53 protein-coding genes and 1 pseudogene (1 of these 54 only partly in view) are annotated in these 55,410 nt (G+C 72.6%); 13 read left to right on the top strand and 41 right to left on the bottom strand.

What is annotated here, in order from left to right; translation table 11 throughout:
• Together BMY40_RS18995 and ychF are read right to left on the bottom strand one after the other, a co-directional pair.
• Window positions 1–1,180, bottom strand: the beginning of a protein-coding gene (locus BMY40_RS18995; protein WP_093661190.1) for an AfsR/SARP family transcriptional regulator. Its footprint begins 1,709 nt before the window's first position; the window shows 1,180 of its 2,889 coding nt (coding positions 1–1,180); it begins with the start codon at window positions 1,178–1,180; its stop codon lies off the left edge, out of view.
• Window positions 1,181–1,472: 292 nt separating this feature from the next.
• Entirely contained in the window at window positions 1,473–2,561 is a 1,089-nt protein-coding gene (gene ychF / locus BMY40_RS18990; protein WP_093661188.1) for a redox-regulated ATPase YchF, read from the bottom strand.
• Window positions 2,562–2,700: 139 nt separating this feature from the next.
• Between ychF and BMY40_RS18985 the strand changes: the two genes are divergently transcribed.
• Window positions 2,701–3,363 carry a DUF6542 domain-containing protein gene (locus tag BMY40_RS18985; protein ID WP_177214056.1) on the top strand — a complete coding sequence of 221 codons (663 nt, stop codon included), beginning with the start codon at window positions 2,701–2,703 and terminating at the stop codon, window positions 3,361–3,363.
• Here the strand turns inward: BMY40_RS18985 and BMY40_RS18980 are convergent.
• Window positions 3,360–4,340, bottom strand: coding sequence for a 4-hydroxy-3-methylbut-2-enyl diphosphate reductase (locus BMY40_RS18980; protein WP_093661187.1), 981 nt, complete (start codon window positions 4,338–4,340; stop codon window positions 3,360–3,362). The two genes, BMY40_RS18985 and BMY40_RS18980, sit on opposite strands and share 4 nt — an antisense overlap.
• A 76-nt stretch (window positions 4,341–4,416) precedes the next feature.
• Here BMY40_RS18980 and xseA point away from each other — a divergent pair, with 76 nt between their 5' ends.
• Complete coding sequence (xseA, locus tag BMY40_RS18975; protein ID WP_093661185.1) at window positions 4,417–5,637, top strand: exodeoxyribonuclease VII large subunit; 1,221 nt, start codon at window positions 4,417–4,419, stop codon at window positions 5,635–5,637.
• A gap of 40 nt (window positions 5,638–5,677) precedes the next feature.
• Window positions 5,678–5,941, top strand: coding sequence for an exodeoxyribonuclease VII small subunit (locus BMY40_RS18970; protein ID WP_093661183.1), 264 nt, complete (start codon window positions 5,678–5,680; stop codon window positions 5,939–5,941).
• A gap of 133 nt (window positions 5,942–6,074) precedes the next feature.
• On the opposite strand, the gene BMY40_RS18965 is transcribed toward BMY40_RS18970, so the two are convergent.
• Complete coding sequence (locus tag BMY40_RS18965) at window positions 6,075–6,677, bottom strand: DUF4245 domain-containing protein (protein ID WP_093661181.1); 603 nt, start codon at window positions 6,675–6,677, stop codon at window positions 6,075–6,077.
• Window positions 6,678–6,828: 151 nt separating this feature from the next.
• On the opposite strand from BMY40_RS18965, the gene glpX reads away from it, so the two are divergent.
• Window positions 6,829–7,863, top strand: coding sequence for a class II fructose-bisphosphatase (glpX, locus tag BMY40_RS18960; protein ID WP_093661179.1), 1,035 nt, complete (start codon window positions 6,829–6,831; stop codon window positions 7,861–7,863).
• Window positions 7,864–7,973: 110 nt separating this feature from the next.
• On the opposite strand, the gene BMY40_RS18955 is transcribed toward glpX, so the two are convergent.
• Both BMY40_RS18955 and BMY40_RS18950 read right to left on the bottom strand, forming a co-directional pair.
• A complete protein-coding gene (locus BMY40_RS18955; RefSeq protein WP_093661177.1) occupies window positions 7,974–8,333 on the bottom strand; it encodes a WhiB family transcriptional regulator in 360 nt (119 codons plus the stop codon).
• Window positions 8,334–8,597: 264 nt separating this feature from the next.
• Window positions 8,598–9,518: a hydrogen peroxide-inducible genes activator gene (locus BMY40_RS18950; protein ID WP_245770175.1), complete on the bottom strand. Its 921-nt coding sequence runs from the start codon at window positions 9,516–9,518 to the stop codon at window positions 8,598–8,600.
• A 234-nt stretch (window positions 9,519–9,752) separates the two neighbouring features.
• Between BMY40_RS18950 and BMY40_RS18945 the strand changes: the two genes are divergently transcribed.
• Together BMY40_RS18945 and BMY40_RS18940 are read left to right on the top strand one after the other, a co-directional pair.
• Complete coding sequence (locus BMY40_RS18945; RefSeq protein WP_093661175.1) at window positions 9,753–10,307, top strand: peroxiredoxin; 555 nt, start codon at window positions 9,753–9,755, stop codon at window positions 10,305–10,307.
• 16 nt (window positions 10,308–10,323) lie between these two features.
• Complete coding sequence (locus BMY40_RS18940; RefSeq protein WP_093661173.1) at window positions 10,324–10,896, top strand: alkyl hydroperoxide reductase; 573 nt, start codon at window positions 10,324–10,326, stop codon at window positions 10,894–10,896.
• 151 nt (window positions 10,897–11,047) lie between these two features.
• Here BMY40_RS18940 and BMY40_RS18935 read toward each other — a convergent pair.
• The 5 genes and pseudogenes from BMY40_RS18935 to BMY40_RS18915 all read right to left on the bottom strand — a co-directional run bounded on the left by BMY40_RS18935 (window position 11,048) and on the right by BMY40_RS18915 (window position 17,963).
• Window positions 11,048–13,167: pseudogene (locus BMY40_RS18935) on the bottom strand (SpoIIE family protein phosphatase).
• A gap of 47 nt (window positions 13,168–13,214) precedes the next feature.
• Window positions 13,215–13,892 (bottom strand): class I SAM-dependent methyltransferase, encoded by a 678-nt coding sequence (locus tag BMY40_RS18930; protein WP_093661171.1) that lies wholly within the window; start codon window positions 13,890–13,892, stop codon window positions 13,215–13,217.
• Window positions 13,893–14,068: 176 nt separating this feature from the next.
• A complete protein-coding gene (gene fomD / locus BMY40_RS18925) occupies window positions 14,069–14,752 on the bottom strand; it encodes a cytidylyl-2-hydroxypropylphosphonate hydrolase (RefSeq protein WP_093661169.1) in 684 nt (227 codons plus the stop codon).
• Window positions 14,753–14,822: 70 nt separating this feature from the next.
• Window positions 14,823–16,229: a class II fumarate hydratase gene (locus tag BMY40_RS18920; RefSeq protein WP_093661167.1), complete on the bottom strand. Its 1,407-nt coding sequence runs from the start codon at window positions 16,227–16,229 to the stop codon at window positions 14,823–14,825.
• A 27-nt stretch (window positions 16,230–16,256) separates the two neighbouring features.
• The gene (locus BMY40_RS18915) at window positions 16,257–17,963 is read right to left on the bottom strand and encodes a fumarate hydratase (RefSeq protein WP_093661165.1); all 1,707 of its coding nucleotides are present in this window, start codon (window positions 17,961–17,963) and stop codon (window positions 16,257–16,259) included.
• Between the two features lie 147 nt (window positions 17,964–18,110).
• On the opposite strand from BMY40_RS18915, the gene BMY40_RS18910 reads away from it, so the two are divergent.
• On the top strand, window positions 18,111–18,785 hold the full coding sequence (locus BMY40_RS18910; RefSeq protein ID WP_093661163.1) for a DUF1707 SHOCT-like domain-containing protein: 675 nt from the start codon (window positions 18,111–18,113) through the stop codon (window positions 18,783–18,785).
• Window positions 18,786–18,907: 122 nt separating this feature from the next.
• Here BMY40_RS18910 and BMY40_RS18905 read toward each other — a convergent pair whose 3' ends face one another.
• The 9 genes from BMY40_RS18905 to BMY40_RS18865 all read right to left on the bottom strand — a co-directional run bounded on the left by BMY40_RS18905 (window position 18,908) and on the right by BMY40_RS18865 (window position 29,124).
• Window positions 18,908–21,340, bottom strand: coding sequence for an FtsX-like permease family protein (locus tag BMY40_RS18905; protein WP_093661161.1), 2,433 nt, complete (start codon window positions 21,338–21,340; stop codon window positions 18,908–18,910).
• On the bottom strand, window positions 21,337–22,023 hold the full coding sequence (locus tag BMY40_RS18900; protein WP_093661159.1) for an ABC transporter ATP-binding protein: 687 nt from the start codon (window positions 22,021–22,023) through the stop codon (window positions 21,337–21,339). The genes BMY40_RS18905 and BMY40_RS18900 overlap by 4 nt, the downstream gene beginning before the upstream one ends.
• Window positions 22,020–22,544 carry a PadR family transcriptional regulator gene (locus BMY40_RS18895; protein ID WP_093661157.1) on the bottom strand — a complete coding sequence of 175 codons (525 nt, stop codon included), beginning with the start codon at window positions 22,542–22,544 and terminating at the stop codon, window positions 22,020–22,022. The genes BMY40_RS18900 and BMY40_RS18895 overlap by 4 nt, the downstream gene beginning before the upstream one ends.
• Window positions 22,545–22,651: 107 nt before the next feature.
• Window positions 22,652–22,915, bottom strand: a complete 264-nt coding sequence (locus BMY40_RS18890) for a type II toxin-antitoxin system antitoxin (protein ID WP_093661155.1) — start codon at window positions 22,913–22,915, stop codon at window positions 22,652–22,654.
• Window positions 22,912–23,856 (bottom strand): SPFH domain-containing protein, encoded by a 945-nt coding sequence (locus BMY40_RS18885; RefSeq protein WP_093661153.1) that lies wholly within the window; start codon window positions 23,854–23,856, stop codon window positions 22,912–22,914. Before BMY40_RS18885 ends, BMY40_RS18890 begins: the two co-directional genes overlap by 4 nt.
• Window positions 23,857–24,013: 157 nt before the next feature.
• Window positions 24,014–25,390, bottom strand: a complete 1,377-nt coding sequence (locus BMY40_RS18880; RefSeq protein WP_093661151.1) for an AI-2E family transporter — start codon at window positions 25,388–25,390, stop codon at window positions 24,014–24,016.
• 215 nt (window positions 25,391–25,605) lie between these two features.
• Complete coding sequence (locus tag BMY40_RS18875; RefSeq protein ID WP_093661149.1) at window positions 25,606–26,304, bottom strand: aggregation-promoting factor C-terminal-like domain-containing protein; 699 nt, start codon at window positions 26,302–26,304, stop codon at window positions 25,606–25,608.
• A 389-nt stretch (window positions 26,305–26,693) separates the two neighbouring features.
• Complete coding sequence (gene phoH2 / locus BMY40_RS18870) at window positions 26,694–28,028, bottom strand: RNA 5'-3' helicase PhoH2 (protein ID WP_093661147.1); 1,335 nt, start codon at window positions 28,026–28,028, stop codon at window positions 26,694–26,696.
• 298 nt (window positions 28,029–28,326) lie between these two features.
• On the bottom strand, window positions 28,327–29,124 hold the full coding sequence (locus BMY40_RS18865) for an isoprenyl transferase (protein ID WP_093661421.1): 798 nt from the start codon (window positions 29,122–29,124) through the stop codon (window positions 28,327–28,329).
• A 368-nt stretch (window positions 29,125–29,492) separates the two neighbouring features.
• Here BMY40_RS18865 and mgrA point away from each other — a divergent pair, with 368 nt between their 5' ends.
• Entirely contained in the window at window positions 29,493–30,536 is a 1,044-nt protein-coding gene (mgrA, locus tag BMY40_RS18860; protein WP_093661145.1) for an L-glyceraldehyde 3-phosphate reductase, read from the top strand.
• Between the two features lie 184 nt (window positions 30,537–30,720).
• On the opposite strand, the gene BMY40_RS18855 is transcribed toward mgrA, so the two are convergent.
• Window positions 30,721–31,455 (bottom strand): prepilin peptidase, encoded by a 735-nt coding sequence (locus BMY40_RS18855; protein WP_177214055.1) that lies wholly within the window; start codon window positions 31,453–31,455, stop codon window positions 30,721–30,723.
• 192 nt (window positions 31,456–31,647) lie between these two features.
• Between BMY40_RS18855 and BMY40_RS18850 the strand changes: the two genes are divergently transcribed.
• Window positions 31,648–32,034, top strand: a complete 387-nt coding sequence (locus tag BMY40_RS18850; protein ID WP_093661141.1) for a DUF192 domain-containing protein — start codon at window positions 31,648–31,650, stop codon at window positions 32,032–32,034.
• Window positions 32,035–32,056: 22 nt separating this feature from the next.
• Here the strand turns inward: BMY40_RS18850 and BMY40_RS18845 are convergent, their stop codons facing one another.
• From BMY40_RS18845 to BMY40_RS18760, 18 genes are all read right to left on the bottom strand, one after another.
• Window positions 32,057–32,443 carry a hypothetical protein gene (locus BMY40_RS18845; protein WP_245770174.1) on the bottom strand — a complete coding sequence of 129 codons (387 nt, stop codon included), beginning with the start codon at window positions 32,441–32,443 and terminating at the stop codon, window positions 32,057–32,059.
• A 254-nt stretch (window positions 32,444–32,697) separates the two neighbouring features.
• Window positions 32,698–33,426, bottom strand: a complete 729-nt coding sequence (locus BMY40_RS18840; RefSeq protein ID WP_093661137.1) for a hypothetical protein — start codon at window positions 33,424–33,426, stop codon at window positions 32,698–32,700.
• Window positions 33,427–33,437: 11 nt separating this feature from the next.
• The gene (locus tag BMY40_RS28690; protein WP_093661135.1) at window positions 33,438–35,030 is read right to left on the bottom strand and encodes a Tox-REase-5 domain-containing protein; all 1,593 of its coding nucleotides are present in this window, start codon (window positions 35,028–35,030) and stop codon (window positions 33,438–33,440) included.
• 151 nt (window positions 35,031–35,181) lie between these two features.
• Window positions 35,182–35,973, bottom strand: a complete 792-nt coding sequence (locus BMY40_RS18830) for a hypothetical protein (protein ID WP_143071792.1) — start codon at window positions 35,971–35,973, stop codon at window positions 35,182–35,184.
• Between the two features lie 156 nt (window positions 35,974–36,129).
• Window positions 36,130–36,765 carry an OmpA family protein gene (locus BMY40_RS18825; RefSeq protein ID WP_093661131.1) on the bottom strand — a complete coding sequence of 212 codons (636 nt, stop codon included), beginning with the start codon at window positions 36,763–36,765 and terminating at the stop codon, window positions 36,130–36,132.
• 4 nt (window positions 36,766–36,769) lie between these two features.
• Entirely contained in the window at window positions 36,770–37,375 is a 606-nt protein-coding gene (locus BMY40_RS18820; RefSeq protein ID WP_093661129.1) for a hypothetical protein, read from the bottom strand.
• Between the two features lie 36 nt (window positions 37,376–37,411).
• Window positions 37,412–38,059 carry a pilus assembly protein TadG-related protein gene (locus BMY40_RS18815; protein WP_093661127.1) on the bottom strand — a complete coding sequence of 216 codons (648 nt, stop codon included), beginning with the start codon at window positions 38,057–38,059 and terminating at the stop codon, window positions 37,412–37,414.
• A gap of 8 nt (window positions 38,060–38,067) precedes the next feature.
• Window positions 38,068–38,304 (bottom strand): hypothetical protein, encoded by a 237-nt coding sequence (locus BMY40_RS18810; RefSeq protein ID WP_093661125.1) that lies wholly within the window; start codon window positions 38,302–38,304, stop codon window positions 38,068–38,070.
• A gap of 221 nt (window positions 38,305–38,525) precedes the next feature.
• Window positions 38,526–39,593 carry a response regulator transcription factor gene (locus BMY40_RS18805; RefSeq protein WP_093661123.1) on the bottom strand — a complete coding sequence of 356 codons (1,068 nt, stop codon included), beginning with the start codon at window positions 39,591–39,593 and terminating at the stop codon, window positions 38,526–38,528.
• Between the two features lie 41 nt (window positions 39,594–39,634).
• Window positions 39,635–40,975, bottom strand: coding sequence for a sensor histidine kinase (locus BMY40_RS18800; RefSeq protein WP_093661121.1), 1,341 nt, complete (start codon window positions 40,973–40,975; stop codon window positions 39,635–39,637).
• A 49-nt stretch (window positions 40,976–41,024) separates the two neighbouring features.
• Window positions 41,025–41,894, bottom strand: a complete 870-nt coding sequence (locus BMY40_RS18795) for a DUF5936 domain-containing protein (RefSeq protein ID WP_093661119.1) — start codon at window positions 41,892–41,894, stop codon at window positions 41,025–41,027.
• 14 nt (window positions 41,895–41,908) lie between these two features.
• Entirely contained in the window at window positions 41,909–42,847 is a 939-nt protein-coding gene (locus BMY40_RS18790) for a type II secretion system F family protein (RefSeq protein WP_093661117.1), read from the bottom strand.
• A gap of 88 nt (window positions 42,848–42,935) precedes the next feature.
• Window positions 42,936–44,276: a TadA family conjugal transfer-associated ATPase gene (locus BMY40_RS18785; protein ID WP_093661115.1), complete on the bottom strand. Its 1,341-nt coding sequence runs from the start codon at window positions 44,274–44,276 to the stop codon at window positions 42,936–42,938.
• A 47-nt stretch (window positions 44,277–44,323) separates the two neighbouring features.
• The gene (locus tag BMY40_RS18780) at window positions 44,324–44,689 is read right to left on the bottom strand and encodes a TadE/TadG family type IV pilus assembly protein (protein WP_093661113.1); all 366 of its coding nucleotides are present in this window, start codon (window positions 44,687–44,689) and stop codon (window positions 44,324–44,326) included.
• Between the two features lie 3 nt (window positions 44,690–44,692).
• On the bottom strand, window positions 44,693–45,118 hold the full coding sequence (locus BMY40_RS18775; RefSeq protein WP_093661111.1) for a TadE/TadG family type IV pilus assembly protein: 426 nt from the start codon (window positions 45,116–45,118) through the stop codon (window positions 44,693–44,695).
• Entirely contained in the window at window positions 45,118–46,413 is a 1,296-nt protein-coding gene (locus BMY40_RS18770) for a CpaE/TadZ family protein (RefSeq protein ID WP_093661109.1), read from the bottom strand. The genes BMY40_RS18775 and BMY40_RS18770 overlap by 1 nt, the downstream gene beginning before the upstream one ends.
• Window positions 46,414–46,421: 8 nt before the next feature.
• Complete coding sequence (gene cpaB / locus BMY40_RS18765; RefSeq protein WP_093661107.1) at window positions 46,422–47,117, bottom strand: Flp pilus assembly protein CpaB; 696 nt, start codon at window positions 47,115–47,117, stop codon at window positions 46,422–46,424.
• Between the two features lie 103 nt (window positions 47,118–47,220).
• A complete protein-coding gene (locus tag BMY40_RS18760; RefSeq protein ID WP_093661105.1) occupies window positions 47,221–48,105 on the bottom strand; it encodes a hypothetical protein in 885 nt (294 codons plus the stop codon).
• A gap of 503 nt (window positions 48,106–48,608) precedes the next feature.
• Here BMY40_RS18760 and BMY40_RS18755 point away from each other — a divergent pair.
• From BMY40_RS18755 to BMY40_RS18740, 4 genes are all read left to right on the top strand, one after another.
• A complete protein-coding gene (locus BMY40_RS18755) occupies window positions 48,609–50,150 on the top strand; it encodes a hypothetical protein (protein ID WP_093661103.1) in 1,542 nt (513 codons plus the stop codon).
• 127 nt (window positions 50,151–50,277) lie between these two features.
• Window positions 50,278–50,853 carry a hypothetical protein gene (locus tag BMY40_RS18750; RefSeq protein ID WP_093661101.1) on the top strand — a complete coding sequence of 192 codons (576 nt, stop codon included), beginning with the start codon at window positions 50,278–50,280 and terminating at the stop codon, window positions 50,851–50,853.
• A 10-nt stretch (window positions 50,854–50,863) separates the two neighbouring features.
• The gene (locus BMY40_RS18745) at window positions 50,864–51,274 is read left to right on the top strand and encodes a DUF3592 domain-containing protein (RefSeq protein WP_093661099.1); all 411 of its coding nucleotides are present in this window, start codon (window positions 50,864–50,866) and stop codon (window positions 51,272–51,274) included.
• A 284-nt stretch (window positions 51,275–51,558) separates the two neighbouring features.
• Window positions 51,559–53,253: a chitinase gene (locus BMY40_RS18740; protein WP_093661419.1), complete on the top strand. Its 1,695-nt coding sequence runs from the start codon at window positions 51,559–51,561 to the stop codon at window positions 53,251–53,253.
• A 152-nt stretch (window positions 53,254–53,405) separates the two neighbouring features.
• Here the strand turns inward: BMY40_RS18740 and BMY40_RS18735 are convergent, their stop codons facing one another.
• Both BMY40_RS18735 and BMY40_RS18730 read right to left on the bottom strand, forming a co-directional pair.
• Window positions 53,406–54,749 (bottom strand): Nramp family divalent metal transporter, encoded by a 1,344-nt coding sequence (locus BMY40_RS18735; RefSeq protein ID WP_093661097.1) that lies wholly within the window; start codon window positions 54,747–54,749, stop codon window positions 53,406–53,408.
• Window positions 54,750–54,903: 154 nt separating this feature from the next.
• Window positions 54,904–55,350 carry a RidA family protein gene (locus BMY40_RS18730; RefSeq protein WP_093661095.1) on the bottom strand — a complete coding sequence of 149 codons (447 nt, stop codon included), beginning with the start codon at window positions 55,348–55,350 and terminating at the stop codon, window positions 54,904–54,906.
• Between the last annotated feature and the right edge of the window lie 60 nt (window positions 55,351–55,410).

Here is a 55,410-nt window from a genome sequence, read left to right as displayed (position 1 = left end):
GCAGAGGGCGCACCTGCGCGCCGCCCGCCGCGTCGTCGAGGACGACGAGGAACCGGCGCTGCGCCATGCGCGAACGCAGCAGCGCCGCCCGCTCGGCCGGCTCGCCGGGGACGGCACTGTCGATGACGCCGAGCCCCCGCAGCATCTCGGCCAGGACGTCGGCCGGCTCGCGCGGCCGGTCGCTCATCCCGCCCAGGTCCACGAAGAGCTGGCCGTCGGGGAAGGCGCGGCGCACCCGGTGCGCCACGTGGACCGCCAGGGTCGTCTTCCCCGAGCCCGGCGGGCCCGACAGGACGGCGACGACCGGCTGCCGGCCGGCCGCCGACAGCAGCCCCTCCAGCGCGGCGACCTCCTCGGACCGGCCGGTGAAGTCCGGCACGTCCATCGGAAGCTGGCACACCGGCTCGGCCGGCACGGGCCGGCGCCGGCCGGTGTAGCCGTTGACCTCCTCCCCGGTGCGGCGCAGGGAGGCGCCCGGTTCGACGCCGAGCTCGGCCGCCAGGATCCGCTCGGCCTCGGCGTACGCGGCCCGGGCCTGCGCGGTGCGGCCCGATCCGTGCAGCGCCCGCACCAGCATCTGCCACAGGTCCTCCCGTAACGGGTCCTCGGCGAGACGGGAGCGCAGCTCCGCGACCAGCGGCGCGTACTCGCCCATGCGCAGCCGCACTTCGAGGCACTCGCCGACCGCGGCCGACCGCGCCTCCTCGGCCCTGGCGATCACCGGGTCCCACACCACGCTGGACGGCACGTCCTGCAGCACGCTGCCGCGCCAGAGGCCGAGGGCCGACTCGTAGCGGCGCAGCGCCGCGTCGTCGTCGCCGCGGTCGCGCTCCGCGCGGGCCCGCTCCAGCCGCTGTTCGAAGAGCGACATGTCGATGTCGCCGGGCGCGGCGTCGAACGCGTACCCCGACGGCCGGGTGCGCAGTCCGCCGGTGGCGACCCCCGCCTCCGACAGGGCGCGGCGGAGCGCGCGCACATAGGTGCGGACGTTGGCGACGGCGGAGCGGGGAGCGCCGCCGGGCCACAGGACCTCGACCAGCATGTCGAGCGAGACGAAGGCCCCCGGCTGCAGCAGCAGCGTGGCGAGGACAGCCCTCGGCTTGGGGCCCCCGATACGGACCTCGGCGCCCCGCGCCCGTACCCTCAGCGGCCCCAGCACCCCGAAAGTCGGATCCCCCATCCACGCGCCTTTCACGACGGTCCGTGGCTCCGGGCACAGCGTACTGGCGTACGGAGGCATCAGACAGGGCCCTGCGGAACGCCGCTCTCCACGGCGAACGCCGGCCGTCCCGCGGATGTCGTGCGGGTGCCGCGCGGGTTTCGCCGGGCAGCCGCGCGGGCCGCCGGCGACGGCCGGGACGTCCGCGTCCCGGAAGGGCACGGGGTGCGCGGAAGGAGACGGGAAGGGGCCAGCCCCCTGGACCGCGGGTTCCCCACCCCGCCCGGCTTTCGGCCGATCGGGGAACCGGCCGTCAGACGTTGAAGCGGAACTCCACCACGTCGCCGTCGCGCATCACGTAGTCCTTGCCCTCCATGCGGGCCTTGCCGCGGGCGCGGGCCTCGGCCACCGAGCCCGCCTCGACCAGGTCATCGAAGGAGATCACCTCGGCCTTGATGAAGCCCTTCTGGAAGTCGGTGTGGATCACGCCGGCCGCCTCGGGGGCCGTGGCGCCCTTCTTGATCGTCCAGGCGCGGGCCTCCTTCGGGCCCGCCGTCAGGTACGTCTGGAGGCCGAGGGTGTCGAAGCCGACGCGGGCGAGGGTGGCCAGGCCCGGCTCCTCCTGGCCCACCGACTGGAGCAGCTCCAGGGCCTCGTCCTCCTCCAGCTCGGCGAGGTCGGACTCCAGCTTGGCGTTGAGGAAGATCGCCTCGGCCGGGGCGACCAGCTTGCGCTGCTCCTCCTTGAAGGCCTCGTCGGTCAGCTCCTCCTCGTCCACGTTGAAGACGTAGAGGAAGGGCTTGGTGGTGAGCAGGTGCAGGTCGTGCAGGAGCTCGGCCCGCTCGGAGCCCTGGACGATGCCGGCCGAGAACAGCGTGCGGCCCTCGTCCAGGATGGCCTTGGCCTCCTCGACGGCCTTGACCTTGGGCTGGACGTCCTTCTTGATCCGGGACTCCTTCTGGAGCCGGGGCAGGACCTTCTCGATGGTCTGGAGGTCGGCGAGGATCAGCTCGGTGTCGATCGTCTCGATGTCGTCCTTGGGCGAGACCCGGCCGTCGACGTGGACCACGTTCTCGTCGTCGAAGGCGCGGATGACCTGGCAGATCGCGTCCGACTCGCGGATGTTCGCCAGGAACTTGTTGCCCAGTCCCTCGCCCTCGCTCGCGCCGCGCACGATGCCGGCGATGTCGACGAAGTCGACGGTCGCGGGCAGGACGCGCTGGGAGCCGAAGATCTCCGCGAGCCGGGCGAGCCGGGCGTCGGGGACGCCGACGACGCCGACGTTCGGCTCGATGGTGGCGAACGGGTAGTTGGCCGCCAGGACGTCGTTCTTGGTCAGGGCGTTGAACAGGGTCGACTTGCCGACGTTGGGCAGGCCGACGATTCCGATCGTGAGCGACACGTGGCGACTTCCCGTAGCGAGAGGATCTTGGTGGACCGGCCCGGATGGGGGCCGATCCACCAGTCTACGGGCACCCCAAAGGGCGGCCCTGGCGTGTCCGTCCCGGGCTCCGGGCCGGTCTCCGGCCTACGTTGGTGTGGTGGAGCAACACAGTGCGCGCACCCCCCGTCTCCGTCCGCGACGCCGGACGGCGCAGCCCGCTTCCCCCGAAGCCGAGGAGGGCCCGCTCCGGCGCGCTCCGGCGCGGCCCGCGCCGGGCCCGTCCCGCGCGGGCGCCGGGGCCGCCCGGCGCGAGTGGCCGCCGGGCGCGCGCCTGACCGGACTCGGCTGCGGACTGCTGGCCACGGGCGCGATGCTGCTGGCCGGCGGGCTGGACGCACTGCTGCTGGACGGCCGGCCGGCCGTCTACGGGATCTCCTTCGTGCTGGTCAGCGCCGTGTGCGCGCTGTGGGTGCGACCGGCCGACCTGGCCGCCGCACCGATCGCCGCACCGATCGCGTTCACCGCCGGACTGCTGTTCGTCAGCGGAGGCTCGGGCGGGCCGGCGGAGCGGCTGGTGGAGTTGGTGACCGCGCTGGCCGTGCATGCCGGATGGCTCTACGGGGGCACGCTGACCGCCGTGGCCGTCGCCGTCGCCCGCGGACGGGCCGGCCGCAGGCCCGGCACCAGGCGTGCCGGGTCCCGCAGGGCGGGGAGGGCCGGAGCGCGGAGGGCCGCCGGAACGCGGAAGCGGCCTCCGGCCCCCGCCGCCCCCGCTCACGCGGAGGGCGGGGACCGGCCCGCCCAGCAGCCCGCCGGTTAGCCGGCGGCCTTGCGCTCGGCCTCGGCCCGCAGGTCCCGGCGCAGCTCCTTGGGGAGGGAGAAGGTCAGCTTCTCCTCCATCGGCTGGACGACCTCCACATCGCCGTAGCCGCGCTCGGCCAGCCACTCCAGGACGCCCTCGACCAGCACGTCCGGCACCGAGGCGCCCGAGGTGACGCCGACGGTGGCGACCCCCTCCAGCCACGCCTCGTCGATCTCGGAGGCGTTGTCGACCAGGTGGCCGGCCTTCGCGCCCGCGCCGAGGGCGACCTCGACCAGGCGGACGGAGTTGGAGGAGTTCTTCGAGCCGACGACGATGACCAGGTCGGAGTCGGCGGCGACCTGCTTGACCGCGGTCTGCCGGTTCTGGGTGGCGTAGCAGATGTCGTCGCTCGGCGGGCTGACCAGGCCCGGGAAACGCTCCTTGAGCGCGTCGACCGTCTCCATCGTCTCGTCGACCGACAGCGTGGTCTGGGAGAGCCAGACGACCTTGTCCGGGTCGCGCACCTCGACGTTCTCCACGTCCCCGGGGCCGTCGACCAGCGTGATGTGGTCGGGCGCCTCTCCGCTGGTGCCGATGACCTCCTCGTGGCCCTCGTGGCCGATCAGGAGGATGTCGTAGTCCTCCTTCGCGAAGCGGACGGCCTCCTTGTGGACCTTGGTCACCAGGGGGCAGGTGGCGTCGATGGTCGCCAGCTTCCGCCGCTCGGCCTCCTCGTGGACGACCGGGGCGACCCCGTGGGCGGAGAAGATCACGATGGATCCCTCGGGCACCTCCTCCGTCTCGTCGACGAAGATCGCGCCCTTCTTGCGCAGGGTCTCCACGACGTACTTGTTGTGGACGATCTCCTTGCGCACGTAGATCGGCGCGCCGTACTGCTCCAGCGCCTTCTCGACGGCGATCACGGCGCGGTCGACGCCCGCGCAGTAGCCGCGGGGCGCGGCGAGGAGGACCCGGCGTGCGGTCGTAGCAGTCATGGGGCCATCGTACGGGCCCCGGCCGCGGGCCTCCGGCGGGGCGGAGGCTGTCGGGGGTTGCCGCTAGCCTCCTTCCATGGCTCTCAACACGTCGCCCGAGGCGCCGGTCCCCGTCGGCGAGGTGTCGCGGCTGATCGGCGGATGGATCGACCGGCTCGGCGCCGTGTGGGTCGAGGGGCAGATCACCCAGCTCTCCCGGCGCCCCGGCGCGGGGGTGGTGTTCCTGACCCTGCGCGACCCCTCCTACGACGTCTCGCTGACCGTGACCTGCTACCGCGCCGTCTTCGACAAGGTGGCGGACGTGGTGGGCGAGGGCGCCCGGATCGTGGCCCTGGGCAAGCCGGAGTGGTACGCGCCGCGCGGTCAGCTCTCCCTGCGGGTGAGCGAGATCCGGCCGGTGGGGATGGGCGAGCTGCTGGCGCGGCTGGAGCAGCTGAAGAAGTCGCTGGCGGCCGAGGGCCTGTTCGCGGCCGAGCGGAAGAAGCCGCTGCCGTTCCTGCCCGGTCTGGTCGGCCTGGTCACCGGCCGCGCCTCCGCGGCCGAGCGGGACGTGCTGGAGACGGCGCGGCAGCGCTGGCCCGCGGTCCGCTTCGCCGTGCGCAACGTGGCCGTGCAGGGCGTGCACGCGGTGGCGCAGGTGATCGACGCGGTGCGGGAGCTGGACGCCGATCCGGAGGTGGACGTGATCATCGTGGCCCGGGGCGGCGGCAGCGTGGAGGACCTGCTGCCCTTCTCCGACGAGCGCCTGGTGCGGACGGTGGCCGACTGCGTCACCCCGGTCGTCTCGGCCATCGGGCACGAGCCCGACACCCCCCTGCTGGACCTGGTCGCCGACCTGCGCTCCCGTACGCCCACCCACGCCGCCAAGGACGTCGTACCGGACGTGCGCGAGGAGCTGGACCGGGTGCGGCAGTTGCGCGAGCGGGCGCTGCGGGCGGTCGAGGGGATGCTGGAGCGGCAGGAGCGGGGGCTGGCGGACACCATGAGCCGCCCGGTGATGGCCCGGCCGCACGCGATGGTGGCCGAGCGCGAGGAGCAGGTCGCGGCGGTGCTCGACCGCGCCCGGCGGACGTTCGGGCACCTGCTGGCGCGGGCCGAGGCGGAGCTGGAGCACACCGCCGCCCGGGTCGTCGCCCTCTCCCCCGCCGCGACGCTCGCACGCGGCTACGCGGTGCTGCAGCGGGCCGACGGGAGCGCGGTGCGGGCGGCACGGGAGGTGGCCGACGGCGAGCGGCTGCGCGCCCGGGTGGCCGACGGCGAGCTGACGGTGGTCGCGCGGCGCGGCGAGGACGGGTGAGGGATCCGCGCTGTCAGGCCCCGGGCCTAGGCTGAGGCCCATGGAAGACACGAGCACGGGCACCCCGCCGGCCGGGGAGATGGGCTACGAGCAGGCGCGCGACGAGCTGGTCGCCGTGGTCCGCCGTCTGGAGGCGGGCGGCTCCACGCTGGAGGAGTCGCTGGCCCTGTGGGAGCGGGGCGAGGAGCTGGCCGCGGTCTGCCGCCGATGGCTGGAGGGCGCCCGTGCGCGGCTGGACGCGGTGCTGGCCGAGGACGGGGAGGGGCCGCCGGACGACACGGGAGCCGCGGACGGCCCGGAGTGACGGGGACGGCGACGGCCCTGCCGCGTCCGTACCGCCTGGCCTGCCCGGACCGCCTGGCCTGCGAGGGCGTCGTCACCGCCGTCCGGGACGCGCTGCGGGCCGCCGGACCTCCGGTCCGGCGGCCCGTCCCCGCTCAGTCCTCGCCGGACGCCCCGGTCTCCAGGGGCTCGCCGGATTCCCCGGCCCGCTCCGCCTCCAGCGCGGCGGCCAGCCGCGCGAGGCTGTCGAAGGACGCCGTGCCCGTCACCACCGTGGTCACCCCGGACTCCCGCCGGACCAGCGCGTCGTACTTGGCGCCCTCGTAGCGCTCCCACTCCTCGCCGCCGACCGTCTGGGTGCGGTCGGCCGGCTCCGCCCCGTGGGTGACGCTCCCGATGAACTTCTCCGGCTGGCCGTCGCTCTGCTCGACGGCCGCGTACTGGTCGTCCGGGTCCATGAAGCCCAGGTGCCACACGGCCCCGAGGTCGCTCTGCCGCTTGTAGTCAACCGAGGTCGCGCGCCAGGTGTCCGGCAGCCCCACGGGCGCCGCCACCGGATACGGCGCCGCGCGCCGCGCCGTGACCAGCTCGACGTCGTAGCTGATCGGGCGCACCGGGTCGAGCGAGTCGTCGTGCGGGACGAGCAGGTACACGAACCCCGCGCCCAGAAGGATCACCAGCAACGACAGCACCATGTCCCGGGCCGTCTGCCTACCGCGCTTGTTCTCCGTGCTTGCCACGGTTCCATCGTCCCCCATGCCCGTTTCCGCCCGGACCACCACCCCCTTTCCGCTCATCCGTGGGGCACTCTGCTCACTTTGCCACTGCTCCGGATAGGGTCGAAGGCACCCTCAACACTTCGGCCGTCGCGTTCGGACGCCGTACAGACGTGCAGAAAGGTGCGTCACGATGACCGATCACAACCACCTTCCCTCCCCGCTCGAAGTAAGCCCCGAGGCACCCGACCGCAACCTCGCCCTCGAACTCGTCCGCGTGACCGAGGCGGGCGCCATGGCATCGGGCCGCTGGGTCGGCCGCGGCGACAAGAACGGCGCGGACGGGGCGGCCGTCCGCGCCATGCGCACCCTGGTCTCCACCGTCTCGATGAACGGCGTCGTCGTCATCGGCGAGGGGGAGAAGGACGAGGCCCCGATGCTCTACAACGGTGAGCGCGTGGGCGACGGGACCGGCCCGGAGTGCGACGTGGCCGTGGACCCGGTGGACGGCACGACGCTGACCGCCAAGGGCATGGGCAACGCGGTGTCGGTGCTGGCCGTGGCCGAGCGCGGCTCGATGTTCGACCCGTCGGCCGTGTTCTACATGGACAAGCTCGTCACCGGCCCGGAGGCGGCCGAGTTCGTCGACATCACCGCCCCGCCCTCGGTCAACATCCGCCGGGTCGCCAAGGCCAAGGGCGGCGCGCCGGAGGACGTCACCGTCGTCATCCTCGACCGGCCGCGCCACGACGGCATCGTCAAGGAGGTCCGGGAGTCCGGCGCCCGGATCAAGTTCATCTCCGACGGCGACGTGGCCGGCGCGATCATGGCCGCCCGCGAGGGCACGGGCGTCGACCTGCTGCTGGGCATCGGCGGTACGCCGGAGGGCATCATCGCCGCCTGCGCGATCAAGTGCCTGGGCGGTGTGATCCAGGGCCGGCTGTGGCCCAAGGACGACGAGGAGCGCCACAAGGCGCTCGACGCGGGCCACGACCTGGACCGGGTCCTGACCACCGACGACCTGATCAGCGGCGACAACGTGTTCTTCGTCGCCACCGGCATCACCGACGGCGACCTGCTGCGGGGGGTCCGCTACCGCGCGGAGACGGCCACCACCCAGTCCCTGGTGATGCGGTCGAGGTCCGGCACCATCCGCCAGATCGACTCCACCCACAAGCTGTCGAAGCTGCGCGCCTACAGCGCCATCGACTTCGACCGGGCCCGCTGAGGTACGGGCACGGAAGGTCCCGGGGCCGGCCGGAAGGCGGAGCCGGCGCCGGGACCGGTACCGGGGCGGGAGCCTGGAATGCCGGGAACGGCGGGAGCGGCGGGGAGCCGTCAGGCGATGCGGGGCACCTGGGCGGACTGCCCCAGGTCGGCGTCGCGGCGACGGCGGCGGGCGAGCATCACTCTGCGCTCGGCCGCGGTCAACCCGCCCCACACCCCGTACGGTTCGGGCTGGAGCAGCGCGTGCTCACGGCACTCGACGAGCACCGGGCAGCGTGCGCAGACCCGCTTGGCCGCCTGCTCGCGCGAAAGGCGGGCCGCCGTGGGCTCCTTGGAGGGCGCGAAGAACAGGCCGGCCTCGTCCCTGCGGCAGACCGCCTCGGAGTGCCACGGTCCGGTTTGCTCGCGCGAGGAGGTGCGCTGGACGGGGACGACGGCGGCCTGCGGAGACTGATGCGGCGTTTGCAGCACGGTCCACTCCTGACGACGGCTACGGCTGTTCGATCTTTCGATTGAGTCACCCTGATCCGCCTTGCTGCGCACGGCAGTTCGCGCTGCGGCCGTACGAGAGACGATGCATCGGCTCTACCCACTGTGCGCACGCTTATGCATACGGTGGCGTACGGTCGGGCGGCCCGCCGCGCGCCCGTCCGGCGGAGCCCGGCGGGGGTACGGCCGCCGTGTGCGCAGCGTGACGTGCGGCGGGCCGGGCCGGCACGCGAATCCGGCGCACCGTCAGTCCACGATGCGCACCGGAAGCGGACGCATTGCCTCCCGCAAATCCTTGGCTAGCACCGCGAACTCGTCCCGCCGGGCCGTTCCCGCCCGCATCGCCAGGCCGATCCGCCGCGAGGGCGCGGGGTCGGCGAAGCACGCGGTCGCCAGCAGTTCGTTGCGCTCCGTCTCCACGTGCAGCGAGGTGCGCGGCAGCAGCGTCACGCCCAGTCCGCCCGCGACGAGCTGGACCAGGGTGGACAGGCCCGCCGCGCTCGTGGTGGCCGGCACCCCGTCGGTCCGCCCGGCCTCGCGGCACACGTCCAGGGCCTGCTGGCGCAGACAGTGCCCCTCGTCCAGGAGCAGCAGGTCCAGGCCGCGCAGCGTCTCGCGGGGCAGGCCGTCCCGGCCGGCCAGTTCGTGTCCGCTCGGAGTCACCAGCACGAAGTCCTCGTCGAACAGCGGCACCGTCTCCACCCCGCCGGCGCCCGCGGTCTGCGGCGCGCCGGGCGGCACCGCGAGCAGCAGCAGGTCGAGCCGCCCGGCCACCAGGCCGTCGAGCAGCGAGGCGGTCTGCTCCTCGTGCACCTGCAGATCCAGCGCCGGATAGCGATCGTGAACGAGCCTCAGGACCGTCGGCAGCAGGTAGGGGGCACAGGTCGGGATCACTCCCAGTCGCAGCGCGCCCGTGAAGGGCGCACGCGCCGCCTCCGCCTCCTCCAGCAGCTCCTCCACCGCGTCCAGCACCGTCCGGGCTCTGGACGCCAGACGCTCACCCGCCGGGGAGAGCAGTACTCTTCGCGTCGTACGCTCCAGCAGCCTCACCCCCAGCGACTCCTCCAGCGCCGCGACGGCGCCCGACAGGGCCGGCTGGCTCATCCCGATCTCCGCGGCGGCCTCCCGGAAGTGGAGGTTGTCCGCCACGGCGGTGAACGCCCGCAACTGGGACAGCGTGGGCTGACGGGTCCGCCGGCCGTGCGGTGCCGGCCCCTGGTGGGGGCGCGCGCGGGACTCCTGGCGCGGCCTGTGCGCCGGCAGGGTCACTGATAACCACCTCCGATCAATGCCAGTGAGTCTAGCTATTTCTTTGATCAATGTTGGCTATGGCAGTGTGGATCGCGTCCAACCCTCAGGAAAGCCCTGTTCCGGGGCGTTTCCACGCAACAAGGAGCGAGCGTGCTCACTGTCGGTGACAAGTTCCCCGAGTTCGATCTGACCGCCTGTGTGGACCTCGACGCCGACAAGGCGTTCGAGCAGATCAACCACAAGACGTACGAGGGCAAGTGGAAGGTCGTCTTCTTCTGGCCGAAGGACTTCACCTTCGTCTGCCCGACCGAGATCGCCGCCTTCGGCAAGCTGAACGACGAGTTCGCCGACCGCGACGCCCAGATCCTCGGCGTCTCGGGCGACTCGGAGTTCGTGCACCACGCCTGGCGCAAGGACCACGCCGACCTGCGCGACCTGCCCTTCCCGATGCTGGCCGACCCCAAGCACGAGCTGATGCGGGCCTGCGGCGTCGAGGGCGAGGACGGCTACGCCCAGCGCGCCGTCTTCATCGTCGACCAGAACAACGAGATCCAGTTCACCATGGTGACCGCCGGATCCGTCGGCCGTAACCCCAAGGAGGTCCTGCGGGTCCTGGACGCCCTGCAGACCGACGAGCTGTGCCCCTGCAACTGGTCCAAGGGCGAGGAGACCCTCGACCCGGTCAAGCTGCTCGCGGGCGAGTGAGGACTGAGACGACGACATGGCTCTCGACGACCTGAAGTCGGCCCTGCCCGACTACGCCAAGGACCTCAAGCTCAACCTCGGCTCGGTGATAGGGAACTCCGAACTGCCCCGGCAGCAGCTGTGGGGCACGGTGCTGGCCTGCGCGATCGCCTCGCGCTCGCCGAAGGTGCTCACCGAGCTGGAGCCGGAGGCCAAGGCCAACCTCTCCCCCGAGGCGTACACCGCCGCCAAGGCCGCCGCGGCCGTCATGGCGATGAACAACGTCTTCTACCGCACCCGGCACCTGCTGTCGGACCCGGAGTACGGCACCCTGCGCGCGGGCCTGCGGATGAACGTCATCGGCAACCCGGGCGTGGACAAGGCCGACTTCGAGCTGTGGTCGCTGGCCGTCTCCGCGGTCAACGGCTGCGGGCAGTGCCTGGACTCCCACGAGCAGGTGCTCCGCAAGGCCGGTGTGGACCGCGAGACGATCCAGGAGGCCTTCAAGATCGCCTCCGTCCTCCAGGCCGTCGGCACGGTGCTGGACGCCGAGGCCACGCTGGCCGGGGCGCAGGCGGATGCCCCGGCCGCCGAGGCCGCCGCGGTCTGACGGCCCGCCGGAAACCTCCGCGCGCACGGCCCTGAGGACCGGCGCGCAGCCGGACGGGCCCGCACCCCGAGTGGTGCGGGCCCGTCCGGTCGTTCCGCGACCGCCCGCCGGCCGCCCGGGACCCGGCCGGAACCGGCCGACCGCGGCCGCGCTACGGCATGGGCAGCTCGAACCACACCACCTTGCCGGTGCTCAGCCGGGTCGCGCCCCAGCGCCGGGCCAGCCGGTTGACCAGGTACAGGCCCCGGCCGCCCTCGTCCGTGGCTCTGGCCTGCCGCAGCCGGGGAAGCTGCGGCACGTCGTCCCCGACCTCGCAGCGCAGTACGTCCGTGCGCAGCAGCCGCAGGGTGATGGGCCGCTCAGCGTAGCGGACGGCGTTGGTGACCACCTCGCTGACCAGCAGCTCGACGGAGTCCGTCAGGTCCGCCAGCTCCCAGCGCTCCAGCGCCCGCCGGGCCAGGCGGCGGGCCTGCCGCGCGGTCTGGGCGCGCGGGTCGAGGTACCAGTAGGCGACGTCGCTGGGCGGGATGCCGTCGAAGCGGGCCGCCAGCAGCGCGATGTCGTCGTCCCGGTCACCGGGGCCGAGGATGTCCAGCACCTCGTCGCACAACGGCTCCAGCGGCGGCGGGGTGTCGGGGCGGGTCAGCCCCGCGGTGTCGGTGAGCTTCTCGCGCAGCTGCTCGATGCCGGTCCACACGTCGCGGTGGCGTGACTCCACCAGTCCGTCGGTGTAGAGCAGCAGCGTGGCGCCGGCCGGGGCGTCCAGCTCCACCGCCTCGAAGTCCACGCCCCCACCCCGATGGGCGCCCCGGCCGGGATGCGCAGCACCTCGGCGTGGCCGTCGCGGTGGAGCACCACCGGCGGCGGGTGCCCGGCGTTGGCCACCACGATCCGGTGGGCGACGGGATCGTAGACGGCGTACAGGCAGGTCGCCATGCGGTCGCTGCCCAGGCGCTGGGCCTGCTCGTCGAGGTGGTGCAGCACCTCCTGCGGCGGCAGGTCGAGGCCGGCCAGGGTCTGCGCGGTGGTGCGCAGCTGGCCCATGATCGCCGCGGAGGTCATGGAGTGGCCCATGACGTCGCCGACGACCAGGGCCACCCGGCCGCCGGGCAGCGGTATCGCGTCGTACCAGTCGCCGCCCACCCGCGCGGTCTCGGCCGCCGGGAGGTAGCGGCTGGCCAGCGTCACCCCGGTGGGCTGGGGCAGCTCGTCGGGGAGCATGGTGCGCTGGAGCTCGTCGGCGATGTACGCCTCGCGCCCGTAGAGCACCGCCTTGTCCACGCCCAGCGCGGTGTGCGTGGCCAGTTGCGCGGCCACCAGCAGGTCGTCGCCCTCGAAGGCGGCACGGTCGGGACGGCGCAGGAACACGGCCGCGCCGATGACCCGGCGGCGCCCACGCAGCGGGGCGAGGATCGCCCGGCGCCCGGCCGGGATCTCGCGGGCGGGGCCGAGCAGTTCCGGCAGCGCCTCGCGGACGGTGGGCGCGTCGCCGAAGACCGGGCGCACCCCGCGCAGCACCTCGGCCAGCGGGCCTCCGCCGCGCACCTCGATCAGCTCCGGCGTCCCGCTCGCCACGCCCTCCGGCTGAGGGGCGAGCAGGGGCAGCGGGAACTCCCCGGTGTCGGAGGGGTCGGCGTCGGCGGGCGCCGGGGCGGCGTAGTCGGGCAGCCGGTCGGTGCGGCGCAACCGCAGCAGGAAGGGCCCGGTGGGCCGCTCGTCCCCCACCGGCAGCGGATCGCGCAGGTAGACCAGGATCGCGTCCGAGAACGCCGGGACGCTGGCCCGGCACAGCCCGAGCACGGTCTCGTCCAGATCGACGCCGCGGGCGATCCGCCGGGTGGCGGCCCCCACGAAGCGCAGCCGGTCGCCCCCGCGCCGCTCCCGCTCGGCCCGCTCGTCGGGCTCCTCCGCGCCGGGGTGCCCGGCCGCCACCGGCCCGGCGTCCCGGTCGGCGGGCTCCGGGGCGGCGGGACGGCTGCGGCCGGCGGGCTCGTCGCCGCCCGCGGGCCGGGCGTGGCCGGTGTGCGGGCGGCATCCGGCGGCCGGTGCGGGCACCTCCGGCGGGGCGGGGGCGTCCCGGGGCGCGGCGGCCGCCAGGTCCGACGCGCCCGGCTCGTCCCGGGGATCGGGAAGCGCGGCGTGCGCGGCGTCGGCGCGCCCGGCCGTTCGTTCCGGCGCGGGCGCGGGCGCGGCCGTACGAGCACCGCCGCCCGTCGGCCGGGCAGCGGACTGTCGGGGGGTCGGGTACTCCGTCACGCGTTGGGTTTCCATCCGTCCGGGGCCGCGCCGTGCATCGGGCGGGCCCAGCGCTTGGGGACTCAAGGACGTCGGCAGTTCAGGAAGACCTGTATCTCGGGGGATACGTCCGTACTGGCCGGCGCGTACGCGAACGACTCCTCCCCTTCGATCTCGAAGCCCGCGTCGGACACCACCTGGCGCAGCTCCTCCCGCAGGTAACCGGATACCCGGATCGTGTGGCCCAGGAACGGGATGGCGAAGTCGTCCACGTCCGCCTCGACCATGCCGAGCGCCAGCAGCCCGCCGGGGCGCAGCTGCCCGTGCAGCATCCGCAGGGCGACGGGGATCTCCTTGCGCGGCAGCATCAGCAGCGAGAAGAAGGCGGCGGCGCCGTCGAAGGGCCCCAGACCGGCGGTCTCCAGGTCGGCCAGGTCCATCAGGCGGAAGTCGGCGCCGGGGACGTTGGCCCGGCCGAGCTCGACCATGCCGGGCGAGATGTCGATGCCGGTGACCCGGTGCCCGGCGTCGGCGAGCTGGCGGGCGGTGGGGACCCCGGTGCCGCAGCCGACGTCGAGCACCCGCGAACCGGCGGGCAGCTCCCTCGCCAGCCAGGCGCCGGCGGCCAGCTGCCCCTCCTTGTGGGGGAAGACGTCGTCGTAGCGGTCGCCGATCGCGTCGAACGCCTCGGCCTGGCCGGCGCGGTCGATCGCCGCTCTGTCGTAGCCCGTGTACACCTGGTGGCCTTCCGTGTCGCTCACGCTGGGGCTCCTCTCGCGGCGGTGCGCCAAATCCCTTGTGGAAAAGGGGAGTTCGCTGTGGTGGGCGTTCCGCCGAGTCCGGGGATGATCCTACTTTCGACGCCCGGGTGCGCAGCAAGGGACTGCGGAACGTCCTCCGCCATCATGCGAGACGCACGGCCACCCCACCAGCCCTTTCATCCGATCCGTGCAGGTTCGCGGTCCCAGTCGCGCGGCAGTGGGGGAATCCGCCAGGCGGGATCGGGCCGCCAGTCCTCCCAGCCGTCCCGGAAAGGGCTGCCCCAGGCGCGGACCACCTCCACCGCGCGCCGCCCGGCGGCCCGTACGCGCTCGGCCTGGGCGGCGCCCATCAGGCCGGCGCGCTGCGCCTGCTCGAACTCGTCCTCGTCCCGCCACCGCCAGGTGCGGTCGGGGTTGACGGTGATGTCCAGGAAGTGGTCCTCGGAGTCCACCCCGCCCGCCCAGCGGCGCAGGGGCTCCTCCAGGTTGACGTACCAGTTCCGGAACCGCCAGCCGCGGTCCCAGAACAGCCACACCGACCAGGGCTCGCCGGACCGTGCGAGCTTGAGGACCCCGGTGCCGAACCACCGCGACCGCACCGTCCGGCGCGGCTTGGTGTAGCGGGTGGCGAGCGGCTCGCGGTGCACGGGCGTGCCGTCGGCGAGCTCCGGCTTGACGCAGACGGTCCCCGGCGCCATCCACACGGCGAGCAGTTCGGGGGTGTCGCGGACGACGGTCACGGGACGGCAGATGTGCAGGGCGTCGCCGCCGTTGGCCCGGTACCGCCACAGGATGTGCTCGCCGGCCCTCCAGCGGGTGCCGCCCGCCGCGTGTGTGTGATCCGCCGTGTCCGCCGTCATGCACGGATCTTAGGCCCGCGCACGGGGCCGGGCCCAGGATCCGCGCCCGGGCCCGGCCCCGTGCCGCAGGTCAGGGGCGGGTCATGCGCAGTACGTCCAGGGCCTGGTCGAGCTGCTCCAGGGTGAGCGCGCCCCGCTCGACGTAGCCGGCCTCCAGGACGACCTCGCGGATGGTCTTGCGCTCGGCCAGGGAGCGCTTGGCGACCTTCGCGGCCTCCTCGTAGCCGATGTAGCGGTTGAGCGGGGTCACCACGGACGGGGAGGACTCGGCGTACTCCCGGGCCCGCTCCGCGTCGGCCTCGATGCCGTCGACCGTGCGGTCGGCCAGCAGCCGGGAGGCGTTCGCCAGCAGCCGGATCGACTCCAGCAGGTTCCGGGCGATGACGGGGAGCATGACGTTCAGCTCGAAGTTGCCCGACGCGCCGGCCACCGCGACCGTGGTGTCGTTGCCCATGACCTGCGCGGCGACCATCAGGACCGCCTCGGGGACCACCGGGTTGACCTTGCCGGGCATGATCGAGGAGCCGGGCTGGAGGTCGGGCAGGCGGATCTCGGCCAGCCCGGTGCGCGGGCCCGAGGACATCCAGCGCAGGTCGTTGCAGATCTTGGTCAGGCTCACGGCGATGGTGCGCAGCTGCCCGGAGGTCTCCACCAGGGCGTCCCGGGCCCCCTGGGCCTCGAAGTGGTCGCGGGCCTCGGTCAGCGGCAGCCCGGTGGTGCGGGCGACCTCGGCGATGACGGCCGCCGAGAAGCCCGGCGGGGTGTTGATGCCGGTGCCCACCGCGGTGCCGCCCAGCGGCAGCTCGGCCAGGCGCGGCAGGCAGGCGCGCAGCCGCTCCGCCCCGTAGCGCACCTGCGCCGCGTAGCCGCCGAACTCCTGGCCGAGCGTGACGGGCGTGGCGTCCATCAGGTGGGTGCGGCCGGACTTGACGACCTCGGCGAACTCCTCCGCCTTGCGCCCCAGCGCCCGCTCCAGGTGCTCCAGCGCGGGGATCAGGTCCCCGGTGACGGCGGCGGTGGCCGCGATGTGGATGGAGGAGGGGAAGACGTCGTTGGAGGACTGGCTGGCGTTGACGTGGTCGTTGGGGTGCACCGGCGCGCCCAGCCGCTCGCTCGCGAGCGTGGCCAGCACCTCGTTCATGTTCATGTTGGAGGAGGTGCCGGAGCCGGTCTGGAAGACGTCCACGGGGAAGTGGTCGTCCCAGCGGCCCTCGGCGACCTCCTCGGCGGCCTGTTCGACGGCCCGGGCCAGGTCCGCGTCCAGGACGCCGAGCTCGGCGTTGACCCGGGCCGCGGCGGCCTTGATCCGGGCCAGCGCCTGGATGTGCGCGCGCTCCAGGCGCCGGCCCGACAGGGGGAAGTTCTCCACGGCGCGCTGCGTCTGCGCCCGCCACCTGGCGTGGGCGGGCACCCGCACCTCGCCCATGGAGTCGTGTTCGATCCGGTATTGCTGCTTGTCGTCGCTCGTCCCGGTCATGGGGACGAATCTAACCGGGGCGGGCCGTCAGTCCGCGGAGCGCACCGGGATGGAGGTGACGAACGGCTGGGCCGGGCCGGGGTCGGTGAAGAAGTCGTTGCCCTTGTCGTCGACGACGATGAAGGCGGGGAAGTCCTCGACCTCGATCCGCCAGACCGCCTCCATGCCCAGCTCCTCGTACTCCAGGACCTCCACCTTCCTGATGCAGTCCTGGGCCAGCCGCGCGGCCGGGCCTCCGATGGAGCCGAGGTAGAAGCCGCCGTGCCTGGCGCAGGCGTCGGTGACCTGCTTGCTGCGGTTGCCCTTGGCCAGCATCACGAAGGAGCCGCCCGCGGCCTGGAACTGCTCGACGTAGGCGTCCATGCGGCCGGCGGTGGTCGGTCCGAAGGAGCCGGAGGCGTAGCCCTGCGGGGTCTTGGCCGGGCCCGCGTAGTACACGGCGTGGTCGCGCAGGTAGGACGGCATCTCCTCGCCCGCGTCCAGCCGCTCCTTGATCTTGGCGTGGGCGATGTCGCGGGCGACGACCAGCGGGCCGCTCAGCGACAGCCGGGTCTTGACCGGGTACTTGGACAGCTCGGCGCGGATCTCGTCCATCGGCCGGTTGAGGTCGATCCTCACCACGTCCGAGTCGAGGTCGGCGTCGGTGGTCTCGGGCAGGAAGCGCGCCGGGTCCCTCTCCAGCTGCTCCAGGAAGACGCCCTCGGCGGTGATCTTCGCCAGTGCCTGGCGGTCGGCGGAGCAGGAGACGGCGATGGCCACCGGGCAGGAGGCCCCGTGGCGGGGCAGGCGGACGACGCGCACGTCGTGGCAGAAGTACTTGCCGCCGAACTGGGCGCCGATGCCCAGCTTCTGGGTGAGCTCGAAGACCTTCTCCTCCAGCTCCAGGTCGCGGAAGCCGCGGCCGGCCGGGGAACCCGAGGTGGGCAGGGAGTCCAGGTAGTGCGCGGAGGCGTACTTGGCGGTCTTGAGCGCGTACTCGGCCGAGGTGCCGCCGACGACGATCGCCAGGTGGTACGGCGGGCAGGCGGCCGTGCCCAGGGAGCGGATCTTCTCCTCCAGGAAGCGCATCATGGCGCCCTCGTTCAGGACGGCCTTGGTCTCCTGGTAGAGGAAGGACTTGTTGGCGCTGCCGCCGCCCTTGGCCATGAACAGGAACTTGTAGGCGTCGCCGTCGGTGGCGTACAGCTCGATCTGCGCGGGCAGGTTGGTGCCGGTGTTCCTCTCCTCCCACATGGTCAGCGGGGCCATCTGGGAGTAGCGCAGGTTCAGCTGGTCGTAGGCGTCGAAGACGCCGCCGGACAGGGCCTTCTCGTCGTCGCCCTCGGTCAGCACGTTCTGGCCGCGCTTGCCCATCACGATCGCGGTGCCGGTGTCCTGGCACATCGGCAGGACACCCGCGGCCGCGATGTTGGCGTTCTTCAGCAGGTCCAGCGCCACGAAGCGGTCGTTGGGGGACGCCTCGGGGTCGTCCAGGATGCGGCGGAGCTGGGCCAGGTGGGCCGGGCGCAGGTAGTGGGAGATGTCGTGCATCGCCTCGGCCGCGAGCTTGCGCAGGGCCTCCGGCTCGACCTTGAGGAAGGTGCGCCCGCCCGCCTCGAAGGTGCTGACGCCCTCGGCGGTGACCAGGCGGTAGGGGGTGTTGTCCTCGCCCAGGGGGAGGAGCTCGGTGTAGGCGAACTCCTCGGAGGCCGGGCGGGAGGCGGCCGCGTGGGACGGGCGGGGGTCGGCAGGCATGGACGGTCTCTTCCTCTCGACGATGGCGCCTCACAGGGTATGACTCCCGGACCGGTGGCGGCTGTGTGAGGTGCGGCTCAGCCGGCGGGCCGGACTCCCGGCCGACGCGGGCTAGTCGCGATGTATCGCGTTCGCTAGGGTGGCGGCGTGGACGAGAAGACCTCCCTGCGCAAGCGGTCCGCGGCACGGCACACGGCACGGCCCCCCGCCGCGCCCCCGGCGGCCGGGTCGGACGTACGCGCCTCCGACGCCGACCGCGACCGGGTGGCGGAGATCCTGCGCGAGGCGCTCGCGGAGGGGCGGCTGGACACCGACGAGCACGCCGAGCGGATCGAGGCGGTGTACCGGGCCAGGACGATGGGCGAGCTGCGGCCGCTGGTGCGCGACCTGCCGGCCGGGCACCCGGAGGCTCCCCTCCCGGGCCGCCCGGCGTCCGCCGCGCACGGCACGTGCGGCGCGGACGGCGACAACGTGATCGCGGTCTTCGGCGGGGCCTCGCGCAGGGGGCGTCGGCGGGTGGGGGCGAGGACCAACGCCTTCGCGCTGTTCGGCGGCGTCGAGATCGACCTGACCGAGGCGCTCTTCGAACGGCGGGAGCTCGTCGTCAACGCCACGGCGGTCTTCGGCGGCATCGAGATCAAGGTCCCGGAGAACGTGACCCTGCGCGGCTCGGGCAGCGGGATCATGGGCGGCTACGACGTGGAGGCCAGGGAGTCGGCGGACCCGGACGCCCCGGTGGTCGTGGTGCGCGGCACGGCGGTCTTCGGCGGTGTCGAGGCGAAGGCGGAGCGCGGCAAGCGCCTGCGGGACCTGCGCCGCTGACGCCCCCCGGCCCTCCGGTCCGCCGCGGGGACGCACGGACGCGCGACGCCCGTACGGCCCTCCCCCTGTCCGGGCCGTACGGGCGTCGTGCGGCGGGCTCGCGCCCGGCACCGCGCGGGCGGTCACTCCGTGCGCAGTCCGTCCGGGCGCATCATCCGCCACAGCGGCGGCAGGCTGAGGGCGGTCACCAGCAGGACCACCCCGGCGCCGATGCCCGTCATGGCGCCCAGGCTCGTCCAGTGGACGGCGACCGGGGTGGAGACCAGTTTCAGCAGCACCGCGCCCAGCCCGATCCCTCCGGCGACCGACAGCACCAGTCCGAGGGCCACGGGCAGCGCGGTCTGCCACAGCACCGACCAGCCCAGCGTGGAGCGCCGGGTGCCGAAGGCGACCAGTACCGACAGCAGCTTCCTGCGCTCGCGCAGCTGCTCCAGGGTGGAGACGACCATGCTGGCGCCGATCAGCAGCATCACCCCGGCCGCCCCCGCGTACAGCGCCCGCTGGACGGCGGCGAACTTGTTCGACTGGTCGGTCGCGCTCAGCGTCATGACCCGGGTTTCGGGGGATCCGGTCTCCACCGCGTTGCGGATGTGCTCGACCGCGTCCGGCACGGCGGGGTCGAGCTTGACGGAGACGTCGGCGTGGGCCTGTGTCACCCGGGTGAGGTCGAGCGCCCCGGGGGTGGCCAGGACGCCCGCGGTGTACCGGCCCATGGCGTCCGGCCGGGCCACGACCACGGGGGCGTCGGCGGGGACGGACCAGGGGCGGGGCTCGCCCGTCCGCTCGTACGCCTCCTTCTCGTGCGAGTAGACCGGGATGTTCAGATCGAGACGCGCGCCGGGGCGGGCGCCGGGTTCCTCCGCCCCGTCCTCGGTCGGAGGCGCGACGAAGACGTCCCCCTCCTCGCAGGAACGCAGCCGGGCCAGCTGCTCCAGGGTGGCGCACCCGGCAACCGTGATCCTCGTCCACGAGCGGTCGCCGTTGGGATCCGTCCCGGCCTCCGGGGCATGCAGGACCGCCGCCCCCAGCACCCGGTCCACCCCTCGGATGTCCTCCAGCCGCTCGGTCAGCTCCCAGGCCTGGCGCCCGTCCCGGAGGTCCCGCATGACCTGGAGGTCCGCACGGGAGGTGTCGTGGCCGGTGGACCGCGTGTAGTCGCCCTCGACCCCGCCGAACAGCATCTGGACGGCGATGGCGCCGGCGACCGCGACGGTGATGCCGCTGACCGCTCGGGCTCCGGGGCCGCTGTCGAGCTGGAGGCGGCGGACGGCGAGCTGGAAGGCCAGGGGGCCGCCGCGCATCCGGTTGACGACCCACTCCACCAGCCAGGGCAGCACGGTCGTGACGCCGACCAGCAGCAGCACGATGCCCGCGGCGATGCGGTAGGTGTCGATCGTCCCCCGCTCCGCGTCGATCCCGCCGACCAGCGGCAGGAGCAGCACCAGCCCGATCCCGGGCGGCACCAGCCGCCACCACAGCCGGCGCCTGCGGACGCCCGCGTCACGCACGACGCCGAGCGGTTCGATGGCGACCCCGCGCAGCGCGAACAGGGTGACGACGACGGCGGAGACGGGAACGGCCACCGCGATCAGCGCGACCAGCGGGGCGCTGGGCCGTACGTCGGCGGGAAAGACGCTGATGTCGAGGAACTCCGCCCGCCCGATGAGCGCGCGCACCGGCAGGAGCAGCGCGGCGCCGACGGCGAGTCCGAGGAGCGCGCCGACCAGCGACTCGCCGGCCGCGATACGCCGGACCATCCGGCTGTCGGCGCCGACCAGGCGCAGCGCGGCCAGCCGGCGGTCGCGGCGTTCACCGCCGAAGCGCACCGAGGTGGCGATGAACACCCAGACCGGGAACAGCAGCACCACGCAGACGACGACCACCAGCAGCAGCAGTACGGCGTCCAGCGGCTCCGGCTCGCCGACCTCGTCGAACCGGTCGATCCGCATCGCGCTGTCCGGGAAGTCGGAGAGGGTGTCGCTGCCCGCCAGGAAGGTGAGCTCCTTCGGGCCGAGCAGACCCTCGTCGCCGATGGTGCCGACGACCCGCTGGGAGAGCCGCTCCCTGAGGAGCTCTCCCTCCGGGGACGCGAGCAGTTCCCCCAGCGCCGGTGAGACGAGCATCTCGCCGGGGCCGGGCAGCCCCTCCACGCCCGGCGGTACCGGCGGGCTGCTCCCCTCCGGCTCGATGTACCGGCCGCGGATGCCCTCGCCGCGGAACTCGGTGTCGCTCCAGGTGTAGAGGGCGCTGTGGTCGGAGCGCTCGACGGGACCGAAGCCGAAGTTCTCCCGGGCCTCCCCGCGTGCCTCGCGGGCCCCCAGCATGTTCGGCACGGAGGCCGCGACCATCAGCACGGCGACGCCGAGGCCGACGCCGACGGCCGTGAGCACGGTGCGTATCCAGCTCTCGCGGCCTCCGGTGAGCGCGAAGCGGGCGCCCATCGCCAGGTCGGCCGCCCAGCGGGCCGCTCCCCTGGGGCCGGTGGGCGGTGCGGGCCCGGGGGCGGGCTCCGGTGCGGGGGGCGCCTGCGGCGTCCTGGAGTCCAGTGTGCTCACAGGGCACCCGCCATGTCGCGCACCCTGCCGTCGCGTACGACGATCTCGCGGTCGGAGTACGCGGCGACCCGGGCCTCGTGGGTGACCAGCACGACGGCCGCGCCGGTGTCGCGCGCGGCGTCGGTCAGCAGCTGCATCACCCGCTCGCCGTTGAGGGAGTCCAGCGCGCCGGTCGGCTCGTCGGCGAAGATCACGCGCGGCCCGGTGACCAGGGCCCGGGCGACGGCGACGCGCTGCCCCTGACCGCCGGAGACCTGTCCGGGGCGGTGGTGGCGCACATCGTCCACCTCCAGCCGCTCCAGCCACCCGGCGGCCCGCTTCTCGGCCTCCCTGCGGCCCATGCCGGTCAGCCGCAGCGGCAGGGCGACGTTCTCGGTGCAGGTCAGTTCGGGCACGAGCTGGCCGAACTGGAAGATGAAGCCGAACTCCGAGCGGCGCAGGGCGCTGCGCTCGGCGTCGGACATGGCCGACAGCTCGCGGCCCCGGTAGTGGACGGCGCCGGAGTCGGGCCGGATGATCCCGGCCAGGCAGTGCAGCAGGGTGGACTTGCCGGAGCCGGAGGGACCCATCACGGCGACGACCTCTCCGGGGCCGACGGTGAAGTCCGCGCCGTCCAGGGCGGGGGTGGGGCCGTAGGACTTGCGCAGTCCGGCGGCGTTCAGCAGTTGGTCGGCGGTGGTCATCCGCGTACCTCCCGGGCGAGTTGGTCGAGGCGCGCGGCGGTCAGTTCCAGCCAGCGCAGATCGGCTTCGAGGTGGAACAGTGCGTGGTCGCAGATGAGCTGGTCGGCCAGATCGCCGCTTCTCTTGCGCTGCGTCAGCTCCCGCATCAGGCGCAGGTGTTCGGAGCGCTGGACGTCCAGCAGCTCCCCCGCGTCGCGCCCGGTCAGCAGGGCGAGGACGACCTTGGTGTAGAGGGTGGACTGGAGGTACGGCTCGGGCTTCTCGGGCCGGCCGAGCCATCCGGCGACGTCGGTGACCCCGGCGTCGGTGATGGCGTAGCGCTTGCGCTCGGGGCCTTCGCCGGGCTCGACGCCCTCGACCTCCACCAGGCCGTTCTTCAGCAGCCGGGACATGGTCGAGTAGACCTGCCCGTAGTGGAGCGGGCGGTCGTGGCCGAAGCGCTCGTCGAAGGCGCGCTTGAGGTCGTAGCCGTGGCGGGGCCCGGTTTCGAGTATTCCCAGCAGGGTGTGGCCGATGGACATGCCGACGACTGTACACCATGTGTATACACGCGATGTATACGTGCGGTGCATACGTCCCCGCCCACGTCGGACCCGGGTCCGGCGCGGGCGGGGACGGAGGTTGCGGACTACCCCTCCGAGCGCGGCGGGCGGCCCCGGCGCGGCTGGGGACGGGCGTCGCGGGGCATGCGCCCCGCCTCGGCCAGGGCCCTGCGCAGCAGGTAGTCGATCTGGGCGTTGGTGCTGCGCAGTTCGTCCGCCGCCCATTTCGCGAGCGCGTCGTGGACGGCGGGGTCCAGCCGCAGCAGCACCTGCCGGCGTTCGCGCCGGGCCCGCCGCCGCTCCTGCTCGGGGCCGCCGTCCTCCGGCGGCCCCTCCGACCGGGCGCTCACTGGTAGAGCGACCCCGTGTTGAGGACCGGCTGCGGGGAGCGGTCACCGCAGAGCACCACCAGCAGATTGCTCACCATGGCGGCCTTGCGCTCCCCGTCCAGCTCGACGAAGTCCCGTGAGGCGATCCGCTCCACGGCGTCCTCGACCATGCCGCACGCCCCCTCCACGATGGTCCGGCGCGCCGCGACCACCGCGCCCGCCTGCTGGCGCTGGAGCATGGCGGCGGCGATCTCCGGGGCGTACGCCAGGTGCGTGAAGCGCGACTCGACTATCCGCACGCCCGCCGCCCGCACCCGGGCGGTCAGCTCGACGGCGAGCTTCTCGGTGATCTCCTCGGCGTTGCCGCGCAGCGACAGACCGTTCTCGTCGTAGGCGTCGTAGGGGTACTCGATGGCGATGTGCCGCACGGCCGCCTCGGTCTGGGTGGAGACGAACTCCACGAAGTCGTCCACCTCGAAGGTGGCCTGGGCGGTGTCCTCCACCTGCCAGACGACGACGGCCGCCAGTTCGACCGGGTTGCCGTAGGCGTCGTTGACCTTGAGGATCGCCGTCTCGTGGTTGCGCACCCGGGTGGAGACCTTCTTGCGGGTGGTCAGCGGGTTCACCCAGCGCAGGCCGTCCTTGCGGATGGTGCCGGTGTAGCGCCCGAAGAGCTGGACGACCCGGGCCTCCCCCGGCGCGACCATGTTGAGCCCGGCCATCGCGAAGACCGAGCCGATCACCAGCAGCACCCCGGCGACGATCAGCGCCGCCCCGGCGCCGCCCGTACCGCCCTCCACGAGCCTGGCTCCCCCCACCACGGCGCCGGCCCCGGCCAGCAGACCCAGCAGGCCCAGCAGCAGGGCGAGTCCGCCGGGGACGGAGTGCGCGGGCCTCTCGCGCACCTGCGGGGCGGGCATCTCGGGAAGGTCTTTGGCGGTCTGCGCGGTCTCAACGGACATGACGGTCCCCCGTTTCCATGAAGCGGTCTCTAGCAAAGTGATATCACTTTATCGTGGCGCCGCGTCCTTGCGTAAGGGGGGTGCGGAAACGTCCCGGGCCCCGCCGTGCGGCGGGGCCCGGGACGGAAGCCGTGCGCTCGGGGCGCTCCGGGACGGTCTACCGTCCTCCGTTCCGCGGCGGATCGGCGGACTCCCCGCCCTCCCCCGGCCGCGGAGGCGGCGCGGCCCCGGGCGACTTGGGCGACTCGGGGGCCTTGACGGCGGGCGGCGGCGCGGCCGACGACGGATCGGCGGTGCCGGCCGGCACGCTGTGGCCCGCGGCGTACGACCGCAGTGAGGCGACGACGGACTTGAGAACCGCCACCAGCGGAACCGCCGTCACCGCGCCGGGGATGCCCGCGATCAGACTGCCCCCGGTCACCGCCAGCACCACGCCGAGGGGGTGCACCCGCACCAGCCGGCCGAGGATGAGCGGCTGGAGCACATGCCCCTCCAGCTGCTGCACGGCCAGCACGACCGCCAGGACGAGCAGGGCGGACACCACGCCGTTGGCCACGAACGCCACGACCACCGCCAGCGCTCCGGAGACCACCGCACCGACGATGGGGATGAAGGAGAACAGGAAGATGATCACGGCCAGCGGCACGGCCATCGGCACGTCCAGGAAGTACAGCCCGACGCCGATGAAGAAGCCGTCGATGAAGGCCACCAGCACCGTGCCGCGCACATAGCTGGTGAGCGTCATCCACGCCTTGGGCCCGGCGCTCGCGACGGCGTCGCGGGCGGCCCGGGGCACGAAGTTGAGCGACCAGTTCCACACCGTCCGGCCGTCGTAGAGCAGGAAGATCGTCACGAACATCGCCAGCAGCGCGCCGGAGAAGAACTCCAGGACCACGGTCACGCCCTGGAGCCCCGCACTGGTGATCTCCTGGCTGTTGCTGCCGAGCCAGTCGTTGAGACCGTCGGCGATGTTGTTGATCTGTGCCTCGGTGACGTGGAAGGGGCTGTTGAGCAGCCAGGTCTTCAACTCCTCGATGCCGTCCTGGACCTGACGGGTGAGGTCGTCGAGGTTCTCCAGGACCTGCCAGACCACGAACCAGCCCACCAGGCCCACCATCGTCACGCCCGCCACGAAGGTGATCGCGGCGGCCGGCCCGCGTCCTATCCCCAGCCGCCGCAGCCAGGCGGCCGTCGGCTGGAGCAGCGCGGTCAGCAGCAGGCCGATGGTGAAGGCGAGGACGACCAGACTGATGGTGCTGATCACCTTCATCAGCACGTAGATGACCCCGGCCAGGATCAGCAGCCGCCAGCCGGCCTCGGCCGCCACCCTCACCCCCCACGGCACCATGGTCTCGGGCGGGGGCGGAGCCGGCCGGAGGGGGGCGGGGCCCGGATCGTCCGGAGGCGGCCCGGCGGGGGCCACGGGCGGCACCGGCCGGTCGGCGCCGTCTTCCTCCTCGGCGCGTGCCAGCCGCTCGGACAGCCGGGTGGCGGCACGCGACACCCCCGCCTTAAGACTCCGAAGTCTCGACATGCCGCTTCCTTCGCCCCCGGTGTTCTGTCCGACCGGACCCAGTATGGCCCGTTCACCCCGATCCGGCGTGTCCGCCGTATCGGTCCGTCCCATCTGGGGACGACGCTACTGGGGTAAAGGGTTGCTCCTCCGGCGACATGCCAAACCCCCCGCCGGTGGGCGGGGGGTTCGCGGGCGGAAGCCGGAACGGCCGCGGGGCGGCTCGGCGCGGAGACTCAGTACCAGCGGTTGGCCTGCCAGAAGTCCCAGGCGCCGCAGGGGCTGCCGTAGCGCTCGTTCATGTAGTTCAGGCCCCACTTGATCTGGGTGGCCGGGTTGGTCTGCCAGTCGGCTCCGGCCGAGGCCATCTTGGAGCCCGGCAGCGCCTGGACGAGGCCGTACGCGCCGGAGGACGGGTTCTGGGCCTTGTAGTTCCAGCCGCTCTCGCGCTCGACGATGTTGGAGAAGCACTGGAACTGGCCGGCGCCCACGATCTGCTGGGCCATCGCCTTGACCTCGGCGACGGTGTAGGAGCTCTGCACCGCGAAGTCGGTGCGCTCCGCGGAGCGGCTGGCGGCCTGCTGCCTGGCCTCCTCCCGCTTCTTCGCCTCCTCGGCAGCCTTGGCGGCCTTCTCGGCCGCCTCCCTCTTGGCCTGGGCGTCCTTGGCCGCCTGCTTGCGGGCGGCCTCCTCGGCAGCCTTCTTCGCCGCGGCGTCGGCGGCGGCGACGGCGTTGTCCGCCTGCTGTGTGAGGGAAGCGGTCTGGGCCTGCTGGCCTGCGGGTATGTCTGCGAGGAGCGTCGCGTCAGCGGCAGTGGCCTCGACCGGATCGGCCGTTCCCTGCTCACTGCCCGAGGCCACACCGACGACGGCGCCGACGGTGGTGACCGCGGTGGCGGACGCCACTGCGAACCCCCGGACCGAGATCCGAGTCACACGGTTTCCTTCCACACTGCCCGCTTAGGTGACCTCGCGGGCGCAATCGTGCCCCTGGCGCGGGCCTCCCCACGTACTGGCCACGGGAGGCGCTGGCCCGGCCGGGCCCTTCCCGGGGAGGAGGGGCCGCATGGTGCTTCGGGCGGCATACGGCGCGCTGCTGTTGACTTGTGGATCCGCGCCGGGTGGTGCGGATGGTGCCTGGGTGCCGTATGCGGGGCCTGACAGGACCCACACACTGCCGGAGACGGAACGGTGGATGCAATTCTGTGACACGTGGGAAAGCTCACATCCCGTTTCGCGCACCGGTTGGAAGGAAAAGGGCGCGCGAAAAGCCCCGCACGGCTAGGCTGCTGCGCTTCGCCGCGCGGGGCCGTTCGCCGGCCGCCTCAGATCCGGCCGTCCTCCAGCATCTCGGTCACCAGCGCCGCGATGGGCGACCGCTCGGACCGGGTGAGGGTGATGTGCGCGAAGAGCGGGTGGCCCTTGAGCCGTTCGACCACCGCGGCCACCCCGTCGTACCGCCCCACGCGCAGGTTGTCGCGCTGGGCGACGTCGTGGGTGAGGACGACCCGTGAGCCCTGCCCGATCCTCGAAAGGACCGTCAGCAGCACGTTCCGCTCCAGCGACTGGGCCTCGTCGACGATCACGAAGGCGTCGTGCAGGGAGCGGCCGCGGATGTGCGTGAGCGGCAGCACCTCCAGCATGCCGCGGGCCGTGATCTCCTCGACCACCTCACGTGTCGTCACCGCCGAGAGGGTGTCGAAGACCGCCTGCGCCCAGGGGTTCATCTTCTCGTCGGCGGTGCCCGGCAGGTAGCCCAGGTCCTGGCCGCCGACCGCGTACAGCGGCCGGAACACCATCACCTTGCTGTGCTGCCGTCTCTCCAGCACGGCCTCCAGGCCCGCGCACAGCGCCAGCGCGGACTTGCCGGTGCCGGCCCGGCCGCCCATCGAGACGATGCCGATCTCCGGGTCGAGCAGCAGGTCCAGGGCGATGCGCTGCTCGGCGCTGCGCCCGTGGATGCCGAACGCCTCGCGGTCCCCGCGCACCAGTCCGATCCGCCCCTCGGGCGTGATCCTGCCCAGGGCCCGGCCGCGCTCGGACTGCAGGACCAGACCGGTGTGCACCGGCAGTTCGGCGGCCTCGGGCACGTACACGCTCTCCGCGGCGAAGAGTTCGTCCACGTCCTCGGCCGCCAGGGTCAGCTCGGTCACCCCCGTCCAGCCGGACCCGGTGACGGCCAGCTCGGCCCGGTACTCCTCGGCCAGCAGGCCGACGGAGGACGCCTTGATCCGCAGCGGCAGGTCCTTGGAGACGACCGTGACGTCGTACCCCTCGGCCTGGAGGTTCCTGGCCACCGCCAGGATGCGCGAGTCGTTGTCGAGCGGCCTGCCGTGGTCGCCGCGCATGGTGGAGGGCAGCACGGCCGGATCCGAGTGGTTGAGCTCGACCCTGAGCGTGCCGCCCAGCTCGCCGATCGGGATCGGTGCGTCCAGCCGCCCGTGCAGTACGCGGTACTCGTCCAGCCGCCTGAGGGCCTGGCGGGCGAAGTAGCCCAGCTCCGGATGGTGGCGCTTGGCCTCCAACTCCGTTACCACGACCACCGGGAGCACGACCTCGTGCTCGTCGAAGCGGGTCATGGCCGCCGGATCGGCGAGCAGGACGCTGGTGTCGATGACGTAGGTGCGCCGGTCTTCCCGGCGCTTGGTGCTGGTCACCACGGATGGACCTACCCCCTCGGAAGAGGTCGGGGTGCGACGGCGTCGCGGGGGATGAGGCCGGGCTCCGGTCCCGTGCACGGGCCGGGCACCGGCCCTCCGCGTCCTCGCGTGCGTCTGCCCGCACGGTCGTCCGTGGTGTGCAAAGGGCCTCCCGGGGCCGCCTCCCTGCGTCGGGAGCCGGCCTGGAGGGGGTATTCCCTGCCGGGGCCACCCCCATGCCCCGGCATATGCCTACGGTGCGATGAACGGCCGGTATCCCCCGTGAGAGGGACACCGGCCGCGGCCGTTCCCGCGTCCGTCAGCCCCCGTAGCGGCGGTGGCGGGCCGCGTAGTCGCGCAGGGCGCGCAGGAAGTCCACCTTCCGGAAGGCGGGCCAGAACACGTCGCAGAAGTAGTACTCGGAGTGGGCGCTCTGCCAGAGCATGAAGCCCGACAGCCGCTGCTCGCCGCTGGTGCGGATCACCAGGTCCGGGTCGGGCTGCCCGCGCGTGTACAGGTGCTCGGCGATGTCCTCCAGGGCGAGGTCCTCCGCGAGCTCCTCCAGGGTCGCGCCCCGCGCGGCCCGGTCGGCGAGCAGGGAGCGCACCGCGTCCACGATCTCCTGCCGGCCGCCGTAGCCGACGGCGACGTTGACGAGGATCCCCCGGTTGTCCCGGGTGCTCTCCTCGGCCTCCTTCAGCACGCGCTGGGTGTGATCGGGCAGCAGGTCGGGCGTACCGACGTGGTGCACCCGCCAGCGGCCGTCCGAGGCCAGGTCGCGCACCGCGTCCTCGATGATGCCCAGCAGCGGCCTGAGCTCCTCGGCAGGCCGGCTGAGGTTGTCGGTGGACAGCAGCCACAGGGTGACCACCTCGACGTCCGTCTCGGCGCACCAGCCCAGCATCTCGCGGATCTTCTCGGCCCCCGCCTGGTGGCCCTGCTCGGTCGTGCCTCCGGAGGCCCGCGCCCAGCGGCGGTTGCCGTCGAGGATGACGCCGATGTGCTTGGGCACCTGCTCGTGGTCGAGACGCCCTTCCACCCGGTGGGCGTAGAGCCTGTAGACCAGGCGGCGCAGCCACCGGGGATACCGGGTGCGTCCCCGGGAAGATTGCAGCATCGGTTTGTTCAGCCCCTCCATGCAGGTCCCGAGCGCCAGGTCCTGTCCGGTCGCGTCTTCGCGGATCGGCCCGCGACACCCTGTGGCCCCTCTTCCGGGTCTCCCCGGTCTCTCCGGCTCCTCCCCGCCGACGGCGCTTCCGCCCGGACGGACCCGGGAGGGGTGTGGGGAGACCGCGGTTCGCGCCCGGCCGTACCCGCGCGGTGCCGTGGCGCCGTGCGGAACCCGGACCGGGTTCGGGCCGCCCGGCCGGGGCGGGCCGCGAAGACCGGTACGGACAGGCCCTCAGCACCTTACTGCGCCGCCGTGCGGCCGCACGAGCCGGGAGTGTCACAGAACTGCGATAAGACAGTGATAGGCAGGGATCCATGAACGACGCGCCCCCGTACCGCCCGGACGGCTCCCGCTACGACACCATGCGCTACCGCCGCACCGGCCGCAGCGGGCTGCTGCTCCCGGAGATCTCCCTGGGCCTGTGGCACAACTTCGGCAACGACAGGCCGCTGGACACCCAGCGGGCGATCCTGCGCCGCGCCTTCGACCTGGGCGTCACCCACTTCGACCTGGCCAACAACTACGGCCCGCCCCCCGGCGCGGCCGAGGCCAACTTCGGCCGCCTGCTCGCCCGGGACTTCCGCCCCTACCGCGACGAGCTGGTGATCTCCACCAAGGCGGGCTACCGGATGCACCCCGGCCCGTACGGCGAGTGGGGATCGCGCAAGTACCTGCTGTCCTCCCTGGACGCCTCGCTGAGGCGGATGGGGCTGGAGTACGTCGACATCTTCTACTCGCACCGCTACGACCCCGACACGCCGCTGGAGGAGACGATGGGCGCGCTGGCGTCCGCCGTCCACCAAGGCAAGGCGCTGTACGTGGGCGTCTCCTCCTACAGCGCGCGGCGCACGCGCGAGGCGGCGCGGATCCTGCGCGAGATGGGGGTGCGGCCGCTGATCCACCAGCCGTCCTACTCCATGATCAACCGCTGGACGGAGGACGACCGCCTGCTGGACGCCCTGGAGGCGGAGGGCATGGGCTGCATCTCCTTCGCCCCGCTGGCCCAGGGGCTGCTCACCGACAAGTACCTGAGCGGCGTCCCGGAGGACTCCCGCGCGGCCCGGGGCACCTCCCTGGACCCGGGCCTGCTGACGCAGGAGGTCGTCGGGCGGCTGCGCGCCCTGGACGCCGTCGCCGGGCGGCGCGGCCAGACCCTGGCCCAGCTCGCGCTGAGCTGGGTGCTGCGGGACCCGCGGATGACGTCGGCGCTGATCGGCGCGAGCAGTGTGGCGCAACTGGAGGCGAACGTGGCGGCGGTGCGGAGCCCGGAGCTGACCGACGAGGAGCTGGCGGAGATCGACGCGTACGCCGTCTCGGCGCCCGGTGCGAACATCTGGGCCCTCAGCAGCGAGAGCTGAGGGCCGGCCGCGGCGGGCCCGGGGCCGGGGCGGCCGGAGAGAGGGGGGCACCGGGGCGGGGCGGGCCCGGATCGGGCGGGAACGAGAAGCGGGCCGGTCCGTGGGGGGGGGATACGGACCGGCCCGAGGGGGGGTTTCCACCATAGCCCCTGCCGCGCCGTACCGCGCGCACCCGCGGCCCGATTCACACGGTCAGTCCCCCCGCCAGCAGCCCCACGAGGGCCCCCGCCACCATGAACGGACCGAACGGCATGGCCGTCTTGCGACCCGCCCGCCGGGCGAGGACCAGCGACATCCCGTAGACCGCGCCGAACAGGAAGCCCGCGAACGCTCCCCCCAGGAGCACGCCCCAGCCGTACCACCCAAGGGCTACCCCCACCGGGATCGCCAGCTTGACGTCCCCGAAGCCCATGCCGCGCGGATTGACCAGGAACAGCACCAGGTACGCCCCGCCCAGCGCCGCCCCGCCCAGCAGGGCGCGCACCCAGCTGCCGCCCGCCCCGGGCAGCAGGGCCGCGACCCCGAGCAGGACGGCGCTGCACGCGGCGAGCGGCAGGGTCACCACGTCCGGCAGCCGGTGGACCCTGCGGTCCACGACCGCCAGCAGCACCGCGCACGGCACCAGCAGCAGCCACACGCCCAGCTCCGGCCGCCCCCCGACGGCCGCAGCCACCAGCGCGCACGCCGCCGCCGTGAAGGCGGCCGCCGGTGCGGCACCCGGCCCGTACAGCCCGTCCCGCCCGCTCCCGCACTCCCCGCACCGGGCGGGCCCGAGCCATCCCGGCAGCCTGTGCCCGGCGGGGCAGTGCGCGCGCCACGGCGTTCCCGCCTCGACGGCGAGCCGGTAGGCGGCACGCGGCACGAGCAGCCCGGCGGCGGTGCCGTAGACGGCGGCGAGAACGACCAGTGTGAGGCGCACGCGGCGAGCGTACGGCGGACGGCCGCGCCGGGCATGGGTCCCAGGGCCCATGCCGGGGCCCATCTCCTGTCCCGTGCGCGCCCCATCTGGTAGAACGGCGCTGCGCGGACGGCGGGGAACGGACGGCACGGGCAGGCGGGCGGCACGGACGGGCGGCGCGGGCAGGCGGGCGGCGCGGCAGGGAGGCCGGACATGGGGCGCTGGCAGGACGGCAGGGGCACGCTGCGCGTGGCGGAAGAGGGCACGGCGGACCACGCGGGCCGGGAGGACCGGGCCGCCGGCGTGCCGGTGGAGATCGCCGCCTCCTACCGGGCCCGCACCCGCGGCCTGCTGGGGCGCGACGGCATCGCCGGGGCGCTGCTGCTGACCCCCGCCAACAGCGTGCACACCTTCCGGATGCGGTTCGCGATCGACGTCGCCTACCTCGACCGCCGGCTGAACGTACTGGCCGTACGGACGATGCGGCCCGGCCGCCTCGGCCTCCCGAGGCCGCGTGCCCGCCACGTGCTGGAGGCCGAGGCGGGAGCCATGGCGCGCTGGGGGCTGCGGCCGGGTGTGCGGGTGACGCTGGAGACGTGACACCGGGCGGCCGCGCCGCCGGTCAGCGCCGGGAGTCCATCACCAGGTCGGCCGCCATCCCGGCGGCGCAGCCCGCCAGCGTGGCCGCGCCGGACAGCGCGATTCCCTGGCCCGACATGTCCGTGCGCGAACCGATCATCAGCAGGCTCGCGCCGTACGCCACCAGGGGTACGGTCAGCGCGGCCGTCAGATGCGCGGCGGGCGAGCCCCGGAAGGGCTCGCGGTGCAGCCGCGCGGCGGCGAGGGTGGCCAGCGCGACACACAGGGCGGCGGGGATGTGGAACAGCACCATGCGCCAGCCGAACGACTCGACGCGCTCCGGGGTGACGGCGTACTCGCCGAGCGTCCGGTCGACGAGCGACTGCGCCACCAGCAGGACCACGATCCCCGCCGCCCACGACCGGAGCATCGCCGGCAGCGCGGCCCCCGCTGCCCCGCCGTCCCCGCGCGCCGGCGCGCCGTACGGGTGGCCGGCCCCGCTCCTGTGTCCGCCACCGAAATCCATGCCCAACCGCCTTACCTTCGTCGTGTCCCCCCCCTCGCCGCACGACGCTAGGGCGTACCGGGCGGCGGGCCATGAGCCCGCGGGCCCAATCCCGGGCCCAACCCGGCCGCGGGTCCGGACCCGCGGCCGGTCCGCGCGGGCCCGGGCGCGGGCGCTCCTCAGAACTTCGGCCGGTCCATGGGCAGCGGCAGGGGCGCCAGCGCCCCGGTCCCGCGCAGGGTCTCGTTCACCGAGAGCACCAGGTCCGTCCCCGGCGCCTCCCCGTCCGGGCCGGACAGGTCCACGACCACCCCGCCGTGCGCCACGGGCAGCCTCCTGCCCGGCAGGTCGCCGGGGACGAGGGCCGCGCGCCCGGCGGAGAGGTGGACGGCCCGGCCGCACCGGGGGCTGGAGTTGTCCAGGCCGAAGGCGTCCCGGACCGCGGACATCAGGGCGCGGTCGGCGAAGTCCCCCCAGTCGGTGTCCCAGGCGTCGGCGAGGGCGGCCAGCGCGTGCGGCAGCCGGCCGATCAGCGGATCGTTCTCGTCCGCCTCCCCGGAGCGCAGCTTCAGCACCACGCTCTGCGGGACACCGTCGGCGACACCGCCCGCCGAGACCCCGATCTCGGCCTTCGGCCTCCCCTCGCGCCGCGTCCACACACTGGTCCGGTATCCGACGGGGTACGCGTCGAGGTCCGGGTCGCTGCGGACGATGTACGCCGCGAACCCCTCCGGGTCCAGCGCGGCCCGCGGGGACCCGGGCCCGGTCCCGGCGACCTCCCGCCAGTCGGAGAAGACCTCCTCGTCGAGCTCCCTCAGCCGCCCCAGGAAGTCCAGCCAGCGGTCGGCCAGTTCGCGCGGGCTCTCCTTCCTCGGTCCCCAGAAGCCCCGTACCGTGACATTGATCATGGTTTTCGGTCCTATTTCCTCACGGGCGTGTGGACGACCTTCACGTTAATACCCGCGTCCTCGAAGGCCTCCTGCGCGGCCTCGGCGGCGCTCTTGTTGGAGAAGTGCCACTCCACGGGTTTCCCGCCGGCGGCGTTGACCTGGCTCTGGGCCTGCTTGACCCACCGGTCCCGGACGTCCTGGGGGAGTTCGCCGTCCTTCACGTACTTCCCGTAGCCGAACTTCGCCTCCAGGTACGTCTGCCGCTGGGAGTCCCAGCCGTCGAACTCGACGTCCCGGCCGCCCTTGGGGTTCTTGACGAGGTACTCCTTGCCCCGCTTCACCCCCGACACCTGCTCCTGGTACCGGATCCACCGCTCGGCGGCCGCGGAGTTCGCGGCCCGCTTCCTCGAACCCCACGCGCCGTCGCCCTTGTCCTTGGAGCCGAGCCTGGGATTCTTCAGGTTCTTGTGCCAGGACGGCTTCGGCCACTTCCGGTGGTCGCCGGGCTTGTCGGCTCCGGGCTTCTTGACCGGGCAGTTGTGGACGAGGGCCGCGGCAGAGCCCACCTCCACGTAGTAGGTGTGGATGTCCTCGATGGACAGGTCGTGGGTGCGCTGCCGCCGCTCGTAGCGCTCGACCTCCACCACCCGCAGAGCCGCTCCCCCGGGAGTGCGCAACTCGTCCCCGGGCCGGATCCCGCCCGCCTCCGCCCAACGGGCCTCGTCCACCAGCCAGAACGGATGGGTGTCGGTCGCCGTCAACGTGGCCGCACGCCCCCCGGCCAGCACCGTCAGCCGGGTGAAGTCCTTGTCGTCCTCGGTCGTGATCGTCCCCGCCACCGGCCGGACCGTGGTCAGCCCCCGGTACGGATCGGTGACCGTCACCAGCTCCCCGGCCCGCACCTCCTCGATCGGCCGACGGCTCCCATCCGCCAGCAACACCGGCGTACCCGGCGGAAAACTGTGGTTCCTGCAGGCCACGGGCTTCTTCGTACCGGGCTCGCCGGGCTTCCTGTCCTTGTCCGGGAGCTTCTTCTCCAGCTCCTCGACCTTGTCCTCGAGCCGGTCGACCTTCTTCGAGCCGTCGATGATCCCCTTGAGGCCGTCGTAGAGGTCGCCGCCGTGCTTCTTGATCTTCCTGACGAGCTCGACGGCCTTCTTCCACTTCCACGGCGCCCCGTACTTCGCCGCCAGCTTCCCCACCGCACCACCGATCAACGACGTCAGCACATTGATCAGCGTCTCCGTGCACGCCGCACCGTCCCCCTCGGTGATGCAGTCCAGCGCATCGGTGATCCCCAGCTCCTCGGCGAGGATCTTCGCCAGCTCCTTCGCCGCCTCCTTCGCCTTCTCCTCGTCCCCCTCCAGCGCCTCCCTGGCGGCCTCCAGGTCCCTGACCGCCTGCTCGTACTCCTTCTCCTCCTGGGTCCTGGTGTCACCGGCCGGCGCCTGACCGCCGCCGGTGCCGTCGGCGACGGGCTGCTGCCCGCCGTCCCCGCCACCGGCGGGACCGCACTGTCCGCCCACGACCCGGCAGATCTTCGCACCGACCGACTGCCCCAGCTCCGTGGTCACCCCCGCCGCCACCAGACCACCGACGATCGCGACCACCACCACGACCATCCCGACGTACTCCGTCGAGGTCTGACCACCCTCCGAACACCGCAACCGCAGCATCCGCGCCAGGGAGAAGCCCCTGGGACGCCGCCGTGTCCGTGTTCTCCGCCCCCGCATGTCCCGCCCCCGTTCGTTCCCCGCCGTCTTCCGCCCCGCTCTACCGCTTCGGCGTCTTGAGCTTCTCGACCTGGGCGGTGACCACCGACTGCGGAATCCCGGGCTCGGCGAAGTCCATCAGGTTCATCGAGTAGAAGATCGCCACACTGGAGCCCGAGCGGACCGCCTTGAACAGCAGCGGCACCCTGTCGCCCTCGAAGTCGCCGTCCACCTGGTAGGCCAGGGCGTCGTCGGCGCCGGTGGGGGCGGTGAGCTCCCTGACGCCGGAGTACCTGCTGGTGTCGCCACCGGTCTTGGTGGTGAAGCCGCCCGCGCACGCCTTGACCGCCTTGCGCAACCCCTCCATCAGGCGGTTCGCGGACTCCTGCTCGTACGCGCCGAGCATCTCGAAGAGGATCAGCCCGCCGGCCTCCTCGTCCTTGGATGTGGTGATGAACTGCCGGTAGACCATCTCGGCCGGCTCCGGCTGGGGCACGCCCCCGATCACCGAGGCGATCGGCTGGCACTCGGCCCGGTCGGCCTTCTCCCGGCCCGCGCCGGAGACCTCCTCCTTCGAGGGCGTCCTGACGGTGTAGCCGGACACGTCGGCCGTCCTCAGCGCCGCCTTCTCCAGCTCTTCCCGGGACAGGGTCCTCGCCGGCTCCGCCGGGGTGGTCCGCGCCGGGGCCGGGGCGGCGGACAAGGAGGCGGACGAGGAGGTGCCGGTCTGCCCGGGTTCCTTCACGTCCTCCCCGTCCGCGGCCCCCGAACCGGAGCCGCCGCAGGCGGAGGCGAAGCCGAGCGCCAGCACGGCGGCGGCAGCGGGCAGGAGGCGGGAGATGTGTGTCTTCACGGTGACGGTGCTCCTGTGCACATGGGCTTCACGGCGGCGGGGCGCGGGCGCGGACGGTGAAGGGGCGGTGGTACGCCCGGACCGGTCCGCCGGTACGGCGACCGGTCCGGATCCGTGGAGGGTGCGACACCGGCCGCGGGCGGGCCGGCCGTGGAATCAGTCGCCGCGCGGGAAGGAGATCTCCACCCGGCGGTTCTTCTTCCTTCCCTCCTCCGTGGAGTTGTCGGCGATCGGGTTGTCCTCGCTGTAGCCGCGGATGCTGAACGTGATGCCCGAGCCGAGGTCCTTCAGCAGTTGCTTGTGCACCGCCTCGGCGCGCTTCTTGGACAGGACCTTGCCGTGCTCGTACGAGCCGAGGTTGTCCGTGTACCCGAAGACGTTCACCTCCGTGGCGCCCTGCTCCTCGATCTCCTCGGCGATGCCCCTGATCCTGTCGTTCGCCTCGGAGCTGAGCTTGGCGCTGTCCCTGCCGAAGAGCACTTCGGCCTGGAGCGTGAACTTGGTGTTGGACGGTGAGTCCTCCCGCTGCTCCTCGCCGGCCTCGTCACCGACGATCTGCTTGATCTCCAGAACCTTGGGCTCGGCGAGGGTTCCTCCGTCGCCCAACATGAGATCGGGGTCGCCCGCGTCGATCTCGCCCTCGAACACCGAGCCGGCCGAAGGTGTCGGGCCGTCGGCGAGTGCGGTGGGTACGGTGGCGACGCTCAGGCCGACAGCGAGTACGGCCGAGCACGTCAGCGTGACGGCATGCCGATGTGCTCTCACGAGAGCAGCGGTACGGGTGATCGTCATCGTGTCACTCACCCGTGATCTCAAGGGTGGCGTTCTGGAAGGTCGGGATCTGGAGGTCCACCTCGACGGTGCTCTCCGGCGGCGCGGGGAACTGCATGAAGACGTTCTGCTCGGAGTTCGCCTTGACAGTGCCGATCTTCATCGTGGCCAACGGACGGTTCTCCGTGTCACGTAGGACGTAGTAACGCTTCTTCTCCGCCTTGTCGACAAGAGTGGCACCGGCCAGAGAACCGCCGGCAGCTCTGATCAGTTCCAGTTCCGGCCCCGTCCAGCGGGTAGCGCCGACGAAGTCCTCGTCCGACGTGTTCTTGAGTACTCCATTGACTGTGACGAACCCTCCGGAGTCTCTGACCACGGAGTTGACATCAAGGACAATGCTCTCCGGCCCCTTGACCGAGACGATGACCTCGCTGTCGTCCGCAACCCTGCCCTTCCCTCCCGTTCCGCCTTCTTGGGAGTCGGCAGTCCGCCCGGCCGAGGGCTTGTCCGTCGTCTTGTCTCCACCACCGTCTTCGCCCCCTCCACAACCGGCCAGGGTGAAGGCCAGAGTCAGCGATGCCGTGATAGCCACCGCTGTCCGACGGATTCGGGGGGTCTGCCACCTGATCATTAATGCTGGTCCTCTGCTCGTGGATCGCGTTGTCGGTCAGCCTGAAAGCCGAACGGTGAAGAGGTCCGCCGCGTCGGGGAAGAAGTCCAGGTTCTCGGGGTCGATGAACCGGTCCCTTCCGTCACACGTCAGCTTGCCGGGGAAGACGGGCTTGTCGTTGCCGCCCCCGTTGTCCGGATCCTCTCCGTCCTCCGGTTTCTCCTCGTCGGGCCTGAAGGTGCAGCGCGGTTCGATGACCGCGGTTGCCTCCGCCGTCATGTGGATGTCCTCCGTGCCCGGGACGACGGTCTCCCCGAGCGGCTCCTGGGTCTTCACCTTCACCGTGAAGCCCAGCCGTCCGTCGGCCAGCCGACGACAGCCGCCCGGGGTCACGTCGGACTCGTTCCGCGCCGCGAAACGCTGTGCCTCCTGGCAGGCGCCGTACGTTCCGAACCCCTTGCCGTTGAGGAGATCGCTCCAGTTCCGGGGGTTCAGGACCGAGGCGAGCAGACCCCGGCGGAGCTGGTCCCGGGCGTCCTGGGCGGCGGCCAGGGCTGCGGCGTCGGCCGCCGACTGGGCACCGTTGCGGGAGGCGGATGCCTGACCGACCACGAAATACGCGAGCGCGAGGAAGAGCAGGCTCGCCACCACCGTGATGTAGATGGGGACGGCCTGCCCGGCCTCGCGCTGCTTTCGTGGGACCACGAAGGCAATCACTCCCCGCCGGCAGTGCCGACGACGGTCCGAATCGTGTTGCCGATGGTCTCGCCGATGTCCGTCATGCTCGCCACCACGGCGATGATCGCGATGATCGCGACCAGCATGCCGATGTACTCGACCGCGGTCTGGCCCTTGTCGCCCCGGCGGGCGATGGCCTCGACGGTGGTGTCGGCCCAGCCGTTCACGCGAACCCTGGTGTCGGTCGCCAGCTTCAGAGCGGTGTTCTTCATGGTGTTCCCCTCCAAGTCCGGTCGACCGGTCGACGGCCGACGGATAGGTCTCTGCGGTGCCGCCCGCGTCTCCGGCCTCCTCCCGGCCGGTCTCGCCTGCGACATGGGGAACGTACGCCGGAACGCCACCGGTCCGCATGGGTCCGTGGGCCCAAGTACGGGCCCAAAGCCGGAGTCCGGCCTCCTTCGCCGCTGTCCGGGCTCCGGGGCCCGCCGTGTGGTCAGCCACGGCCGTCCGACCCCCTTCGCGCCGTGCCCAGCCAGACCGCGATGGCCTCGCTGCGGCTTCCGGCGTGCAGTTTGGCGAAGATCCGGTTGATGTGGTTCTTGACCGTCTTCTCGCTGATGAAGCAGGCGGCGGCGATCTGCGGATTGGCCATGCCGGATGCGATCAACTCCATCACCTCCGCCTCCCTGCCGCTCAGGCCGAACCGCTCCGCCCCGGAAGCTCCCGGGACAGGAACAGACTGTGCCACATGGGATTGCTTATGCGAAGCGCTTCGGAAGGAATGTGGCGCATCAGATGCCGAAACTCCTTCGGATGAGCGCAGTTGGTTCGTTGCGTGACGGGGGATTTGCTCCGGATCATCGTGTGCGGTCGCACGTATCCGCCCTGGAACCGCGGGCTGGTAGCCGGAGCCGGTGAAGGCCGTGCCGAGCCCCTCGGGCAGCGGCTGCCCCGGAGCGGCCGCCGCACCGCCGCGCAGGCCGGCCAGGAGCGCGTTGGAGGCCGTGGACGTGAAGTGGGCCCGGCCCTCCCTGGTGTCGCGGACGGCCGCGACCAACTGGTCGGCGGTGAACTCCCCGTGGACCAGGTAGCCTCCGGCCCCCAGCCGCAGCGCCTCGTGGACGACCTCGCTCTCGCGGCTGTACGTCAGCATCAGCACGGGTGCCAGGCGGACCAGGTGCGGCAGGGCCGAGATGCCGTCGACGCCCGGCATGCGGACGTCCAGCAGCACCACGTCGGGCCGGTGCCGCCGGGTGGCCTCGTAGGCCTCACGGCCGTCGGCCGCCTCGGCGACCACCCGGATGTCGTCGCGCCCCTGGAGCAGCACGGTCAGGCCCGCCCGCACGACCGGGTTGTCGTCGGCGACGACGATCCGCAGTGGTGCGGCGGCGGGCGTCGGCGGCAGGGGCGGGGGCGGGGGCGGGGGCGGGCAGTTCTCGGGTGCCGCCGCCGGCGGGGGTGCGGGGGCGCGGTCCGGGGTGTTCCCCGGCCGGGGGTGGTCGGTGCCGTACGGGGACGCGGGGCGGTGCCGTCCCGGAGCGGGGGGAACGTCGTCCGGCATGGTGCGGCCTCCTCTCGGGTGTGGGGGCGGGAAACGGTCGGTCAGGAGTGGATGTACCGGTGCCGCTGTGCGACGGCGGCCAGGCCCTCCGGGAGCAGGGCGGCCATCGGGAGATCGAGGCGCACCTCGGTTCCGGTGGTCGCCCTCCCCCTGCCGATGCGGATGCGCGCGCCGATCCCCGCGGCCCGCTCCACCATGCCGACGAGGCCGAAGTGCCCGGCGCGCCTGAGCTGTTCGAGGTCCGTGCCCGCGGGCAGGCCGTGTCCGTCGTCGTAGACGCTGACGCGCAGCGAGTCGTCGACGACTCCGATCGAGACGTCGACGCGGGTGGGGTGCGCGTGCCGGTACGCGTTCTCCATGGCCTCGGAGGCGATGGTCAGCACCTGCCCGGCCACCGCCTGGGGAACCGTCGGCACGGGGGTGCCGTTCAGCGGGCGGAAGGCGGCCTCCAGGCCCGTCCGGCGTGCGAAGTCCGCCGCACGGGCGGACAGTTCGCCGGCGATGTCCACCCCGCCGTCCAGGCCCGACTCGCGTCGCAGGTCGGACAGCAGTTCCCGGGATTCCACCGCGGCGCGGCGCGCGGAGCGGGCGACGAGTTCGGCCTGCCGTCTGAGGGTGTCGGGGTCCAGGCGGTGGGCGGAGCCGGCCAGTCCGTCCGCCGCCAGGGCGAGGCCGTGGAGGGTCTTGGCGACGGAGTCGTGCATCTCGCGGGCCAGCCGGGCGCGCTCGCCCGCGACCGCCTCGTTGACGGCCAGCCTGGACTGCATCTCCAGCAGGGCCTCGGTGGCGCTGCCGAAGCGCAGCATCAGCCCTCGCAGCGTGACTCCCACCGCGCCCGCGAGGACGCAGACCCCGGGCAGGAAGGCGGTGGCGGCGAGCGACGCGCCGAGCATGCCGTTGCCCGCGTACGCGACGGCCACGATCAGCAGGGTGAGGGCGGTGAAGAAGCCCGCGCCCCGCCATCCGTACACCAGTCCGGCGAGCAGCGGGGTGCAGATCGTGACGTAGCTCAGCGGGCTCGCCGGTGTGGCCGTGAACAGCAGGAGGGCTCCGAAACCGGCGTCGACGCCGAGGAGCGCGGGGTGCCGCAGCAGCAGGGGGCCGAAGCGCTCCCAGTCCCGGAAGAGCAGGTAGGAGCCCATGAAGGTGAACACGATCGCCGCGCCGACCAGCCAGGTGGGCCATCCCGGGCCCGTGCCGCTCAGCGCGAAGGGGGTGGTCAGCACGATCATGCCCAGCCGGAAGCCGAAGACCTGGCGGCACAGCGCCTGGAGCGCGCTGAGCTGGATCCTGAGCGTGGGCGCGGCCGCCGGCTCCTCCCGCGGCACGGTACCGCCGCCCGCGGTGGCGGCTCCCGGCGGCCCCGCCGGCGTGAACGGCATCGACACGGTTCCCCCTCTCACTGGTCGGCGGCCTGGCGGCGCGTGCGGTCTACAGGCCGGTGCCGGTGCCGAGGAACATCCCCGTGCCCAGCAGCAGGATGGTGGCGGGCACCATCAGCATGGTGACGATGGAAGTGGCCTTGGGCACGGCCTTGGCGGCTTCCCGGCGGGCGTTCTGCGCGTCGGTGCGCCGCATGTCGTTGGCGATCTGGATGAGCGTCTCGACGATCGGGGCGCCCAGTTCCTCGCCCTGCTGGAGCGCCGTGACGAACTGGGCGACCTGTTCGGAGTCGTTGCGTCTGCGCAGTTCGTCGAACGCCTGCCGGCGGCTGACCCCCATGTCCATCTGGCGCAGGGTGATGCGGACCTCGTCGGCCCAGGGGCCCTGGTACTTGTCGGCCGTGCGCTCCAGCGCCTGGCGGAAGCCGAGTCCGGCGGAGACCACGACGGCGAGTACGTCGAGGAAGTCCGGGAGGGTGCGGTCGATGGCCTTGCGGCGCTCCCGGATGGCCGACCAGATGCCGACCTCGGCCCAGAAGACGCCGAAGGCGATCATGCCGACGGCGAGGACGGTGTGCCCGTTCACCAGCATGGCCAGGGCGCCCAGCCCGCCGAGGAAGCCGTAGACGGCACGGCGGGCCGCGTAGCGGTCGATGGTCAGGCCGCCGGGGTTGCCCGCCATGTCGATCCTCTTGCGGACCTTGTTGACCCGGTCGGGGCCCATCATGCGCAGCACCACGGGCGCGTAGCGCATGCCCATGCGGTCGATGCCGGACCCCACGGCGCCGGTCCGTGTAGAGCCGACCTCCAGCGCGATGGCGAGGTCCCCGGGGAGCTTGGCCTCGGAGCGGTAGAGCCGTATGCCGGCGATGGCTCCGTAGACGCAGAGGCCGATGACGGCGGCGAGGAGGATTCCCATGTGTCCGTCTCCTCTCAGACTTCGATCTTGCCCAGACGGCGGACGAGGAAGAACCCGATGCCGTACAGGGCCATCGCGACGATCAGCGCTCCCTGGCCCAGCGGGGAGGCCGTGATCTTGTCGAGGGCGCCGTCCCAGATGTTGTCCATCAGCAGCATGGACCCCAGGCCCATCGCGGGGACGATGTAGGCGGTGCCGGTGACCTGCGACAGCTGGGTCCTGACCTCGCGCCGGGTCTCCTTGCGGTCCTCCAGGGTCTGGGTGAGGTTGTGCAGGGAGCTGACGAGCGTGCCGCCCGCCCTGTTGGACAGCACGAGCGTTGTGACCAGGACGGCCAGTTCGCGGGAGGGCAGGCGTTCGGCGAGTTCGCCGAGCGCGTCGTCGAGGGTGTGGCCGACGGCGAGCCGGTCGGCCACCCGGCTCAGTTCCTCGCCGGCCGGATCCTCCAGTTCCTCGGCGGCCATGGTGATGGCGGTGCGGAGCGCCAGTCCCGCCTGTGTGGCGTTGGCCAGGACGCGGGTGAGTTCGGGGAGCTGGTTGATGAACCGCTCGGTGCGCTTCTGCCGCTGCCAGTTGAGGAAGGTGAAGGAGCCCCACAGGGCGATGACGGCCGCGATGGGGCCGAAGAAGGGCGCGAGCAGGGCGGAGGCGATCAGCCACAGGCCTACGACGGAACCGACCATGTAGACGAAGAACTCGCCCGGGGTCAGGTCGAGGCCGGTGGCCGCGAGCCTGAGTTCGATCCTCCTTCCGAACCGGGTGCCGCGCAGCCGCCGGTCGACGCCCTGGAAGTTGCGCCGCCGGCCGGACGTCCGCGTCTGCCCGGTGTGGGAGAGCCGGTCGATCAGCTCGGCGTGCTGCGCTTTTCCCGAGGCGTACGCGTGCACACCCGTGACCGCGAGCACGCAGCACAGCAGCGTGACGCCGATCGTCAGCAGTGCGAGATTGTCCATGTCCGGTGCGGGCTTCCTCGGTGTCGGGCGGCGGGATCGGGCGGCGGGGCGGTACGGGTGGCCGTGGTGGTGCCGGGCGGTGGTGGTGTCAGGCGGTGGTCCTGCGCGTGGCGAGCTGCTCGTCGCTGTCGGCGACTCCGAAGGCGGGCGGGACGGGTTCGTTCTTCATGCGGAGGCGTTCGGCGATCCGGCGCGGCAGCGGGAAGTAGGAGAACTCCCCGTGGACCTTGCCGTCGCCGCCCATGGGCCGGGCGTCGAAGCGGCACACGGTGACGATCCTGTAGTCCTCCCGTCCGTGCGAGTCGACGACGGCGATCTCGCTGATCTTGCGGGAGCCGTCGGCGTTGCGGGCGAGCTGGACGATGACGTCCACGGCGCTGTTGATCTGGTCCTTGATCGCGGCGAACGGGATCTCCACCTCGGACATGGACGCCAGGGTCTGCAGGCGCATCAGGGCGTCCTCGGCGCTGTTGGCGTGGACCGTCGCGAGGGAACCGTCGTGGCCGGTGGACATCGCCTGGAGCATGTCGAGCGTCTCCCCGCCGCGGACCTCGCCGACGATGATCCGGTCGGGGCGCATGCGCAGGGAGTTGCGGACCAGGTCGCGGATGGTGATCCGGCCCTTGCCCTCGACGTTCGCGGGCCGGCTCTCCAGCGTGATCACATGGGTCTGCTGGAGCTGGAGCTCCGCCGAGTCCTCGATGGTGATGATGCGCTCCCCCTCCGGGATCAGCCCGGAGAGCGCGTTGAGCAGCGTGGTCTTCCCGGTGCCGGTGGCTCCGGAGACGATCACGTTGAACTTGGCCCGGACCAGTCCGGCGAGCAGCATCGTCATGTGCTCGTCGAGGGAGCCGAGTCCGATCATCTCCTGCAGGGTGTAGGCCCTGGGGAAGCGCCTGATGGTCAGGGTCGCGCCCGAGAGCGCGAGCGGCGGGATGATCACGTTGACGCGCTCGCCGGAGGGCAGCCGGGCGTCGACCATCGGATTGGCCTCGTCGACGCGGCGGTTGACGGTGGAGACGATGCGCTCGATGGTCTGCATCAGCTGCTCGTGGGAGGCGAAGCGCATCGGGAGGAGTTCCAGGCGGCCGCCCCGCTCCACGAAGATCTGGTCGGGGCCGTTCACCATGATCTCGCTGATGGAGGCGTCCTCCAGGAGCGGTTCCAGGATGCCGAGGCCGAGCGCCTCGTCCACGACGCGGCGGATGAGCATGGCGCGCTCGTGGGTGGAGAGGACGGGGCCCTCGCGGCTGATGATGTGCCCCAGCACGCGCTCCAGCCGGACGCGGCGCTCCGTCGCCGCGAGGGAGGACATCTCGGCGAGGTCGATCTCCTCGAGCAGTTTGGCCCGGTAGACCGCGACGAGGTGGCTCTCCTCCTGCTGGTTGGAGGGCGCCTCGGGGGCGTTGATGCGTGCCCTCAGGCTCATGGCTTCAGTTCTCCTTCCGGTCCCGCCGGCCGACGCTGCCGGCCGCCTCAGTCGCGGGGCATGGTGGTCGTCCGCTCCGTGTCGCCGAAGGAGACCCCCGGGATGATCGAGGGGATCCTGACCGTGGCGGTCACCTTCACCTCGTCGTGGGCGCCGGCCCACTGCCGGAACCGGGCGCCGTCCGCGAGCCAGTCGCTCATCGCCTCCCGGCCGGCCTGCGCGGGGGGCATCTCGGGGCGGTCGTGCGAGGCCATGCGGGCCGCGGCGCGGGACGCCGTGCCCGCCTGCTGGATCGTGTACGCGGCGAGGCCGAACTGGATCAGTGCCAGCCCGACCAGGATCAGGATGGGGAGCATGCCGATGTACTCGACCGCGACCTGTCCCCTGTCGGAGCGTCGTCTGCGCAGCACCATGTCTCAGTTCTCCTTCGCCGCCGCCGCGTTTCCGGTGACCGAGAAGGGGAAGTCGACGATCCCGGGGAAGAGGACGGGCACCTTGAGGGCGACCTCGGCCTTGACCAGGCCGGAGTCGACCCAGCATTCGGTCCTCGCCGACTTCCTCCAGTCGCCTTCCAGACTCTCCTTGCCCGCCCGCTCGCACGCCTCGCCCCGGCTCTCCCTGCGGAGGTCGGCCACGGCCGCCTCGTGCGCCGCCCTGTCGGCCGCGTCGCCGGCGAGGGTGTAGGTGTAGCCCAGCAGCGCGCACTGCCACAGCAGCACGAGGGTGGCGGTGATGATCGGCAGCATGCCGACGAACTCGACGGCCACCTGCCCCTGGTCGCCGCCGGTGCGTGAGCGCGCCGTGGTCCGGTCCTGGCCCGTCCCCGTGTCGACTTCCCCCATCAGCCGGTTCTCCCGCTCGGTTCGGTGGTGTCGTTGTCGTGGCGTCCGCCGCCGCCGCGGCGGCGGCGCAGGCCGATCGATCCCCTGTCCCCGTACCTGCCGCCCTTGCCCTGCTGAGTCCTGGCCGCGTCGACCAGTCCGAGTTCCCCCGCCAGGGCCCACATCGCCTGCCTGACGGAGCCGCGGGAGTCCAGGTCCTGCACACGGCCGGAGTCGACCGCCGCCTGGAGTTCCTTGAATCCGGCCGGGATCGCGCCGCGGGCGACCGGGGTGCCCACGATCCGCTGGATGAGCGGAGGCTGGATCTCGGTGTTGCGGGTGTGCCGGTTGACGACGGCCAGCGTCTCCTCCGCCTTGCGGATCTGCAACCGGTCCCACAGCCGGATCATGCGCTTGGCCGCCCGGACGGCGACGACGTCCGGGGTGGTGACCAGCAACGCCGTGTCGGCCATCTCCACGGCCGCGGCGTTCGCCCCGTTCATCTGCGTGCCGCAGTCGACGATCACGACCTCGTACCGGGAGCGCAGCGCGCTGATGATCTGGCGGGCGGCGCGCTCGTCGACCTCCTCGCCGCGTTCGCCCTCGCCCGGGGCGAGGAGCAGGGCGAGGCCGGTGGGGTGGGAGAAGAGGGCGTCCTGGAGGACGCGCGGCGAGATGTCGGCGATGCTGGCCAGGTCCGCGATCGAGCGGCGGAACTGGACGTCGAGGTACGACGCCACGTCGCCCGCCTGGAGGTCCATGTCGACCAGCGCCACGCTCCTGCCGGAGGCGCGGGCGGCGAGCGCGAGCTGGACGGAGAGCAGGGTGGCGCCCACGCCGCCCTTGGCGCCGCTGACCGTGACCGCGGTGCCGCCGGGGCCGCTGAAGACGTCGCCTCCGGAGCCCAGGTGGCGCCGCACCCCCACGGCCCACTGGGCGGCGGCGGAGACCCGGGCGGAGAGCTCGTCGTACGACAGCGGCAGGCCGACCAGTCCGCGCGCGCCGGAGTCCATGGCGGCCGAGTACAGCCCGGGGCCGGCGTCCGCGCTGATCAGGATCACCCCGACCGCCGGGAAGCGCAGCGCGACCTCCCGGATCAGCTCCAGCGCGGGGACCGGCCCGATGCGCTCGTGGACGAGCACGACCTCGGGGAGGTCTCCCACCGACTCGCCGGCGAGTGCCGCGAGGGTGTCCAGGAGCAGGGTGGAGTCGCCGACCGGCTGGACCGGCTCGGTGTCGGGAAGCTGGCTCAGCAGTGCGGAGACGGACCGGGCCGCGTCGGCGTCGCCGACGGCCGGGAGGATTCTCGTGACCATCCGTTGTCTCACCTGTCTCCGACGAGGGTGTAGGTGCGTTCTTCCTCGGAGATGGTCGTGTCACTCCCGGGCGCGACGAGGGCGAGCCTGACGTTGACGGCGAAGGACTCGGCGAAGGCCACGCGCTGGGTGTCGAGGGTGTTGAGCGCGAAGGTGATCGGCACCGCCTCGGACTCGCGGTTGACCTCGTCGTTCCTGGTGATGGGGGTGAGTTCGCCGACGTCGATGACACGGGCGTTGCTGACGATCACCCGGGAGATCTCGTTCTCCTTCTTGTCCTGGAAGGTCGCGTAGATGTTGACCGTGGAGCCGGGCCGGATCTTGCCCGCGACGCCGGTGGCCGCGTCGATCATGATGGCGATCTCCTGCTCGCCCTCCCGGAGTTCCGGCTGATCAGTGATCATGTCGCTCTGGAGGAGCGAGCCCTTCTTCAGCGGATTGGTCGCGATCTTGCCGCTGAACTCGTCGGTCGCGGTGACCGCGGTCCTCGGCAGCCAGCGCCTGGGTATCCGCACCTTCTCCACGACGCTCTCGTCCAGGGCCCGGTAGGCCGGTACGTTCTTCGACAGGCGGTACGCCGTGACCTCCGGGCCGACCTTCGACTCCACGTCGCTGATCACCGACAGGACGCCCGCGAAGGCGGCGAAGGCGCACAGGACGGACAGCAGCAGCAGGATGACGCCGCGACGCTGGCGTGAGTTCATGGTTGCGGGCTACCTCGTTCGGGGACGTTGGCGTTGGGCGGTTCGTGCGGGCCGCGTGTGGTGGAAGCCACGGGTCTTCCGGTGCGGCCGGCGGCGGCGCGTCTCAGTGCGGCCGGCCGGAAGCGGGGGCCCCCTGACTGACGACGTCGGCGGGTCCGCTCCGGTTCTCCGGCGGTGTCACGGGCGAGGAGCAGAAGACACAGCGATCGCCGATCAGTTCGAGACCGCACCAGCGGCACTCTTCGCGCCGCACCGAGCTGACGAGCTGGTACAGGACGGAGACGTCCGGGATGGACGCGGCGAACTCGACCAGTTTCCCGGTGCCCCACCAGCGCGGCGAGTCCGCCGGGAGCCGCGCCTCCTGGGTGCCCGTCACCCGCCACTGCGGGGCGAGTGTGCCGGTCACCCAGTCCGGGGAGAGCTGGCAGGCGGCGTAGGTGAGCCGGGTGGGGAACTCCGGGCCGGGCAGCGTGCCGCCGTCGCCGATCCGGATCAGCCGGGAGGCGGGGGCGGCGAGCACCCCGAACTGGGTGCCGGGCATCCAGGACTTGGCGTGCTCCTTGAGGCCGACCGGGACGTGGTCGAGCCTGGCGACGGAGTTCAGCAGTGCGCCGGCGTGGATGTAGTGCGCCAGCAGGCGCGCGGTGGCGCCGAGGACTCCGGGACTGAAGCCGCAGGTGGACAACTGGCGCATCTGGTGCACCAGGACGCCGGTCGCCAGCGGCGGCAGGTCCGTCCCCAGCAGGGCGATGCGGTCGCTCTCCAGCATCGAGCGGACGGTGTGCAGCCGCCGCACGAAGGGCGCGGGGAGGGACGACTGGTACAGCACGACGACGTAGCCGTGCTGCTCGACGAGGACCTGCGTCTCCGCGAGGGCGGCGTCCAGCGGCTGCCTGTCGGGAGGCGTCAGGACGTGCGCTGTCGGCGTGTGCGGATCCGGCGGTGGCAGCACCAGATCGGCGCTGGTGACAGCTATCGCGGTGGGCATCCGAGGTTCCCCGTTCAAAACTGCTCCGGCCTGCCGAGTTCTATACGGCTCGTCAACTCAGCAGCTTATCCGCGCCTTAAGCGGCAGAGAATACTCACCGAAGACCAGTGGGTGCGCTTCCACCACTTCCCCGGGCCAAAGGCGGACACAAGGTGACGCAACGTCGCCCTGCCGACCGCTTCCCGCGCAGGGCCGCGGGGGAATTCCCCGGACTTCCGTTTTCGCCGGCCCACCGCGCGAAGCATAATCAGTTGAACCATGAATTTACACTGTCGGTAACATCGATCACCCCCGGTACCGACTCGGTCCGATAAAAGGCCAGGTCCCTGACCCGGCACCGGACTGTACCCCCCTTCCCCGCGCACTTTCCGTCATCGCGGAAGCTTTGGGCCCGTTTTTGGGCCCACGGGCCCACGCCCCCCTCCTCCCGCCTGCCTAGCCTCACCGGCGTTCGGTCGAAAGCCCACGGCACACAGGACAGACACAGGACAGGGGGCCGTCGCATGGCGCCGAGAGGTGACGGCGGGTCGGGCATACGGTTCGGCGACCGGGGCGCCACCGCGACGGAGTACCTCGGCATGCTCGTGGTGGCCGTCGCGGTCCTCGCCGCCGTGTCGGTCACCGGGGTCGGGCAGGCCCTCGGCGACCGCATCGGATGCGTCGTCGCCGGCATCGGCGGTGGCGGCGGGGGCTGCGGGAGCGAGGGCGGCGACCGGGCCGCGCCCAGGACGGACGCCGACTACGAGCCCACCATGTGCAACACCCACAACCTCTCCGACAAGGCCGGCGCCAGGGGGAGGTTCATGTGGATCGAGTGGGGCGAGGAGTACGGCTTCAGACAGCAGACCCACCGCGCCAGCACCGACGTCAACGAGGACGGCCGGGTCGACGGGGGCGACAGGCTGGTCTACATGACCTTCACCGACGCCGCCTCCGTCGGCGCCAAGGGCTCCGTCAGGACCGGGCTCAAGGTCGGCAAGCTGGGCACGGAGGACGTCTCCCTCGGCGCCGGGCTCAAGGTCACCAACGGCGACACCTGGGTCTTCAGGAGCGAGGAGGAGGCCCAGAGCTTCCGCGACGACATCGAGATGCTGAAGACCTACGAGCTCACCAACCGGCACGCGGGCGAGGCCGGCGCCGGCAACGCCATCCTCGCCATCTTCGGCAAGGGTCCCATCGCCGAGGAGCAGCGGCTGCGCGAACGGCTGGAGGAGCGGATCGGCGACCGGCACATCAGCTACGGCACGATCGGGCTCAACGGCACCGCCGCGGCCGGGCTCAAGCTCTCCGCCGGGGACGACAGGAAGCTCTCCGCGCGGCTCGGCGGCAACGTGGAGTTCGCCCCCGAGGCCACCGTGACCAACGACAGGTTCCGCGGCACGAAGTCGTACACCTACACCGCCAGGCTCACCTACGGCGGCAGTACGGGCTACGAGGCCGGGTTCCTCAAGGGCGACCACCACGGGGAGACCGCCCGCACCGGCTCGATGACCGTCGTCCGCGACGACGGCACCGGCGAACTGCTGCGCATCGTGATGACCCAGACCATCGAGACCGGGGGCAGCGGCCACAAGGGGGAGGCCGGCGGGAGCAACGGCGAGGAGGGCGGCGGCAAGCGGGGCGGAAGCGCCTCGGTCACCGACGACTCGGGAACCTCCAGGATCGAGGTCGTCACCAACATGGTCTCCTTCCCCCCGGGCGCGGAGGGGGACGCCGCCCGTGAGACCGCCCAGCGCTGGCTGGACGGGAACGGGGACAACACCGCGCCCTTCGCCTACATGTTCGGCGACCGCGCCCCGACCACCCGGCCCGGCTCCGACGACCCCTTCGGGCAGCTGATGTTCGACGAGGGCATGTCCAGCAGGATGTCCTACGACGGGGAGACCGAGGCCGCCGCCTACGGCTTCGAGGTGAACCTGGGGATGAGCCTGGGCTTCTCGGTCTCCACCGAGCAGAAGGAGGAGACCCTGGGCGACGCGCGGTTCCTCGGTGCGCCGAGGGACGGCAGGCGCGAGTACGTCCCCTACAGCTACTGTGCGAACTGAACGCCCTCCCGGCGCCGCCGCGTCCGCGGCCCCGGCCCGGGGAGAGCCGGCCCGGGGAGAGCCGGCCCAGGAGAGTCCGACCGGAGAAGTCCGCCCAGGAGAGCCCGACCAGGAGAGCGAGTACCCGATGAGCACCGTCGCCCGGACCGCCGCACGCGCCCTCCCGGCGCTCGCCGCCGCCGCGCTGCTGCCCCTCCTCGCCGGCTGCGGCGGGCAGGAGGCGGGGGGCGCCGCGGCGCCCGAGGGCTGGGGGACGCTGGAGACCGAGCGGCTCTCCGTCGCCTACCCCGGGGGATACCGGGAGCTGGGCGAGGCGGAGCGCGGTGAGCACAACGACGCCGCGGCGGTCCTCACCGAGGGCGGCCGGACCACGGGCATGGTCTCCGTCCAGCTCGACTTCATGAAGGCGGGGGACGCCGACATGGCCGCCACCGGCGCGGAGGCCCGCGTCCAGCTCGGCGCGACGCCCACGGGGCGCGAGGATGTCGAGGTGGAGGGGACGGACGAGGCCCGGCGCATCGACTACGAGTTCACCTCCGGCGGTGAGCGCGGCACACCCGCGAAGGGCACCCGGATGAGGGGCGTGATGGTGGCCGGGCTTGACTCGCGCGACAAGGCCTTCCTGGTCACCGTGGACACCGTCGAGGGCGGGCTGTCCGAGGCGGATCTGGACAGGATCGTCGGCAGCGTCACGGTCCGGTAGGGCGGCCGGCATGGAGGTACCGGGCGGCGAGCGGCTCTTCCTCGCCCTGGCGGCCGCCCTCTTCGGGGCACTGGCCGTACGCGGCGCCGTACGGCTGCTCGCCGTCGCACGGGCGCTGCGCGCCGGGGCGCGGGCGGAGGCCGAGTGCGTACGGGTCTCCAGGGCGAGCCGGCCGACCGGCACGGATCTGTACCACTTCGCCTTCCGCACGCCGGACGGGCGGCCGGTGGAGTTCGAGGAGTACGTCTCGGGGGTGCGGGTCGGCGACCGGGTGCCGGTCCGCTACGACCCCGCCCGCCCCGGCAGGGCGACGGTGGCCGGCCCGGGCCGGCTGCTGCCCGTGGTGATGCCGGCGGTGCTGGCCGCGGGCTGCGGGGCGGCCGCCGTCCTGCTCGCTCTGGCGTTCGCCATGACCCTCTGAACTCCGTTCCGGTTACGCCCCGTTGTGCATCGTTATGCCCCGCTGCGCCCCGTTGCGCCCCGCTGCGGAGACCGCCCGCGGGCCCGTCCCGTTGTCACGGAAAACTCCGCCCCTCTTGACATCCTCATTGGTCTGAACCATTCTTCCGGCTCAGCACGGTGGCCACCGTCTCCCCACGCGCGCTCACCCCCCAACGCACGGAGGCAGTAGTGGAACGCAGGACGCGAACAGACACCACGGGCGGCGGGAGAGACGCGACGCCCGGCGCGCGCCGTACCGCGCGCATCCGCACCAGAATCGTCGCGGCGCTCGGCGCGGGGGCGGTCGCGGCCGGTGCGGTGGCGTTCGGCGGGCTCTCGGGCAGCGCCGGGGCCGCCGAGCCGAACCTGGTGCGGAACGCCGGCTTCGAGTCCGGCCTGAGCGGCTGGACCTGCTCCGCCGGCAGCGGCACGACCGTCTCCTCCCCGGTCCACGGCGGCACGGCGGCGCTGAAGGCCACCCCCGCCGGCAGCGACAACGCCAAGTGCTCCCAGACCGTGGCCGTGCAGCCGGACTCGAAGTACGAGCTGAGCGCCTGGGTACAGGGCTCCTACGTCTACCTCGGCGCATCCGGCACCGGCACCACCGACGTCTCCACCTGGACCCCGGGCTCCTCCGGCTGGCAGCAGCTGAGGACCTCCTTCACCACCGGCCCGAACACCACCTCGGTCACCGTCCACACCCACGGCTGGTACGGCCAGAGCGCCTACCTGGCCGACGACTTCTCCCTCACCGGCCCCGGCGGCGACCCGGGCGAGCCCGACCCCGAGCCCGAGCCCCCGGCCGCGCCCGGCGCACCCACCGTCGGCACGACCACCTCCTCCTCGGTCACCCTGAACTGGAACGCGGTCGCCGGCGCCACCGGCTACACCGTCTACCGGGACGGGGCGAAGGCGCTGTCGGTGCAGGGCACCTCGGCGACCGTCACCGGGCTCGCGGCCGCCACCTCCTACGAGTTCCGCGTCAGCGCGGTCAACGGCGCCGGCGAGTCGGCGAAGTCCGCCCCCGTCACCGCCACCACCCGCAGCCGGGACGGCGGTGACAACCCCGGCACGGGCGTGCCCAAGCACGCCCTGACCGGCTACTGGCAGAACTTCGACAACGGCGCGCGGGTGCAGAAGCTGCGCGAGGTGCAGGACCAGTACGACATCATCGCCGTCTCCTTCGCCGACTCCACGGCCAGCGCCGGTGAGATCACCTTCAACCTCGACCCGGCGCTCGGCTACTCCTCCGTGCAGGAGTTCAAGAACGACATCGCCGCCAAGCAGGCCGCCGGAAAGAAGGTGATCATCTCGGTGGGCGGCGAGAAGGGCAACGTCATCGTCAACGACTCCGCCTCGGCCGCGCGCTTCGCCGACAGCGCCCACCGCCTGATGCAGGAGTACGGCTTCGACGGCGTGGACATCGACCTGGAGCACGGCATCAACTCCACCTGGCTGACGCAGGCGCTGCGCTCGCTGTCGGCGAAGGCCGGACCCTCCATGGTGCTCACGATGGCCCCGCAGACCATCGACATGCAGTCCACGTCCACGGAGTACTTCAAGCTGGCGCTGAACGTGAAGGACATCCTCACGGTCGTCAACATGCAGTACTACAACAGCGGTTCGATGCTGGGCTGCGACGGGAAGGTGTACTCGCAGGGCTCGGTGGACTTCCTCACCGCGCTCGCCTGCATCCAGCTCGAGGGCGGCCTCGACCCCTCCCAGGTCGGCCTGGGCACCCCCGCCTCCACGCGCGGCGCGGGCTCCGGCTACGTGGACCCCTCCGTGGTGAACGCCGCCCTGGACTGCCTGGCCAGGGGGACGAGGTGCGGCTCGTTCAAGCCCGCGCGGACCTACCCGGGCATCCGCGGCGCGATGACCTGGTCCACCAACTGGGACGCGCTCAACGGCAACCGGTGGTCGGACACCGTCGGCCCGCACGTCCACGCGCTGCCGTAAGCACCGGCGACGGCGGAGCAGCGGGACAACGGAACAGCGACAGGGCCCGGTCCGCGGCGAACGCGGACCGGGCCCCGTGCCGTTCCCGTGCCGTTCCCGTGCCGTTCCCGTGCCGTTCCCGGCCGTTCCCGCACGGGCGCCCGGCAGGGCGGTCACCAGGGCAGTTCGCGCACCTGCTGGACGCACAGCACCACGAAGAGCAGCCCGGCCGCCGCCAGCATCACGTTGCTCAGCGGCCCGTTGCGCCACTGGCGCGGAGTGCGGCCGGAGTTGAGCAGCCACAGCAGGGTCCCCGCCAGGAAGGGCATGAAGAAGGCGCCCAGCACGCCGTAGGCGATGACCAGGCCGAAGGGCTGGTCCAGCCACAGCAGGCCCATCGGCGGGAACGTCAGCCACAGCAGGTAGCCGCGGAACGGCCAGGAGCGCTCGCGCTGCCCGCGGGCGACCTCCAGGACGGGGGGCTCGCCGCCGGTGCCCTGCGCCCGTGCCGCGCGCGTACGCTCCACGAAGTCGGCGAACAGCAGGCTGACGCCGTGCCAGACGCCCACCAGGGAGGAGAAGGACGCGGCCAGGAAGCCGATCAGGAAGAGCTTGGCGGTGACGGCCCCGAAACGCTCCTCCAGGATCCGGCCCAGGTCCAGCAGCCCCTGGTCGCCGGAGCCGATGGCGGTGCCGGCGGCGTGCAGCAGCTCGGCGCCGACGATCAGCATCGCCACCACGAAGACGCCGGTGGTCAGGTACGCGACCCGGTTGTCCAGGCGCATCATCCGCATCCAGCCGCTGTCGGTCCAGCCCTTGGCGTTGACCCAGTAGCCGTACGCGGCCATGGTGATCGTCCCGCCGACGCCGCCGACCAGGCCGAGGGTGTAGAGCAGCGAGCCGTCCGGCAGCACCGGCAGCAGCCCGGTGACGGCGTCGCCGAGGTGCGGCGTGACGCGGACCGCCACGTAGAGGACGACCACGAACATCACGCCGACGAAGACCATCATGATCTTCTCGACGACCGCGTAGCGGTTGAACCAGACGAACGCCAGGCCCGCCAGCCCGCACAGGATCGCCCATGTCTTCAGCCCGAGGGCGCCGGGGAAGAGGGCGACCAGCGGCAGCGCGCTGGAGGACATGGCGGCGGCGCCGTAGACGAAGCCCCACACCGTGACGTAGACCGCGAAGTAGGCGGTGGTCCACGCGCCCAGGCTGCGCCAGCCGTCGAAGATCGTGCGGCCGGTGGCCAGGTGCCAGCGGCCTGTCGCCTCCGCCAGCGCGATCTTCACCAGGCAGCCGACGACGGCCGCCCACAGCAGGGTGTAGCCGAACCTGCTGCCGGCGACGAGTGTGGCCACCAGGTCCCCGGCGCCGACGCCGGTGGCCGCGACCACGATGCCGGGGCCGACCAGCCGCCAGCTCGCCTTCCGTTCGGCCGGGGCCGCGGCGGTCCCCGCGGCGGTCTCCGCCCCGTCCGTGCCGCCCGTTCCGTCCCTCTCGCCCGTACTGGCCATGTACGCCCTCCGCTCTCGTCCCCGCAACCGGCGTGGCGCATACAACAGCGCGCCGCCGGTCGGCACAAGAGGGCGCGTCGGTGCGCGCGGGCACCAGGGCCGTTCGAGTCGCCGGCCGTCAGGCTTCGGGCGTCGAATGTTCACGCCCCGGGCGTCAGTCCAGTACGGCCATGGCGTCGATCTCGACCAGCAGACCGGCGGGCAGGCCGACGTAGACGGTCGTCCGCGCGGCCGGAGGTCCGGTGAGGCCCGCCGTGCCGGCGAGGTACTCGTCGTAGATCTCGTTGAACTCGGCGAAGTGGCCGGTGTCGGTGAGGTAGACGCGGACCATCACCACGTCCTCCCAGCTCGCGCCGCCCTCCCTCAGGACCGCCTCGACGTTGGCGAGGGTCTGGAGGGTCTGCTCGCGCAGGGTCGGCCCCGCCGGGGTAGGCGGCTGCCCGGGGACGGCGGGCAGGAAGCCGACCTGTCCGGCCACCTGGAGGATGTTCCCCTTGCGCACGCCGTGCGAGAAGCGGGCGGGCGGGGCGGTGTGGGTCGGCGGGGTGAAGGCGGTCTTGGCGGGGTTCTGTGCGGGGGTCTGGGCGGGGGTGTCGCTCACGGTCGTCCTTCCGGATGGGGGCGGGGTTCACGCGGTTCCGCGGGGCTCGGGGGCTCAGGG

The organism is Streptomyces radiopugnans (assembly GCF_900110735.1).
Taxonomy (GTDB): domain Bacteria; phylum Actinomycetota; class Actinomycetes; order Streptomycetales; family Streptomycetaceae; genus Streptomyces; species Streptomyces radiopugnans.
The sequence above is the reverse complement of the archived record's forward strand: the minus strand, read 5'-3'. Positions and strand labels throughout refer to the sequence as shown.

What these genes read in the sequence shown, in the direction of transcription:
- BMY40_RS18980 (WP_093661187.1), bottom strand. Translation starts at nt 4,340, where the DNA reads ATGACTGCTACGACCGCACGCCGGGTCCTCCTCGCCGCGCCCCGCGGC.
- xseA (WP_093661185.1), top strand. Translation starts at nt 4,417, where the DNA reads ATGGCTCTCAACACGTCGCCCGAGGCGCCGGTCCCCGTCGGCGAGGTG.
- BMY40_RS18970 (WP_093661183.1), top strand. Translation starts at nt 5,678, where the DNA reads ATGGAAGACACGAGCACGGGCACCCCGCCGGCCGGGGAGATGGGCTAC.
- BMY40_RS18965 (WP_093661181.1), bottom strand. Translation starts at nt 6,677, where the DNA reads ATGGGGGACGATGGAACCGTGGCAAGCACGGAGAACAAGCGCGGTAGG.
- glpX (WP_093661179.1), top strand. Translation starts at nt 6,829, where the DNA reads ATGACCGATCACAACCACCTTCCCTCCCCGCTCGAAGTAAGCCCCGAG.
- BMY40_RS18940 (WP_093661173.1), top strand. Translation starts at nt 10,324, where the DNA reads ATGGCTCTCGACGACCTGAAGTCGGCCCTGCCCGACTACGCCAAGGAC.
- fomD (WP_093661169.1), bottom strand. Translation starts at nt 14,752, where the DNA reads ATGACGGCGGACACGGCGGATCACACACACGCGGCGGGCGGCACCCGC.
- BMY40_RS18920 (WP_093661167.1), bottom strand. Translation starts at nt 16,229, where the DNA reads ATGACCGGGACGAGCGACGACAAGCAGCAATACCGGATCGAACACGAC.
- BMY40_RS18915 (WP_093661165.1), bottom strand. Translation starts at nt 17,963, where the DNA reads ATGCCTGCCGACCCCCGCCCGTCCCACGCGGCCGCCTCCCGCCCGGCC.
- BMY40_RS18900 (WP_093661159.1), bottom strand. Translation starts at nt 22,023, where the DNA reads ATGACCACCGCCGACCAACTGCTGAACGCCGCCGGACTGCGCAAGTCC.
- BMY40_RS18895 (WP_093661157.1), bottom strand. Translation starts at nt 22,544, where the DNA reads ATGTCCATCGGCCACACCCTGCTGGGAATACTCGAAACCGGGCCCCGC.
- BMY40_RS18885 (WP_093661153.1), bottom strand. Translation starts at nt 23,856, where the DNA reads ATGTCCGTTGAGACCGCGCAGACCGCCAAAGACCTTCCCGAGATGCCC.
- BMY40_RS18880 (WP_093661151.1), bottom strand. Translation starts at nt 25,390, where the DNA reads ATGTCGAGACTTCGGAGTCTTAAGGCGGGGGTGTCGCGTGCCGCCACC.
- BMY40_RS18865 (WP_093661421.1), bottom strand. Translation starts at nt 29,124, where the DNA reads ATGCTGCAATCTTCCCGGGGACGCACCCGGTATCCCCGGTGGCTGCGC.
- mgrA (WP_093661145.1), top strand. Translation starts at nt 29,493, where the DNA reads ATGAACGACGCGCCCCCGTACCGCCCGGACGGCTCCCGCTACGACACC.
- BMY40_RS18850 (WP_093661141.1), top strand. Translation starts at nt 31,648, where the DNA reads ATGGGGCGCTGGCAGGACGGCAGGGGCACGCTGCGCGTGGCGGAAGAG.
- BMY40_RS18845 (WP_245770174.1), bottom strand. Translation starts at nt 32,443, where the DNA reads ATGCTCCGGTCGTGGGCGGCGGGGATCGTGGTCCTGCTGGTGGCGCAG.
- BMY40_RS18840 (WP_093661137.1), bottom strand. Translation starts at nt 33,426, where the DNA reads ATGATCAATGTCACGGTACGGGGCTTCTGGGGACCGAGGAAGGAGAGC.
- BMY40_RS28690 (WP_093661135.1), bottom strand. Translation starts at nt 35,030, where the DNA reads ATGGTCGTGGTGGTGGTCGCGATCGTCGGTGGTCTGGTGGCGGCGGGG.
- BMY40_RS18825 (WP_093661131.1), bottom strand. Translation starts at nt 36,765, where the DNA reads ATGACGATCACCCGTACCGCTGCTCTCGTGAGAGCACATCGGCATGCC.
- BMY40_RS18820 (WP_093661129.1), bottom strand. Translation starts at nt 37,375, where the DNA reads ATGATCAGGTGGCAGACCCCCCGAATCCGTCGGACAGCGGTGGCTATC.
- BMY40_RS18810 (WP_093661125.1), bottom strand. Translation starts at nt 38,304, where the DNA reads ATGAAGAACACCGCTCTGAAGCTGGCGACCGACACCAGGGTTCGCGTG.
- BMY40_RS18805 (WP_093661123.1), bottom strand. Translation starts at nt 39,593, where the DNA reads ATGCCGGACGACGTTCCCCCCGCTCCGGGACGGCACCGCCCCGCGTCC.
- BMY40_RS18800 (WP_093661121.1), bottom strand. Translation starts at nt 40,975, where the DNA reads ATGCCGTTCACGCCGGCGGGGCCGCCGGGAGCCGCCACCGCGGGCGGC.
- BMY40_RS18795 (WP_093661119.1), bottom strand. Translation starts at nt 41,894, where the DNA reads ATGGGAATCCTCCTCGCCGCCGTCATCGGCCTCTGCGTCTACGGAGCC.
- BMY40_RS18790 (WP_093661117.1), bottom strand. Translation starts at nt 42,847, where the DNA reads ATGGACAATCTCGCACTGCTGACGATCGGCGTCACGCTGCTGTGCTGC.
- BMY40_RS18785 (WP_093661115.1), bottom strand. Translation starts at nt 44,276, where the DNA reads ATGAGCCTGAGGGCACGCATCAACGCCCCCGAGGCGCCCTCCAACCAG.
- BMY40_RS18780 (WP_093661113.1), bottom strand. Translation starts at nt 44,689, where the DNA reads ATGGTGCTGCGCAGACGACGCTCCGACAGGGGACAGGTCGCGGTCGAG.
- BMY40_RS18775 (WP_093661111.1), bottom strand. Translation starts at nt 45,118, where the DNA reads ATGGGGGAAGTCGACACGGGGACGGGCCAGGACCGGACCACGGCGCGC.
- BMY40_RS18770 (WP_093661109.1), bottom strand. Translation starts at nt 46,413, where the DNA reads ATGGTCACGAGAATCCTCCCGGCCGTCGGCGACGCCGACGCGGCCCGG.
- cpaB (WP_093661107.1), bottom strand. Translation starts at nt 47,117, where the DNA reads ATGAACTCACGCCAGCGTCGCGGCGTCATCCTGCTGCTGCTGTCCGTC.
- BMY40_RS18760 (WP_093661105.1), bottom strand. Translation starts at nt 48,105, where the DNA reads ATGCCCACCGCGATAGCTGTCACCAGCGCCGATCTGGTGCTGCCACCG.
- BMY40_RS18755 (WP_093661103.1), top strand. Translation starts at nt 48,609, where the DNA reads ATGGCGCCGAGAGGTGACGGCGGGTCGGGCATACGGTTCGGCGACCGG.
- BMY40_RS18750 (WP_093661101.1), top strand. Translation starts at nt 50,278, where the DNA reads ATGAGCACCGTCGCCCGGACCGCCGCACGCGCCCTCCCGGCGCTCGCC.
- BMY40_RS18745 (WP_093661099.1), top strand. Translation starts at nt 50,864, where the DNA reads ATGGAGGTACCGGGCGGCGAGCGGCTCTTCCTCGCCCTGGCGGCCGCC.
- BMY40_RS18735 (WP_093661097.1), bottom strand. Translation starts at nt 54,749, where the DNA reads ATGGCCAGTACGGGCGAGAGGGACGGAACGGGCGGCACGGACGGGGCG.